This is a genomic window from Enterobacter sp. SORGH_AS_0287 (assembly GCF_031453695.1).
Classification (GTDB): domain Bacteria; phylum Pseudomonadota; class Gammaproteobacteria; order Enterobacterales; family Enterobacteriaceae; genus Enterobacter; species Enterobacter ludwigii.
Genome location: NZ_JAVIZW010000001.1, coordinates 865,073 through 922,743 on the forward strand (window position 1 = coordinate 865,073; position 57,671 = coordinate 922,743).

At 54.4% G+C, this 57,671-nt stretch carries 48 protein-coding genes and 2 tRNA genes (2 of these 50 running past the window's edge); 37 read left to right on the forward strand and 13 right to left on the reverse strand.

Translation table 11 applies throughout. The features are described 5' to 3' along the window. Positions 1 to 500: the 5' end (the start) of a sodium-potassium/proton antiporter ChaA gene (chaA, locus tag QE396_RS04085; protein WP_020882349.1), read on the reverse strand. 595 nt of this gene lie to the left of the window's left edge; the window shows 500 of its 1,095 coding nt (coding positions 1-500); it begins with the start codon at positions 498 to 500; its stop codon lies beyond the left edge, outside the window. A 269-nt stretch (positions 501 to 769) separates the two neighbouring features. Between chaA and chaB the strand changes: the two genes are divergently transcribed. Together chaB and QE396_RS04095 are read left to right on the forward strand one after the other, a co-directional pair. Next, positions 770 to 1,000: a putative cation transport regulator ChaB gene (chaB, locus tag QE396_RS04090; RefSeq protein ID WP_020882350.1), complete on the forward strand. Its 231-nt coding sequence runs from the start codon at positions 770 to 772 to the stop codon at positions 998 to 1,000. Between the two features lie 177 nt (positions 1,001 to 1,177). Continuing rightward, complete coding sequence (locus tag QE396_RS04095; protein WP_020882351.1) at positions 1,178 to 1,873, forward strand: gamma-glutamylcyclotransferase; 696 nt, start codon at positions 1,178 to 1,180, stop codon at positions 1,871 to 1,873. 40 nt (positions 1,874 to 1,913) lie between these two features. Here QE396_RS04095 and QE396_RS04100 read toward each other — a convergent pair whose 3' ends face one another. From QE396_RS04100 to QE396_RS04110, 3 genes are all read right to left on the reverse strand, one after another. Next, entirely contained in the window at positions 1,914 to 2,153 is a 240-nt protein-coding gene (locus QE396_RS04100) for a DUF1883 domain-containing protein (RefSeq protein ID WP_014170489.1), read from the reverse strand. Positions 2,154 to 2,364: 211 nt separating this feature from the next. Continuing rightward, the gene (locus QE396_RS04105; RefSeq protein ID WP_020882352.1) at positions 2,365 to 4,149 is read right to left on the reverse strand and encodes a methyl-accepting chemotaxis protein; all 1,785 of its coding nucleotides are present in this window, start codon (positions 4,147 to 4,149) and stop codon (positions 2,365 to 2,367) included. A 106-nt stretch (positions 4,150 to 4,255) separates the two neighbouring features. Beyond that, positions 4,256 to 4,609, reverse strand: a complete 354-nt coding sequence (locus QE396_RS04110) for a DsrE/DsrF/TusD sulfur relay family protein (protein ID WP_020882353.1) — start codon at positions 4,607 to 4,609, stop codon at positions 4,256 to 4,258. A 73-nt stretch (positions 4,610 to 4,682) separates the two neighbouring features. On the opposite strand from QE396_RS04110, the gene nasR reads away from it, so the two are divergent. From nasR to QE396_RS04145, 7 genes are all read left to right on the forward strand, one after another. Further along, complete coding sequence (nasR, locus tag QE396_RS04115) at positions 4,683 to 5,867, forward strand: nitrate regulatory protein NasR (protein WP_020882354.1); 1,185 nt, start codon at positions 4,683 to 4,685, stop codon at positions 5,865 to 5,867. A 228-nt stretch (positions 5,868 to 6,095) separates the two neighbouring features. Next, positions 6,096 to 7,343: a CmpA/NrtA family ABC transporter substrate-binding protein gene (locus QE396_RS04120; RefSeq protein ID WP_020882355.1), complete on the forward strand. Its 1,248-nt coding sequence runs from the start codon at positions 6,096 to 6,098 to the stop codon at positions 7,341 to 7,343. 2 nt (positions 7,344 to 7,345) lie between these two features. Further along, the gene (gene ntrB / locus QE396_RS04125; protein ID WP_014170482.1) at positions 7,346 to 8,227 is read left to right on the forward strand and encodes a nitrate ABC transporter permease; all 882 of its coding nucleotides are present in this window, start codon (positions 7,346 to 7,348) and stop codon (positions 8,225 to 8,227) included. A 9-nt stretch (positions 8,228 to 8,236) separates the two neighbouring features. Continuing rightward, a complete protein-coding gene (locus QE396_RS04130; RefSeq protein WP_020882356.1) occupies positions 8,237 to 9,025 on the forward strand; it encodes an ABC transporter ATP-binding protein in 789 nt (262 codons plus the stop codon). An 11-nt stretch (positions 9,026 to 9,036) separates the two neighbouring features. Then, positions 9,037 to 13,023: a nitrite reductase large subunit NirB gene (gene nirB / locus QE396_RS04135; RefSeq protein ID WP_020882357.1), complete on the forward strand. Its 3,987-nt coding sequence runs from the start codon at positions 9,037 to 9,039 to the stop codon at positions 13,021 to 13,023. Continuing rightward, a complete protein-coding gene (locus QE396_RS04140) occupies positions 13,020 to 15,518 on the forward strand; it encodes a nitrate reductase (RefSeq protein WP_047366385.1) in 2,499 nt (832 codons plus the stop codon). The genes nirB and QE396_RS04140 overlap by 4 nt, the downstream gene beginning before the upstream one ends. A gap of 75 nt (positions 15,519 to 15,593) precedes the next feature. Next, positions 15,594 to 17,000 carry a YchO/YchP family invasin gene (locus tag QE396_RS04145; protein ID WP_047366386.1) on the forward strand — a complete coding sequence of 469 codons (1,407 nt, stop codon included), beginning with the start codon at positions 15,594 to 15,596 and terminating at the stop codon, positions 16,998 to 17,000. Between the two features lie 3 nt (positions 17,001 to 17,003). Here the strand turns inward: QE396_RS04145 and narL are convergent, their stop codons facing one another. Together narL and narX are read right to left on the reverse strand one after the other, a co-directional pair. Continuing rightward, on the reverse strand, positions 17,004 to 17,654 hold the full coding sequence (gene narL, locus QE396_RS04150) for a two-component system response regulator NarL (RefSeq protein WP_003856701.1): 651 nt from the start codon (positions 17,652 to 17,654) through the stop codon (positions 17,004 to 17,006). Continuing rightward, on the reverse strand, positions 17,647 to 19,443 hold the full coding sequence (narX, locus tag QE396_RS04155; RefSeq protein ID WP_047366387.1) for a nitrate/nitrite two-component system sensor histidine kinase NarX: 1,797 nt from the start codon (positions 19,441 to 19,443) through the stop codon (positions 17,647 to 17,649). The genes narL and narX overlap by 8 nt, the downstream gene beginning before the upstream one ends. Before the next feature lie 309 nt (positions 19,444 to 19,752). On the opposite strand from narX, the gene QE396_RS04160 reads away from it, so the two are divergent. The 16 genes from QE396_RS04160 to QE396_RS04235 all read left to right on the forward strand — a co-directional run bounded on the left by QE396_RS04160 (position 19,753) and on the right by QE396_RS04235 (position 39,082). After that, complete coding sequence (locus QE396_RS04160) at positions 19,753 to 21,150, forward strand: NarK family nitrate/nitrite MFS transporter (protein ID WP_020882361.1); 1,398 nt, start codon at positions 19,753 to 19,755, stop codon at positions 21,148 to 21,150. 381 nt (positions 21,151 to 21,531) lie between these two features. Then, positions 21,532 to 25,296 carry a nitrate reductase subunit alpha gene (locus tag QE396_RS04165; RefSeq protein WP_309950045.1) on the forward strand — a complete coding sequence of 1,255 codons (3,765 nt, stop codon included), beginning with the start codon at positions 21,532 to 21,534 and terminating at the stop codon, positions 25,294 to 25,296. Next, positions 25,293 to 26,828, forward strand: a complete 1,536-nt coding sequence (narH, locus tag QE396_RS04170; protein ID WP_014170471.1) for a nitrate reductase subunit beta — start codon at positions 25,293 to 25,295, stop codon at positions 26,826 to 26,828. Before QE396_RS04165 ends, narH begins: the two co-directional genes overlap by 4 nt. Next, positions 26,825 to 27,535 carry a nitrate reductase molybdenum cofactor assembly chaperone gene (narJ, locus tag QE396_RS04175; RefSeq protein ID WP_047366388.1) on the forward strand — a complete coding sequence of 237 codons (711 nt, stop codon included), beginning with the start codon at positions 26,825 to 26,827 and terminating at the stop codon, positions 27,533 to 27,535. The genes narH and narJ overlap by 4 nt, the downstream gene beginning before the upstream one ends. Continuing rightward, a complete protein-coding gene (gene narI, locus QE396_RS04180) occupies positions 27,535 to 28,212 on the forward strand; it encodes a respiratory nitrate reductase subunit gamma (RefSeq protein WP_047366389.1) in 678 nt (225 codons plus the stop codon). The genes narJ and narI overlap by 1 nt, the downstream gene beginning before the upstream one ends. Before the next feature lie 110 nt (positions 28,213 to 28,322). Beyond that, positions 28,323 to 29,330: a 3-oxoacyl-ACP synthase gene (locus QE396_RS04185; RefSeq protein WP_020882365.1), complete on the forward strand. Its 1,008-nt coding sequence runs from the start codon at positions 28,323 to 28,325 to the stop codon at positions 29,328 to 29,330. Then, complete coding sequence (locus QE396_RS04190; protein WP_020882366.1) at positions 29,327 to 30,343, forward strand: NAD(P)-dependent oxidoreductase; 1,017 nt, start codon at positions 29,327 to 29,329, stop codon at positions 30,341 to 30,343. The genes QE396_RS04185 and QE396_RS04190 overlap by 4 nt, the downstream gene beginning before the upstream one ends. Next, positions 30,321 to 31,127 carry an MBL fold metallo-hydrolase gene (locus tag QE396_RS04195; RefSeq protein WP_020882367.1) on the forward strand — a complete coding sequence of 269 codons (807 nt, stop codon included), beginning with the start codon at positions 30,321 to 30,323 and terminating at the stop codon, positions 31,125 to 31,127. The genes QE396_RS04190 and QE396_RS04195 overlap by 23 nt, the downstream gene beginning before the upstream one ends. A gap of 8 nt (positions 31,128 to 31,135) precedes the next feature. Next, complete coding sequence (locus tag QE396_RS04200) at positions 31,136 to 32,410, forward strand: F390 synthetase-related protein (protein ID WP_047366422.1); 1,275 nt, start codon at positions 31,136 to 31,138, stop codon at positions 32,408 to 32,410. Further along, positions 32,407 to 33,024: a phosphatase PAP2 family protein gene (locus QE396_RS04205; RefSeq protein WP_020882369.1), complete on the forward strand. Its 618-nt coding sequence runs from the start codon at positions 32,407 to 32,409 to the stop codon at positions 33,022 to 33,024. The genes QE396_RS04200 and QE396_RS04205 overlap by 4 nt, the downstream gene beginning before the upstream one ends. Next, on the forward strand, positions 33,017 to 34,144 hold the full coding sequence (locus QE396_RS04210; RefSeq protein ID WP_020882370.1) for a sterol desaturase family protein: 1,128 nt from the start codon (positions 33,017 to 33,019) through the stop codon (positions 34,142 to 34,144). Before QE396_RS04205 ends, QE396_RS04210 begins: the two co-directional genes overlap by 8 nt. Next, complete coding sequence (locus QE396_RS04215) at positions 34,131 to 35,243, forward strand: acyl-CoA desaturase (protein WP_020882371.1); 1,113 nt, start codon at positions 34,131 to 34,133, stop codon at positions 35,241 to 35,243. Before QE396_RS04210 ends, QE396_RS04215 begins: the two co-directional genes overlap by 14 nt. Then, positions 35,234 to 36,208 carry an NAD(P)-dependent oxidoreductase gene (locus tag QE396_RS04220; protein WP_032669739.1) on the forward strand — a complete coding sequence of 325 codons (975 nt, stop codon included), beginning with the start codon at positions 35,234 to 35,236 and terminating at the stop codon, positions 36,206 to 36,208. Before QE396_RS04215 ends, QE396_RS04220 begins: the two co-directional genes overlap by 10 nt. Further along, positions 36,202 to 37,326, forward strand: coding sequence for a glycosyltransferase family 2 protein (locus tag QE396_RS04225; protein WP_020882373.1), 1,125 nt, complete (start codon positions 36,202 to 36,204; stop codon positions 37,324 to 37,326). The genes QE396_RS04220 and QE396_RS04225 overlap by 7 nt, the downstream gene beginning before the upstream one ends. Further along, positions 37,323 to 37,883: a hypothetical protein gene (locus QE396_RS04230; RefSeq protein ID WP_196297554.1), complete on the forward strand. Its 561-nt coding sequence runs from the start codon at positions 37,323 to 37,325 to the stop codon at positions 37,881 to 37,883. Before QE396_RS04225 ends, QE396_RS04230 begins: the two co-directional genes overlap by 4 nt. 8 nt (positions 37,884 to 37,891) lie before the next feature. After that, the gene (locus QE396_RS04235) at positions 37,892 to 39,082 is read left to right on the forward strand and encodes a glycosyltransferase (RefSeq protein ID WP_032669816.1); all 1,191 of its coding nucleotides are present in this window, start codon (positions 37,892 to 37,894) and stop codon (positions 39,080 to 39,082) included. A gap of 17 nt (positions 39,083 to 39,099) precedes the next feature. On the opposite strand, the gene QE396_RS04240 is transcribed toward QE396_RS04235, so the two are convergent. After that, positions 39,100 to 39,996 (reverse strand): DMT family transporter, encoded by an 897-nt coding sequence (locus QE396_RS04240; RefSeq protein WP_020882376.1) that lies wholly within the window; start codon positions 39,994 to 39,996, stop codon positions 39,100 to 39,102. 107 nt (positions 39,997 to 40,103) lie between these two features. Here QE396_RS04240 and QE396_RS04245 point away from each other — a divergent pair, with 107 nt between their 5' ends. Beyond that, on the forward strand, positions 40,104 to 40,547 hold the full coding sequence (locus QE396_RS04245; RefSeq protein WP_020882377.1) for an Lrp/AsnC family transcriptional regulator: 444 nt from the start codon (positions 40,104 to 40,106) through the stop codon (positions 40,545 to 40,547). Between the two features lie 61 nt (positions 40,548 to 40,608). Here QE396_RS04245 and QE396_RS04250 read toward each other — a convergent pair. From QE396_RS04250 to QE396_RS04265, 4 genes are all read right to left on the reverse strand, one after another. Further along, positions 40,609 to 40,693, reverse strand: a tRNA-Tyr gene (locus QE396_RS04250). A 35-nt stretch (positions 40,694 to 40,728) separates the two neighbouring features. Continuing rightward, positions 40,729 to 40,813 (reverse strand) — tRNA-Tyr (locus QE396_RS04255). A gap of 156 nt (positions 40,814 to 40,969) precedes the next feature. Then, positions 40,970 to 41,812 (reverse strand): formyltetrahydrofolate deformylase, encoded by an 843-nt coding sequence (gene purU, locus QE396_RS04260; RefSeq protein WP_014170456.1) that lies wholly within the window; start codon positions 41,810 to 41,812, stop codon positions 40,970 to 40,972. A 48-nt stretch (positions 41,813 to 41,860) separates the two neighbouring features. Beyond that, positions 41,861 to 42,319 (reverse strand): YchJ family protein, encoded by a 459-nt coding sequence (locus tag QE396_RS04265; protein WP_025203926.1) that lies wholly within the window; start codon positions 42,317 to 42,319, stop codon positions 41,861 to 41,863. A gap of 114 nt (positions 42,320 to 42,433) precedes the next feature. Between QE396_RS04265 and rssA the strand changes: the two genes are divergently transcribed. The 3 genes from rssA (at position 42,434) to galU (ending at position 45,550) form a co-directional block, all read left to right on the forward strand. Continuing rightward, the gene (gene rssA, locus QE396_RS04270) at positions 42,434 to 43,336 is read left to right on the forward strand and encodes a patatin-like phospholipase RssA (protein ID WP_032669742.1); all 903 of its coding nucleotides are present in this window, start codon (positions 42,434 to 42,436) and stop codon (positions 43,334 to 43,336) included. A gap of 91 nt (positions 43,337 to 43,427) precedes the next feature. Beyond that, entirely contained in the window at positions 43,428 to 44,441 is a 1,014-nt protein-coding gene (gene rssB, locus QE396_RS04275) for a two-component system response regulator RssB (protein WP_014170453.1), read from the forward strand. 200 nt (positions 44,442 to 44,641) lie between these two features. Beyond that, on the forward strand, positions 44,642 to 45,550 hold the full coding sequence (galU, locus tag QE396_RS04280) for a UTP--glucose-1-phosphate uridylyltransferase GalU (protein ID WP_014170452.1): 909 nt from the start codon (positions 44,642 to 44,644) through the stop codon (positions 45,548 to 45,550). Between the two features lie 200 nt (positions 45,551 to 45,750). Here galU and hns read toward each other — a convergent pair whose 3' ends face one another. Further along, positions 45,751 to 46,164 carry a histone-like nucleoid-structuring protein H-NS gene (gene hns / locus QE396_RS04285; protein ID WP_008502781.1) on the reverse strand — a complete coding sequence of 138 codons (414 nt, stop codon included), beginning with the start codon at positions 46,162 to 46,164 and terminating at the stop codon, positions 45,751 to 45,753. Positions 46,165 to 46,713: 549 nt separating this feature from the next. Between hns and tdk the strand changes: the two genes are divergently transcribed. Further along, positions 46,714 to 47,328 (forward strand): thymidine kinase, encoded by a 615-nt coding sequence (gene tdk, locus QE396_RS04290; protein WP_032669745.1) that lies wholly within the window; start codon positions 46,714 to 46,716, stop codon positions 47,326 to 47,328. Positions 47,329 to 47,393: 65 nt separating this feature from the next. Here tdk and adhE read toward each other — a convergent pair whose 3' ends face one another. Next, positions 47,394 to 50,072, reverse strand: coding sequence for a bifunctional acetaldehyde-CoA/alcohol dehydrogenase (gene adhE, locus QE396_RS04295; protein WP_020882380.1), 2,679 nt, complete (start codon positions 50,070 to 50,072; stop codon positions 47,394 to 47,396). 479 nt (positions 50,073 to 50,551) lie between these two features. Here adhE and QE396_RS04300 point away from each other — a divergent pair, with 479 nt between their 5' ends. The 7 genes from QE396_RS04300 to QE396_RS04330 form a co-directional block, all read left to right on the forward strand. Next, entirely contained in the window at positions 50,552 to 51,199 is a 648-nt protein-coding gene (locus QE396_RS04300; protein WP_014170449.1) for a YchE family NAAT transporter, read from the forward strand. A gap of 772 nt (positions 51,200 to 51,971) precedes the next feature. Next, positions 51,972 to 53,603 (forward strand): oligopeptide ABC transporter substrate-binding protein OppA, encoded by a 1,632-nt coding sequence (gene oppA / locus QE396_RS04305; RefSeq protein ID WP_020882381.1) that lies wholly within the window; start codon positions 51,972 to 51,974, stop codon positions 53,601 to 53,603. A gap of 83 nt (positions 53,604 to 53,686) precedes the next feature. Next, positions 53,687 to 54,607, forward strand: coding sequence for an oligopeptide ABC transporter permease OppB (oppB, locus tag QE396_RS04310; RefSeq protein WP_014170447.1), 921 nt, complete (start codon positions 53,687 to 53,689; stop codon positions 54,605 to 54,607). A 14-nt stretch (positions 54,608 to 54,621) separates the two neighbouring features. Further along, positions 54,622 to 55,530 (forward strand): oligopeptide ABC transporter permease OppC, encoded by a 909-nt coding sequence (oppC, locus tag QE396_RS04315; protein WP_014170446.1) that lies wholly within the window; start codon positions 54,622 to 54,624, stop codon positions 55,528 to 55,530. An 11-nt stretch (positions 55,531 to 55,541) separates the two neighbouring features. After that, positions 55,542 to 56,555: an ABC transporter ATP-binding protein gene (locus QE396_RS04320; protein WP_014170445.1), complete on the forward strand. Its 1,014-nt coding sequence runs from the start codon at positions 55,542 to 55,544 to the stop codon at positions 56,553 to 56,555. Further along, complete coding sequence (gene oppF, locus QE396_RS04325; RefSeq protein ID WP_014170444.1) at positions 56,552 to 57,556, forward strand: murein tripeptide/oligopeptide ABC transporter ATP-binding protein OppF; 1,005 nt, start codon at positions 56,552 to 56,554, stop codon at positions 57,554 to 57,556. Before QE396_RS04320 ends, oppF begins: the two co-directional genes overlap by 4 nt. 14 nt (positions 57,557 to 57,570) lie before the next feature. Beyond that, positions 57,571 to 57,671, forward strand: the 5' portion of a protein-coding gene (locus QE396_RS04330; protein WP_020882382.1) for an ion transporter. It continues 769 nt past the right edge of the window; only the first 101 of its 870 coding nucleotides appear in the window; the start codon lies at positions 57,571 to 57,573; its stop codon lies beyond the right edge, outside the window.

A 57,671-nucleotide genomic window follows, 5' to 3' on the forward strand; every position in this document is an offset into this window, starting at 1 on the left:
GAGAAGTTGGCCCCCGGCAATGCCATCGGGAAGACCAGCACAATAATCGCCAGCGGGAAAAGGGCAATCAGATACTGTTTTATGCCGAACAGATTCATGTACTGGGTCGCAAATTTGCGGCCGCCCAGTAACAGTGAAAAGCCCACCAGACCACCTGTCACAATCATAATGATGGAGTAGAGGGTGTCACGCATCAGGGTCGGTGCGGCGTCACCGGTCGCCATCAGCGCGGAAATCAGGCTGACTTCGAGGATAACCACCGAAAGGCTGAGAATTAGCGAGCCGTAAGGCTCACCCAGGCGGTGGGCTAATACGTCCGCATGGCGAACAACGCTAAAGGCGCTGGTTAAGATACCCACCAGAGCAAGAATATTGATACCAACTACCACTGGCAGTGACTGACTGCTTCCCCAGAAGAGCAGCACAGCCAGTGCCAGGACCGGGAAAATGAGTGATGTCTCCTTGTGGCGGGTCTTCACCGCCTCGTGTGCTGCTGTCATGTGCTTCTCCATCAATGCAGGTGCTTGTAATTATAGATAGAATTTTCGGTCATTAAATTAACAGATCTCTGTTAAATACCCTTGATTTTTTACTCAATTTTACTGTTTGTAATGTTTTGGCTTTGTGGTGTCGATAATGTGTTGTGTTCTGTAATTAATCCTTTAATAACATAATATTAAAATTATCATTTACGCATAATTCTTAATTGACTGGCACCATGCCGTATCGTCGTCCACACTTATCTTTTTAACCAAAAGAGGGGTTAGCGATGCCATATAAAACGAAACGCGAATTACCAGACAGCGTGCAACACGTATTGCCCGCGCACGCGCAGGATATCTACAAAGAGGCTTTTAACAGCGCCTGGGAACAGTACAAAGATAAAGAAGATCGACGTGATGATGCCAGCCGTGAAGAGACCGCGCACAAAGTCGCCTGGGCCGCAGTAAAACATGAATATGAGAAAGGAGACGACGATAAATGGCATAAAAAGAAATAGCCGTGAAATCATTCGCTGCCTTCGTTTTGACTTTTCAGGCGGTTGAACTTCCGTTGTATTGCAACTGGCCCGTGAATTGCTTATCGTTACTCAACTGCTGGCAAAATGACCAGCACACAATGCCGGGAAGGCGGATTACAGATGTCGCAAGGAAGCATGCAGTGGCGGAGGTGGAAAGTGTTAACGCGTGATTTCTTAATGAAGGCAGATTGTAAGACGGCATTTGGTGCTATTGAGGAATCGCTTCTCTGGTCAGCTGAACAACGTGCGGCGTCGCTCGCTGCCACGCTGGCGTGCCGCCCGGATGATGGCCCGGTATGGATTTTTGGCTACGGTTCGCTGATGTGGAACCCGGCTCTCGAATTTGTCGAATCGGCAACAGGCACACTTCCTGGCTGGCATCGCGCATTTTGTTTGCGCCTGACGGCCGGTCGAGGTAGCGCGTGTCAGCCGGGACGCATGCTTGCACTAAAAGAGGGCGGACGCACCACGGGGGTGGCCTACCGCCTGCCGGATGCAACGCTGGAAGACGAACTGACGCTGCTGTGGAAGCGCGAGATGATCACCGGCTGCTATATGCCGAGCTGGTGCAAGCTGGAACTCGATGACGGACGTACCGTTAACGCGCTGGTGTTTATTATGGATCCGCGCCATCCGCTGTATGAAGCGGATACCCGCACGCAGGTCATTGCCCCGTTGATCGCTGCCGCCAGTGGACCGCTGGGCACCAACGCGCAGTATCTCTTTTCGCTCGACCAGGAGCTGACGCGCCTCGGCATGAAGGACGATTGTCTGAATGAGTTGGTGGTGAAAGTGAAAGCGCTGCTGGAAGGGAACCCGCTGAATAATACGCTGCGTCCCGGTTTTGCCTGAGAATGCGCCCGGCTGCGTGAGCAGACCGGGCGTTTGTCTCTTATGCAGCAACGTAGCTTACGGAATGCTCCAGTGACTGGCTATGGCTGTCAATCAGGACATCCCACGTGCCGGTGTACGGCACGGTAAGCCATGCCTTGTCATCCTGCACGGTCAGGATATCCGCCTGCGAGTGTTGTTGTGCTTTCGAACTCATCAAATGAATGCGGCAGCGCTCAGAACACCGCACCACGACCGTATCCCCGCCAAACAATTTCAAACTTGTTTTTACCAGTGCCATTTTTTACCCCGTAGTCTTAAACAACGCTCTCCCTGCTGCCATATCCGAGCGTGATATTGTTCACAATTCACTCATGGCATAACACCAAAGGGGGAGGGTGAGGATGCTGACTTTGATCAAAAAATGGCGTAACGATTAAACAAAAATGACAAAATTCCTGAAAATTTACTCTGGCGCGCGTTTTGCCCGGTGAACGCGCGCCACCCTAAAATTAAATGCGGAAATGCCCGGCAGTTTCAGCAAGGTCGCCCGCCTGGCTCTGCAGCGCGCCGGCTGCAGCCGCAGATTGCACCACCAGTTCGGCGTTCTGCTGAACCATTCTGTCCAGATGGGTCACCGCATGGTTAATCTCCTGGATGCCTTTCATCTGCTCGCTGGTGGCGATGGAGATTTCACGCATGATGCCCGACACGCTACCGATGCTGGAGCGGATTTCGTTCATGCTTTCCCCGGCCAGATGAACGTAGCGGGAGCCGGTGGCCACGCTGTTGGTGGTGGAATCGATAAGCGTTTTAATCTCTTTCGCCGCCTGCGCGCTGCGGCTGGCCAGATTACGCACCTCGCCGGCCACCACGGCAAACCCACGGCCTTGCTCTCCGGCGCGTGCGGCTTCCACCGAGGCATTCAGCGCCAGGATATTGGTCTGGAAGGCAATCCCGTCAATCACGCTGGTGATGTCGCCAATCTTCGCGGAAGCCACTTCAATGGACTGCATGGTGCTGATGGCCTGAGATACCACCTCGCCCCCGCGAGCCGCCGCCGCAGAGGCCTTACTCGCCTGGTCATTGGCTTCAGCCGCAGACTCGTTCGACTGGGTTACTGACGCGGTGATCTCTTCCACGGCGCTGGCCGTTTCGCGAAGGCTGGAGGCGGCCTGCTCGGTACGCCCTGAGAGGTCCTGGTTACCTGCCGCAATTTCCCGCGCGGCGTTTTTCACCGATGCGCTGGCATCCCGCAGTTGTACCATCACCACCGAGAGCTTGTCGCTGAAGGCGTTAAACGCCTGCGCTATCTGCGCCACTTCGTCATCGCCGCTGTCCGGCAGGCGTTGCGACAGATCGTTAGTGCCGTTCGCAATGTTATGCATCGCATCGCGAATGTCAGACAGGCGCTTCAGCAGACGCGCAATCAGGAAGTGAACAATGGCGCCGCTGAGTAAGGCCAGAATCACCAGCGAGATGGCCGAGGCTTTCAGCAGCGAGCGCATTCCGGAGGTGGCATCGCCTGTGTCCAGGGCAACAACCAGCATCCAGTTCGTACCCGGCACGGCGGTTGCCACGAAGGTTTTTTCGGTGCCATTGAAGGTCCCGTTTACCGGTTTTCCACTTTTCAGCGCCGCAAAGTCAATGCCTTTGAGGGTTTCGGCGAACGGTTTAAGCGTCAGGGCAGGGTCGCTGGCGGCAATGACGGTGCCATCGCTATTCAGCAGCAGCCCGCTGCTTGCCGGGGTTGGGTGGATCCCGCGCACGTTAGCAACCACGCTGTCCATCGCCACATCGCCAGCCACCACGGCTTTCAGGGTACCGTTTTCTTTCACCGGCACGGCAAACGTCACCACCAGTTTTCCGCTACCGGCGTCGACATATGGCGCGGTCACGACCGGGCTATCCTGGCTTACGACCTGCTGATACCAGGGACGGATCGTGGGGTCATAATCCGCCGGTACGCCCGCGGGTTCAGAGAATTTCGCCGTTTTGCTGGCATAGCCAACATAGACGTTAGTGAACCCACCCGCCTGGGCAAGCTGTTTAAAGACCGGAACCGGATCGTCACTGAGCGCAACGGTTTGTGCGGAGGCGATAACCGTCATTTTGCTCTTCACCCAGTCCGCAATCGCCATGTTATGGCTGGCGCTGGTGCTGGTCAGGATGTCGCGCTGTGACTGCTGGTTATCCTGGCGTGTGACCTGAAAATTGATGACAGTATTAAGAAGAAGGGCGACGACCAGACAACCTGTCGTCGCGGCAATGATGCGTGCACGAATGGATCTGAACATAAGTGAAATACCTGCTGTGTTGTTTCCATGCCTATCGGCAACCCTGCAGGTAAACTTGATGCTGAAACCGCGTCCATAAGAAAATAATATTTTTACGGGTTTATTATTAAAAAGTTAATACTTTATCGGCGCGCAGAGTCCACTCGGCCAGTTCAACGAGCGTGCCGATTTCCACACCTTCAATCAGCGGCAATCCGGTGATGCCGCGCCCGTCGGTGCAGGTCTTGCACAGTTTGACCGGAACGTTTTGCGCGGTCAGGATCTCCAGCATCTGCTGGATGTTGTAGCCTTCTGCCGGTTTTTGTCCCTTCAGCCCGGCGGTGACCGCATCCGACATTAAAAAGAGCCGTAACTCCAGTTCACTCTCTTTATCACGTAGCGCGATCGCCAGACGCAGGCTGTTAAAAAGGGATTCGCTGCCGTAAGCCGCACCGTTGGCGACGATAACAATCTTCTGCATGTTGACTCCTGTTCTTTTAAAAGGCACGAATATTGCTTAGCTATCCGGGGTTTCGCTGTCCGGGAGAGTAAGCATGACATTTATGGCTGGCATTTCGCCAGGTGCGACCGAATGGCTCCAGCGTGCAAGGTCGATGCGCCGGGAGCAACTGAGCAGGCTGGCACAGCTTGGCGTGCTGGTTAACGCCATCAGTCTGCTGGTGCATATGCTGCAGTGCGAGCGTGGAGCCTCTAACGTCTGGCTCTGCTCACAGGGTAAGCTGTACGCTGCCGAATGCAAAGCGAGCCGGGCGCTGGTGAATGAAAACCTCACTACGCTTTATGACGTTCTGGATAATCACTCCCCGTTCCAGGGCAGCGGCGTGTGCGAACGTATAGCCGCCGCGCTGCTCAGTCTGGATAACCTGTCAGCCCTTCGTGACGGCGTTATTCAGCAAACCATCACGGCCCCGCAGGCGATGGATCACTATTGTCGCATCCTGCGTCATCTGCTCAGTATCGTACCGCAGCTTAATGACAGCATTGACGATCCGCAAATCGCAGGCCGTTTTGTCGCGCTTTATAGCCTGATGCAGGGTAAAGAGCTGGCGGGACAAGAGCGGGCGCTGGGCGCCATTGGCTTCACGCAGGGCTATTTTGACGATGGCATCCGTCAGCGGCTGGTGGACCGGATTGACGGACAGCAGGCCTGCTTCGAGATTTTCATGACCCACAGCACGGCGGATGTGCAAACCACCTTTTCCCAGAATTGCCAGCCTGACCGTGAGACGGAGCAACTGAGGCGCGTGGCCTGTACCCGCCAGCCAGCCGCTGACAATGGCCATACCGCACTGGCCTGGTTTGCTCTGCAAACGGCACGCCTTGAGCATCTGCGCACCCTGGAGGAGATGGTTATCGCCGATCTGATGATCGCGGTGGACGAACGTATCCATCGACAGGAGGACTACACGCTCCCGGCTGAGGAACAGGACGATCCGCTGGCCTCTTACCCCGATAAGCCCTTGTTAACCCTGGTTCGCCAGCAGGCGCGCGAGATAGAACAGCTTTCCCGTCAGCTTGCGTCACTGCGCGATACGCTCGAAGAGCGCAAAACCATCGATAAAGCGAAAAGCGTACTGATGACCCATCAAAAGATGAGTGAGGAACAGGCATGGACGGCGCTGCGTAAAATGGCGATGGACAAAAACCAGCGCATGGTGGATATCGCCCGTGCGCTGCTCACCGTGAAGAGCTTGTGGCAGGTAACCCCTAAGGAGTAGCTGCACAATCAGTGGGCATTTAGTGCCTGATTGAGGTGCGCGGTCGTGGAGAAATCCCGGTAAACGCCCGGAAAACAGGGCAGTAAAACCTGGCATTCCCTTTGCATTATCTGATTAACCATTTTTGACGGTGTGCCAACGGCGGTGCATCTGTCTTCGGGATAAAGGCGTCCAGCGGTGCTTTGGCACGGGTGGGCGCTTTTTTTTGTCTTTTTTTCAGGAGTGGTCATGGCGGATTTGTCGAGACGGCGGTTTTTACAGGCCAGCATGCTGGCGAGCGGCGCCATGTTGTTACCGGGCATCATGCAGGCCGCGTGGGCGGCAGGCTCGGATAAACCGGAGCAGGAGACGGTGCGCATCGGGTTTATACCGTTAACCGACTGCGCGCCGGTGGTTATCGCGGCGCTGAAGGGGTTTGATAAAAAATATGGCATCACCATCGTGCCAACCAAAGAGGCAAGCTGGGCAGCCGTGCGCGATAAGCTGGTGGCCGGCGAACTGGACGCCGCCCACATTCTTTACGGCCTGCTGTACGGGCTGGAGCTGGGGCTTGCCGGTAAGCCACAGCAGATGGCAAACCTGATGACCCTGAACCAGAACGGTCAGGCCATCACGCTCTCCAGCGATCTGGCAGAGAAGGGCGTTCGCGATCTCGACGGGCTGAAAACGCTGATTGGGCAGCAGGTACCCGGCACTTACACCTTCGCACACACTTTCCCGACCGGTACGCATGCGATGTGGTTGTACTACTGGCTGGCCAGCGCGGGCATTAATCCGTTCGATGACGTCCGGACCGTGGTTGTGCCGCCGCCGCAAATGGTGATGAACATGCGGATTGGCAACATGGTCGGCTTTTGCGTTGGTGAGCCGTGGAATGCGCGCGCCATTAACGACCGCATCGGGTTTACCGCCGCAACGTCCCAGTCGATCTGGGCCGATCATCCGGAAAAAATTCTTGGCACACGCCGCGACTGGGTGGAGAAAAACCCGAACACCGCGCGGGCGCTGGTGAGTGCGGTACTGGAAGCCGCACGCTGGATCGATGCATCACCAGACAACAAACGTGAGACCGCCCAAATCCTCGCTCGCCGGGCGTGGCTGAACACCAAAGAGCAGTATCTCACCGGACGGATGCTGGGAGAGTACGACAACGGGCTTGGCCAGCGCTGGCAGGATGCGCATCCGATCCGTTTCTTCAACGAGGGCGCCGTCAGCTATCCGTACCTCTCCGACGGGATGTGGTTTTTAACCCAGTTCCGCCGCTGGGGCTTGCTCAAATCGGCGCCGGATTATGCCGCCATCGCGCAGCGCATTAACCAGACCTCGGTCTGGCAGGATGCCGCCACGGCGGTGCGAGGCATATCCATCCCGTCATCATCATATCGCAGCAGCACCCTGATGGACGGTACCGTCTGGAACGGTACCGATCCGGACGGTTACGCCAACCGCTTCGCTATTCACCGTAAAGGGGCCTGATTATGCAGCATCTGCACAGCACGAAATCGAAAGACGAGACGCCGGCGAGCGGGGAAGTGATTACCCTCCCTCCGGTGCAGGTTCGCCGCCGCGCACCGACGTTCACGCGACGGATGAATGACCTTCTGCAGCGCGTGATCCCGGCGCTGCTGGGGCTCGGGTTACTGGTGTTGCTCTGGCAGCTGGCCGCGATCAACAGCAAAGGGTTCCCGACGCCGCTCAGCACGCTGGATTCCGCATTAACGCTCTTCGCTGACCCGTTTTACCGCGACGGGCCAAACGATATGGGTATCGGCTGGAACGTGCTCGCTTCGCTGCAGCGCGTGGCGGTGGGCTTTGGTCTGGCGGCGCTCGCGGGGATCCCGCTCGGTTTCCTGATCGGTCGCTTCACCTTTTGCTCGCGCATGTTCAGCCCATTGATTGCACTGTTACGCCCGGTCAGTCCTTTAGCCTGGCTGCCTATCGGCCTGCTGCTGTTCCAGAAAGCGGAGCCCGCCTCCAGCTGGACCATTTTTATCTGCTCAATATGGCCAATGGTGATTAACACCGCCGAAGGGGTACGTCGTATTCCGCAGGATTACCTTAACGTTGCCCGCGTGCTGCAGCTCTCCGAGTGGACCATCATGCGGCGGATCCTCTTCCCGGCCGTGCTGCCCGCGGTGCTGACCGGGGTTCGCCTATCTATTGGCATCGCCTGGCTGGTCATTGTCGCCGCCGAGATGCTCACCGGTGGGCTGGGGATCGGCTTCTGGATCTGGAATGAGTGGAACAACCTCAACGTCGAAAACATTCTCATCGCCATCGTCATCATTGGCGTGGTCGGGTTGCTGCTGGAGCAGGGGCTGATGCTGATCGCCCGTCGCTTTAGCTGGCAGGAAAAATAAGGAGCGAAGATGAAACCATTAATTCAGGTCCAGGCCGTGAGCCAGCGTTTTTCTACCGCCAGCGGCGAGTTTCTGGCGCTGCAGAACGTCTCTTTTGATATTCACGAAGGCGAAACCGTGAGCCTGATTGGCCACTCCGGGTGCGGCAAATCGACGTTGCTCAACCTGATTGCCGGGATCACCCTGCCGACCGAAGGTGGGCTGATTTGCGATAACCGCGAAATCGCCGGGCCAGGACCGGAGCGTGCGGTGGTGTTTCAGAACCATTCTCTGCTGCCGTGGCTCACCTGCTTCGACAACGTTGCGCTGGCGGTGGATCAGGTCTTTCGCCGCACCATGAACAAGGCGGAGCGCAAGGAGTGGATTGAACACAACCTCGATCGCGTCCAGATGGGGCATGCCCTGCACAAACGGCCTTCGGAAATCTCCGGCGGCATGAAACAGCGCGTTGGCATTGCCCGTGCGCTGGCGATGAAGCCGAAGGTCCTGCTGATGGATGAACCGTTTGGCGCGCTGGATGCGCTCACGCGCGCGCACCTGCAGGACTCGGTGATGCAAATCCAGCAGGCGCTGAACACCACCATCGTGCTTATCACCCACGATGTGGACGAGGCCGTGCTGCTCTCTGACCGGGTACTGATGATGACTAACGGCCCGGCGGCCACCGTCGGCGAGGTGCTGCACGTTGACCTGCCTCGCCCGCGCAATCGGGTTCAACTGGCGGACGATAACCGTTATCACCATATGCGTCAGCAGATCCTCCATTTCCTCTATGAAAAACAGCCTAAAGCGGCGTAACGGAGGCGGTAATGCGACTGATCGTTATCGGTAATGGGATGGCCGCAACACGGCTGATTGCCTCGCTGACCGAGCGTGCGCCCGGTCGCTTTACGATCACCGTGTTTGGCGAGGAGTCGGAACACGCTTACAACCGCATCATGCTCTCGCCGGTACTGGGCGGGGAAAAACAGGCGCAGCAGATCCGCCTGCAGGATGACGCCTGGTATCACGCACGGGGTGTGACGGTACGACGAGGCGAAAAGGTGCTCTCCGTGGATGTTGAGAAACGCGAGGTCCGTACCACAGCAACCACGCTGGCCTGGGACGAACTGGTCTTTGCCACCGGGTCGACGCCTTTTGTACCCCCCATTCCGGGCGGTGACGCTCCGCATGTCTTCACCTTTCGTACGCTGGCCGATATCCGCGCGATTCAGGAGAACCCGGGGCCAGCTGTAGTGCTGGGCGGTGGGGTGCTCGGCGTCGAGGTCGCTGCGGCACTGGCCCGGTCTTGTGACAACGTCACGCTGGTGCATCGTGGTGCCTGGCTGATGGAACAGCAGCTCGATCGCCAGGCAGGCGTTTTGCTTGAAGAGGCGCTGGCGGAGCGCGGCGTTCGCTGCGAACTGTCATCGGGAATGACCGCCATTGCGGCGGATGCCGTGACGTTACACAACGGACGCAAGATTAACGCCTCTCGCGTGGTGCTGGCGACCGGCGTGCAGCCTAATGTCGCACTGGCAAAAGCCAGCGGCATTCACTGTGTCCGCGGCATTGTGGTTAACCACCAGATGCAGACCTCAGTCCCGGCGATCAGCGCCATCGGTGAGTGCTGCGAAATCGACGGCCAGACGTTCGGCCTGGTCGCACCTTGCCTGGCGCAGGCAGATATCCTCGCCGCCCGGCTGGCTGGGGAGGCTAGCACGCCATTTGCCCTGACCGACAGCGGCATGCGCCTCAAAGTGCCCGGTGTGGAGCTGTTCAGCGCCGGGCGAGCAGAGGTTCTGCCGGACGATGTGGTCTGGAGCGCCTGGGATCCGCTGACCCGTCACTATCGCCGTTTGTTACTGCATTGCGGTGCGCTTGCTGGCGTGCTGCTGATGGGGGATTGCCGCAGTGCGGCAACATTCACCGATTTACTGGCAACGGCTGCGCCCGCCCACGCGGACTGGCTGTTCAATCGATTCATTACGCAACCGCAGGTTGCAGGACAAAACGCTATGACAAAACCTACGCTGGTGGTGGTTGGACACGGTATGGTCGGCCATCATTTTCTCGAAGACTGTGTGAAGCGCAATCTGCACCGGCAGTACCAGATTATCGTTTTTGGCGAAGAGCGCTATGCCGCCTACGATCGTGTGCATTTGTCAGAGTATTTTGGCGGACGAAGCGCAGAATCGCTCTCACTGGTGGACGGTGATTTCTTTGCTGAACACGGCATTGAGCTTCGCCTCTCGCAGCAAATTGTGAGTATCGATCGCGACGCACACGTCGTGCGTACCGCCAGTGGGCATGAAACCCACTGGGACAAACTGGTGCTGGCGACCGGCTCGTACCCGTTTGTGCCTCCGGTACCGGGCAGCACGCTGCCGGGCTGCTTTGTTTACCGTACGCTGGACGACCTGGATAACATCGCCGCGCAGGCAAAGCAATCCCGTCGCGGGGTGGTCATTGGCGGTGGCCTGCTGGGACTGGAAGCCGCGAATGCCCTGAAACAGCTGGGCCTGGAAACGCATGTAGTGGAGTTTGCGCCACACCTGATGGCGGTACAACTCGACAACGACGGCGCGGCCATGCTGCGCAAAAAAATCGAAGCGCTTGGCGTGGGCGTTCACACCAGCAAATCCACCACCGACATCGTCTCTGCGAACGGCGGGCTGGTGATGCGCTTTGCGGACGGTGAACAGCTGGAAACTGACATCGTGGTCTTCTCTGCAGGTATTCGCCCGCAGGATGCACTGGGGCGCAGCAGTGGCCTGGCGACCGGAGAGCGCGGCGGGATTTGCATTGATAACCAGTGCCAGACTTCCGATAAAGACGTGTTCGCTATCGGTGAATGTGCGCTGTGGGAGGGTAAAATTTTTGGTCTGGTCGCCCCGGGTTATCAGATGGCGCGGGTGGCATCGGCCACGCTGGCTGGAGAGGCGAGCGCCTTTACCGGGGCTGACATGAGCACCAAACTGAAGCTGCTGGGGGTAGATGTGGCCTCGTTTGGCGATGCCCATGGAAGAACACCCGGCGCGCTTAGCTATCAATGGACGCATGGTCCGCAGCAAATCTATAAAAAGATCGTGGTCAGTGAGGACAATAAAACCCTGTTGGGCGGTGTACTGGTGGGGGATGCCAGCGAATATGCGACCCTGGTGCAGATGATGCTCAACGGCATAGCGTTGCCCAAAGAGCCTGAAACGCTGATTTTACCTTCCTTCGCCGGGAGCGCGCCAAAAGCCCTCGGCGTGGCGGCACTGCCTGACAGTGCGCAGATCTGCTCCTGCCATAACGTCAGCAAAGGTGATATCTGCCAGGCGGTAAGTGCCGGTGCCGCGGATATTGGAGCCATAAAACAGTGCACCAAAGCCGCGACCGGTTGCGGAGGATGCAGCGCGCTGGTGAAACAGGTGATGGAGTACCAGCTTGCGGAGCAGGGCGTGGAGGTGAAAAAGGACATCTGCGAACACTTCCCGTGGTCGCGTCAGGAAATCTATCACCTGGTGCGCGTCAATCATATTCGTACCTTCGACCAGCTTATCAGCCGTTACGGGCAGGGGCACGGTTGCGAAATCTGTAAACCGCTGGTGGGGTCAGTGCTCGCCTCCTGCTGGAATGAGTACCTGCTGAAACCGGCACATCTACCGCTACAGGACACCAACGACCGTTATTTTGCCAATATTCAGAAAGACGGGACGTACTCCATCGTGCCCCGGATGCCTGCAGGGGAAGTGTCGGCCGACGGCTTGATAGCTATCGGCCAGATCGCCAAACGCTACCAGCTGTACAGCAAAATCACGGGCGGACAGCGTATCGACCTCTTTGGCGCCACGCTCGACCAGCTGCCGGCGATCTGGCAGGCGCTGGTGGAGGCCGGATTTGAGACCGGTCACGCATACGGTAAATCCCTGCGCACGGTGAAATCCTGCGTCGGGTCGACCTGGTGCCGCTATGGCGTGCAAGATTCCACGCGTCTCGCGGTCACGCTTGAGCACCGCTATAAAGGCTTACGCGCGCCGCACAAAATTAAAATGGCCGTGTCCGGTTGTACCCGTGAATGTGCGGAGGCTCAGAGCAAGGACGTGGGCGTCATTGCGACCGACAAAGGCTGGAACCTTTATCTCTGCGGTAACGGCGGCATGAAACCGCGCCATGCGGATCTCTTTGCCAGCGATCTGGATGACGAGACGCTGATCCGCACCGTCGACCGCTTCCTGATGTTCTACATCCGCACGGCGGATCGCCTGCAGCGTACCAGTACGTGGATGGACAATCTGGAAGGGGGGATCGACTACCTGCGCGAGGTGATTCTTCACGACAGCCTGGGCATTGCGCACGAGCTGGAACAGGAGATGGCCCGCGTGGTGGAAACCTACCAGTGTGAATGGCAGACCACGCTTAACGATCCGAGCCGTCTGGCGTTGTTCCGTACCGAAGTGAACCGTCAGCCGGTGGAGGAGAATAAACGCTGGCAAGCGGTCTGCGCTATCGATGAGATCCCTGAGCAGGCGGGGATCGGCGCCCGGCTGGGGCGAAAACCGATTGCGCTTTTCCGCTTTGGTCAATCTGTCTATGCCCTCGACGACCTCGAGCCGGGCAGCACAGCAAACGTGCTTTCACGCGGTATTCTCGGCGATGCTGCCGGCGAGCCGGTGGTCATCTCTCCGATCTATAAGCAGCGTATCCGTCTGCGCGACGGCTGTCAGGTCGATAACGGGGAACCTGCGGTGCGCGCCTGGCCGGTGAAAATAGAAAACGGTCGGGTGTGGGTCGGGAACGACGCGCAGATCTTGCGTGCGGAGGCGTCATGAATGAAACCCGAACGACGTGCCCTTACTGCGGGGTGGGCTGCGGCGTGATCGCAACGGTAGAGGGTGAGAAAGTTACCGTGCGCGGAGATGAACGCCATCCCGCCAGTTTTGGACGCCTGTGCGTTAAAGGCTCGGCATTAGGCGAAACGACCGGTCTGCAGGGGCGACTGCTGCACCCGATGGTCGACGGGCAGGAGGTGGAATGGTCCCGGGCGCTGGCGGCGGCTGGTGAACGGCTGCAGACCATCATCGACACCTGGGGACCGCAGGCGGTGGCGTTTTACGCCTCCGGCCAGCTGCTGACCGAAGACTATTACGCCGCCAATAAGCTGATGAAAGGGTTTATCGGTGCGGCAAACATTGATACCAACTCGCGGCTCTGTATGTCGTCCGCGGTGACAGGCTACAAGCGCGCGTTTGGTGAAGATGTGGTGCCGTGCAGCTATGAGGATGTGGAAAACAGCGATCTGGTGGTGCTGGTCGGGTCGAATGCGGCATGGACCCATCCGGTGCTGTATCAGCGGCTGGTACAGGCGCGCCAGAACAACCCTGCGATGAAAGTTGTGGTCATCGACCCACGCAAAACGGCCACCTGTGATATCGCTGACCTGCATCTGGCACTTACGCCCGGCAGTGACGCCGGGCTGTTTGTCGGTTTACTCAATCTGATTCAGGGAACCGACGCGTGGCCCATCGCCCGGGTGGCTGAGTTTTGTGGCCTATCAACCGAGGACGTGGGGACCTTCTACGACTGGTTTGTGACTGCGCCGCGGGCCATCACGCTCTACACCATGGGCATTAATCAGTCCTCAAGCGGCAGCGACAAGTGTAATGCCATCATCAACGTCCATCTGGCCAGCGGAAAATTCGCCCGTCAGGGCTGCGGACCGTTTTCGCTGACCGGGCAGCCTAACGCGATGGGGGGGCGGGAGGTGGGGGGGCTGGCGAACCAGCTTGCCGCTCACATGAATTTCGAGCCGGAGTCTCTTTCGCGGGTGGCGCGTTTCTGGGGTACGGAAAGACTGGCCCAGACGCCGGGCCTGATGGCGGTGGAGTTGTTTGATGCGATCGCCCGCGGCGAAGTAAAAGCGGTGTGGATCATGGGCACCAATCCTGCCGTCTCGCTGCCGGACAGCCACGCGGTGTGCCAGGCGCTGGAACATTGCCCGCTGGTGATTGTCTCCGAGGTGATGCAGGAGACCGACACCAGCCGCTATGCCCATATCCGCTTCCCGGTGCAGGCGTGGGGGGAGAAAGACGGTACGGTAACCAATTCCGAGCGGCGTATTTCGCGCCAGCGCGCCTTTCTGCCGACGCCGGGAGAGACCAAACCGGACTGGTGGGTCATCGCCCGGGTGGCACAGGCGCTGGGCTATGGTGAAGCCTTCGCCTGGGAACATCCGCAGCAAATTTTTTGTGAGCATGCAGCGCTCTCGGCCTTTGAAAATGACGGCGCGCGGGCGTTTAACCTTCATGAACTGGCGTCACTTACCCGTGAGGAATGGGACCGGCTTGAGCCTTATCAGTGGCCAGCGGGGGCCTTTGCGCGCCGGGAAATTGTGCCGGTAGAGCCTCAGCCACACGGTGCGGCAATAAACGCGCTATACCCGCTGATTCTCAATACCGGGCGTATCCGCGATCAGTGGCACACCATGACCCGGACGGGGTACGTCCCGAAACTGATGCAGCATAGTGCTGAGCCGTGTGTTGAGATCGGCGCCGCCGATGCCATGCGCTTCTCACTGTGCGACGGACAGCTGGCGCGCATCAGTTCTCCGCGTGGGGTGATGCTGGCAAAAGTGCGTATCACTGACGGGCAGCGAGAAGGTGAGCTGTTTGTGCCAATGCACTGGAATGCCCAGTTTGCCCGCCAGGGGAAGGTGAATGCGCTGGTGGAGGGGCGCTGTGACCCGCTGTCCGGTCAGCCCGAGAGTAAACAGACGGCCGTCAGGATTATGCCCTGGCAGCCGGGCTGGCAGGGTGAGCTTTATGCCCGTGAACTGCCGGAGCTTCCCCCCTCTGTCTGCTGGTGGCGTAAAGTCTCACGTCTGACGGTGGCGGGGGATAAGCCGTTGCTGGCGTGGGTTATGCAGTACGCCAGTGAACGGGGCTGGCAGCTGCAGGTCGCGCAGACCAGCGAGCGCAGCAGCGTGCTGGCCTGGCATGACGGACAATTGATGCTCGGGTTCTGGGAAGGCACTGCGTTACCGACACTGGCGCACGCGGTAATTGAAGCCGCGTTTCGTTCACCTCCCGTGACGCTTGCTGAGCGCCACGCGTTGTTGAATGGACAGGGAACCGGGGACAGTGTCGATCCGGGCCGGATCATCTGCAGCTGTTTCAGCGTGGGGGAAACCGTCATACGCGAGGCGATTGGGGGAGGGTGTGATTCCGTCGCGGCGCTGGGTGCCAGGCTGCGCTGCGGAACGAACTGCGGCTCCTGTGTGCCTGAACTAAAAACAATGTTTCAGGATATTCCGGAAAATTCCTCTTAAGGCTGCAAAACGTGAGGAATAACGGTAAGGTACCCGGTGTTCTCACGTAAGCATCGGGTATTTCTTACGACGTTAATGGCTGTTTCATCTCATCTTCGTTTGCTTGCTTTACTCCCCCTCATTCCGGTCGGAGCCGTTCACGGTGCGCCGAATTCCTTTGTGCAACAGGCACAGAACCCCTTTGATAACAACGGGGATAATCTGCCCGATCTCGGCATGGCGGCGCCCACGACCGAGGGCGAAAAACATCTGGCAGAAATGGTGAAAGCGTTTGGCGAAGCCAGTATGACCGATAACGGCCTGACGACAGGCGAGCAGGCGCGTCAGTTTGCCTTTGGCAAGGTGCGTGACGCGGTGAGCGGCGAAGTGAACCAGCATATTGAATCCTGGCTTTCGCCGTGGGGGAACGCCAGCGTGAACTTGCTGGTGGATGACGACGGCAAATTTAACGGCAGCAGCGGCAGCTGGTTTATTCCGTGGAACGATAACAACCGTTATCTGAGCTGGAGCCAGCTTGGCCTGACGCAGCAGACTGACGGTCTGGTGAGCAATGCCGGCATTGGGCAGCGCTGGGTTGCCGGAAAATGGTTGCTCGGCTACAACACCTTTTACGACAACCTGCTGGATGAAAACCTGCAGCGTGCCGGGTTAGGTGCGGAAGTGTGGGGCGAGAACCTGCGTCTGTCTGCGAACTATTATCAGCCCTTTGCCGGCTGGCGCGATCGCTCTGACATTCAGGAGCAGCGCATGGCCCGGGGGTACGACGTGACCGCTAAAGCGTGGCTGCCGTGGTTCCATCACCTGAATACCAGCGTCAGCTTTGAGCAATATTTTGGTGATAACGTTGACCTGTTCAACAGCGGTACCGGTTATCACAACCCGGTGGCGGTCAATCTGGGGCTGAATTATACCCCCGTTCCGCTGGTGACCCTCACCGCCGGGCATAAGCAAGGGGAGAGTGGGGTGAGCCAGAATAATCTTGGCCTCAAACTCAACTACCGCTTTGGCGTGCCGCTGGTGAAGCAACTTTCTGCCAGTGAAGTCGCCGCCACCCGTTCTCTGCGCGGCAGTCGCTATGATTCGCCAGAGCGGGATAACCTGCCGGTGATGGAGTTCCGCCAGAGCAAAACGTTGTCCGTCTACCTGGCGACACCGCCGTGGGATCTTAAAGGGGGCGAAACCGTGATGCTTAAGCTGCAGATCCGCAGTAAGCACGGGATTCGCCAGTTGCACTGGCAGGGAGATACGCAGGCGCTGAGTCTGACATCGCCGGCCAACAATGCCAGCGAAGACGGCTGGAGCGTGATTATGCCTGCCTGGGATGACAGGGAAGGCGCGAGCAACCGTTGGCGGCTTTCGGTGGTGGTAGAAGATAATGATGGCAAGCGCGTCTCGTCCAATGAGATCACGCTGGCTGTGGCGCAACCGCTTGTGGCATTACCCACCGACGATCCGCGCTGGAAGCTGCTGCCGGATGAGTAATGCTTAAAAAATACGTTCCTGGTGTACCCATACCGCGGCTTCAACCCGGGATTTTAACTTCATTTTCTTCAGCATATGTTTCACATGCACTTTGACCGTGCTTTCGGTGATATCCAGGCGACGCGCAATCATTTTATTCGGCAGGCCCTGGGCAATCAGCTTCAGAATATCGCGCTCACGCGGCGTTAACTGGCTGACATCGCGATCCGAGGTGGCGCGGTTTGCCCGCAGGCTGGCGGCCAGCACCGGCGTTAAGGCTTCGCTCAGTACCATCTCACCTGCGGCGGCCTGTTGCAGGGCCTTGAGCAGATCTTCCGGCTCCATATCTTTCAGCAGGTAGCCGTCCGCGCCACGCTTGAGCGCCGTCACCACATCCTCTTCATGGTTCGAGACGCTAAAGACCACTACGCGTCCGGAGAGCGATTTTTCCCGCAGCTTGTCGAGCGTTTCCAGACCGTTCATGCCCGGCATGTTGAGATCGAGCAGGATCAGATCGGGATCAAGCGATTCGGCAAGCTCAATGCCCTGTTCGCCATTGCTGGCTTCGCCAACGACGGTGATATCGGGTGCCATGCTGACCAGCTGTTTAACGCCAGTACGCAGCATCGGATGGTCGTCGATCAACAGGATGGATGCCGGTTCCTGATTAGTCATGGGTTTCTCCTTGAGCAGTTGTGAGCGGTTTTTCGGGAATAAAGGTGACCACGACTTCCGTGCCACCTGTCTCTCGCCGGCGAACCTGGCAATCACCGCGCAGGCTTTGGGCGCGGTCTCGCATGATAATTAAACCATAATGGTTAGTTCTTTCGGCATTTTCCGGCACGCCGCAGCCGTTGTCATGAACCGTGAGCCTGACCTGATTATCGTGCTGGCTGACGGTAACGGTGACCGCCGTCGCGTCAGCATGTTTGAGCACGTTGCTCAGGGCTTCACGGGCGATCTGCAGTAAATGAATCGCCTGATGGGAGGGGACAAACCGCGGCGGCAGCTGATAGTCAAGCTTCACCGGGAACCCCAGTCGGGCGCTAAATTCATGGCAACTGGACTCCAGCGCGGGGCGCAGGCCAGGCTCGGTCAGCTGCAGGCGGAAGGTGGTCAACAGCTCGCGAAGCTGAATCCATGAGGTATTGAGTTCGTTGCGGATCTGGCTCAGCAGCTGTTTGTTGCTTTCCGGCATCTCCGCATCCTGCATCTGCAGACAGCTGACCTGCATTTTCATACAGGAGAGCGACTGGGCGATGGAGTCATGCAGTTCGCGCGCGATAGTCGCACGCTCTTCCATGACGATCAGCTGCTGTTGCTTTTCCTGATGGCGGTCGAGCGCCAGCGTAGCGGTCAGCTGTTCGACCAGCGTATCGACCAGCTGCTGCTGATCGTGGCTCAGATGCCGCCCGGCGGGCAACGTGGCCAGCAGGATACCGTACTGGGTATGGCTGTCCGTCAGTCGCCACTTCAGCGTCGTACCGCCGGAGGTCAGGGGCGGCAAGCCTCGCGGGCAAAGATGACAGCCTTTGTCATCGCAGGACATGTCGGACTGACAGGTAAATTCCTGATGATTATCTTCATCTTCCACATCGTAGACCCGCAGCTCCAGGTCATGCAGCAAGGTCAGATTTTGCAGGCCATTCAGCACCGGCGAGAGGCGTTCACATAACGGCACCTGCATATGCAGACGACGGTTGGCCTGCCACAGGAAGGAGAGAATTTCGTTTTTCTGCTCCAGCCCTGCCGTTTTCTCCTGCACGCGTTTTTCCAGCACGGCGTAGCTTTCTGAGAGTTCTTCCGACATGGTATTGAGCGCCTGGCCCAGCATCGCCATTTCATTACGCCCGCTGATATGCGTGCGCTGAGTAAAATCGCGTGCGGTTACCGCGCGGGCCATTGCCAGCAACTGTTTCCAGGGGTTCAACAGCCGGGCGCGCAGCCAAAGAATGGTGAAAATCAGCAGCAGCCCCATAAACAACGCCATGGCGCGGTGAACCATTAGCACCCGGTCGATACGCAATTCGGTGGTCTGATCGAAAGAGGAGACCAGCGCGTCAATGCGCGACACAAAGCCCGCGACGTCCCGTGCCACGGTCTCAGTATTGCGCGCCTGTTTCAGACCAGGCTGAAGCTGGGTGTGCCAGTAGTTTTGCAGGGATTTAAGCTGTGATTCCTGCCCGTCACGGATGGCGGCGCGTTCCAGCTCCGGGCTGAATGCGGTACGCTCCATTTCGTCGATAAGATGCTGATCGTCTTCCGTCAGCGGTACCGACGCCAGCAGGCGATAACTCTGCATGCGTAGAGAGCCTGCCTCGTTGATGGCATGCGCATTACCCTGTACGCCCTGTACCAGCCAGCCAGAAATCGCCATACCGGTCACACCGAGGGCGGTGGACAGCATAACGATCAGTGCCAACTGGTTAACCAGTGTTAGCGGAGATAAACATCTTTTTAACATAGAGTTGCCGGGCTCCTGACGTGGCCTGCTTGCAGGAATGGCGCTATTCTGGTGCATACCCAGGAGTATACCCATACCAATAAAGGATTACCCCTAAATTGCCAACGGAGTAAGCGGCAGGAGGAGGCGGTATCGGAGACGCTTCAGTGCCGTGAAAAACCACGTCTTTTTTACTGAAATAGCCTACTCACTAAGGATAAGGGCTTTTTTCGCGCTGTAAAACCTCCCACTTTTCCTTTGATTTATATCAACTTACCGCCGCCCTAAAACCCTAATGTTTGCAGCATCATTCGAGAATCAGAGGTGTCTATGAGTCACTCATCCGCTCCCGAAAGGGAAAATGGTGCCGTTATTACTGAATGGCGTCCAGAGGATCCGGCGTTCTGGCAACAGCGCGGCCATCGTATAGCGAGCCGGAATCTGTGGATTTCCGTTCCGTGTTTGCTGTTAGCGTTTTGCGTATGGATGTTGTTTAGTGCAGTGGCAGTCAATCTGCCAAAAGTGGGTTTTACCTTTACGACCGATCAGCTGTTTATGCTGACCGCGTTGCCGTCGCTGTCCGGTGCGCTGCTGCGCGTCCCTTACGCGTTTATGGTGCCGGTGTTTGGTGGTCGTCGCTGGACGGCGTTCAGTACGGGCATCATGATTGTACCTTGCGTGTGGCTGGGTTTTGCGGTGCAGGATACCTCCACGCCTTTCAGCGTGTTCGTGATTATCTCCCTGCTGTGCGGTTTTGCTGGCGCTAACTTCGCCTCCAGTATGGCGAACATCAGCTTCTTCTTCCCGAAAGCGAAGCAGGGCGGTGCGCTGGGTATTAACGGCGGTCTGGGAAACATGGGCGTAAGCGTGATGCAGTTAATTGCACCGCTGGCAATCTCTGTCTCCATTTTTGCAGCCTTTGGTGGCGGTGGCGTCGAGCAGGCGGATGGTTCTTCCCTGTACCTGCAAAATGCGGCGTGGATTTGGGTTCCGTTCCTGGTGGTCTTCACCCTGGCGGCATGGTTCTTTATGAACGATCTGTCGGCATCTAAGGCTTCGCTGAGCGAGCAGTTGCCGGTGCTGAAACGCGGCCACCTGTGGGTCATGGCGCTGCTTTATCTGGCAACCTTCGGGTCGTTTATCGGTTTCTCCGCAGGCTTTGCCATGCTGTCCAAAACACAGTTCCCGGAAGTGCAGATCCTGCAGTTTGCCTTCTTTGGTCCGTTCATCGGTGCCCTGGCGCGTTCACTGGGCGGGATGGTGTCTGACCGTCTGGGCGGAACACGCGTGACGCTGGTGAACTTTGTGATCATGGCTGTTTTCTGTGCGCTGCTGTTCCTGACGCTGCCAGCCAATGGCCAGGGTGGGAACTTTACCGCCTTCTTCGGCGTGTTTATGGTGCTGTTCCTGACGGCCGGTCTGGGTAGCGCATCGACCTTCCAGATGATTTCCGTTATCTTCCGCAAGCTGACGATGGATCGCGTTAAAGCGCAGGGCGGAAGCGAAGAGCAGGCCATGCGTGAAGCCGCGACGGATACGGCTGCTGCACTGGGCTTTATCTCTGCCATCGGCGCAATTGGCGGCTTCTTTATTCCGAAAGCGTTCGGTATCTCTCTGGACCTGACCGGCTCTCCGGCAGGGGCAATGAAAGTCTTCCTCGTTTTCTATATCGCCTGCGTAGTGATTACGTGGCTGGTATATGGCCGTAATACCAAGAAAAATAAGTAAGTGTGATTATCCGTTTGCGCGGCCTTCGGGCCGCGTTTTTTTATCACTACAGTAGTTACAACATACTGATGGTGTTTGAGGAACAATGCCTGCGGGTAACACTGTGATCGCCATCGCTTTACAGGGCGGTCTACCCCTTAATACCTGAGATGTTAAATTTAGCCCTGCTTTTTGTACGATAAATTATAAATATCATTATAAATTAATGGGTTATAAAAATTAAAAATCTACCGCTTTGGTGGTAATCGATCTAATACCCCACCTGAGACTCCCTCTCCGCCTTGATCGTTATCAATTCTCGTCATCTATCAGAGCGTTACCTTCGCTGCAAATCAGCAATGTCGATTTAGAGAGCCACAGGCTCCACACAGGAGATACCCGATGAGCAAATTTTTGGACCGGTTTCGCTACTTCAAACAGAAGGGTGAAACTTTTGCCGATGGGCACGGCCAGGTTCTGGAGACCAACCGGGACTGGGAAGACGGTTACCGTCAGCGCTGGCAGCATGACAAAGTCGTCCGTTCGACCCACGGCGTGAACTGCACTGGCTCATGTAGCTGGAAGATTTTCGTTAAAAACGGCCTGGTGACATGGGAAATGCAGCAGACCGACTATCCGCGTACCCGTCCGGATATGCCAAACCACGAACCTCGTGGCTGCCCGCGTGGTGCAAGCTACTCCTGGTATCTGTACAGCGCCAACCGTCTGAAATACCCTCTGATGCGCAAACGCCTGATGAAAATGTGGCGTGAGGCGAAAGTGCTGCACAGCGATCCGGTTGATGCCTGGGCATCCATTATCGAAGATGCCGACAAAGCAAAAAGCTTTAAGCAGGCGCGCGGTCGCGGTGGTTTTGTTCGTTCTTCCTGGAAAGAGGTCAACGAACTGATTGCTGCCTCTAACGTTTATACCGTCAAAACCTACGGACCGGACCGCGTCGCGGGCTTCTCGCCTATCCCGGCGATGTCGATGGTCTCTTACGCCTCAGGTGCTCGCTATCTGTCGCTTATCGGCGGAACCTGTCTGAGCTTCTACGACTGGTACTGCGACCTGCCGCCAGCCTCTCCGCAGACCTGGGGCGAGCAGACCGACGTGCCGGAATCCGCTGACTGGTACAACTCCAGCTACATTATTGCCTGGGGCTCTAACGTTCCACAGACCCGTACGCCGGATGCCCACTTCTTCACGGAAGTGCGTTACAAAGGCACCAAAACCGTTGCGGTAACCCCGGACTATGCGGAAATTGCCAAGCTGTGCGACCTGTGGCTGGCACCTAAACAGGGTACCGACTCCGCGATGGCGCTGGCGATGGGCCACGTGATGCTGCGTGAGTTCCACCTCGATAAACCCAGCCAGTATTTTACTGACTATGTTCGTCGCTATACCGACATGCCGATGCTGGTCATGCTGGAAGAGCGTGATGGCTACTATGCAGCAGGCCGCACGCTGCGTGCCGCCGATCTGGTGGATGCGCTGGGTCAGGAAAACAATCCTGAGTGGAAAACGGTCGCCTATAACAATAACGGCGAGCTGGTGGCACCCAACGGCTCTATCGGTTTCCGCTGGGGCGAGAAGGGCAAGTGGAACCTCGAGCAGCGTAACGGTACCACCGGTGAAGAGACTGAACTGCGTCTGAGCATGCTGGGTAGCCAGGACGAAATTGCTGATGTGGGCTTCCCGTACTTCGGCGGCGAAGGGTCCGAGCATTTCAACAAAGTTGAGCTGCAGAACATCCTGATGCATAAGCTGCCGGTCAAACGTCTGCAGCTGGCGGATGGGTCGACGGCGCTGGTGACCACCGTGTATGACCTGACGCTGGCCAACTACGGCCTGGAGCGTGGCCTGAATGATGAAAACTGCGCAACCAGCTACGACGACATCAAAGCGTATACCCCGGCCTGGGCTGAGCAGATCACTGGCGTGCCGCGTGCACACATCACCCGTATCGCCCGTGAATTCGCTGAAAATGCTGACAAGACGCATGGCCGTTCAATGATCATTGTTGGTGCCGGTCTGAACCACTGGTATCACCTTGATATGAACTATCGTGGCCTGATCAACATGCTGATCTTCTGCGGTTGTGTGGGTCAAAGCGGCGGCGGCTGGGCGCACTATGTCGGCCAGGAAAAACTGCGTCCGCAGACGGGCTGGCAGCCACTGGCGTTTGCCCTCGACTGGCAGCGTCCGGCGCGTCATATGAACAGTACGTCTTACTTCTACAATCACTCCAGTCAGTGGCGCTACGAGACGGTAACGGCCCAGGAACTGCTGTCGCCAATGGCGGATAAATCCCGCTACAGCGGCCACCTGATCGACTTCAACGTCCGCGCTGAACGCATGGGTTGGCTGCCGTCTGCACCTCAGTTAGGGACTAACCCGCTGCGCATTGCTGACGAGGCGAAGAAAGCGGGCATGACCCCGGCGGATTACACCGTCAAGGCACTGAAAGACGGCACCATTCGCTTTGCGGCCGAGCAGCCTGAAAACGGCAAAAACCATCCGCGTAACCTGTTTATCTGGCGCTCTAACCTGCTGGGCTCCTCCGGTAAAGGCCACGAGTACATGCTGAAATATCTGCTGGGTACTGAAAACGGTATTCAGGGGAAAGATCTGGGCAAGCAGGGCGGCGTGAAACCAGAAGAAGTGGAGTGGAAAGACAACGGTCTGGACGGCAAGCTGGATCTGGTTGTGACGCTGGACTTCCGTCTGTCCAGTACCTGCCTGTATTCCGATATCGTGCTGCCAACCGCTACCTGGTATGAAAAAGACGACATGAATACCTCGGATATGCATCCGTTTATTCATCCGCTGTCTGCAGCCGTTGACCCGGCGTGGGAATCCAAAAGCGACTGGGATATCTACAAAGATATCGCGAAGAAATTCTCCGAAGTGTGCGTAGGACATCTGGGCAAAGAGACCGATGTGGTGACCCTGCCGATTCAGCACGACTCTGCAGCCGAACTGGCGCAGCCGCTGGACGTGAAGGACTGGAAAAAAGGCGAGTGTGACCTGATCCCGGGTGTGACTGCGCCGCACATTATTCCCGTTGAACGTGACTACCCGGCAACGTACGAACGCTTTACCTCTATCGGCCCGCTGATGGAAAAAATCGGCCCGCTGATGGAAAAAATCGGTAACGGGGGTAAAGGGATTGCGTGGAATACCCAGAGCGAAATGGACCTGCTGCGTAAGCTCAATTACACCAAAGCAGACGGCCCGGCCAAAGGCCAGCCAATGCTGAACACGGCCATTGATGCTGCAGAAATGATCCTGACTCTGGCACCGGAAACCAACGGTCACGTGGCGGTGAAAGCATGGGCGGCACTGAGTGAGTTTACCGGTCGCGATCATACCCATCTGGCGACGAATAAAGAGGAAGAGAAGATCCGCTTCCGCGATATTCAGGCTCAACCGCGCAAAATTATCTCCAGCCCGACCTGGTCTGGCCTGGAAGATGAACACGTCTCCTACAATGCTGGCTACACCAACGTTCACGAACTGATCCCATGGCGTACCCTGTCCGGTCGTCAGTCCCTGTATCAGGATCACCAGTGGATGCGCGACTTCGGTGAGAGCCTGCTGGTTTATCGTCCGCCAATCGATACCCGCTCCGTGAAAGCGGTAATGGGTACGAAATCGAACGGTAACCCGGAGAAGGCGCTGAACTTCCTGACGCCACACCAGAAGTGGGGCATTCACTCCACCTACAGCGACAACCTGCTGATGCTGACGTTGTCCCGCGGTGGCCCGATTGTGTGGATGAGCGAGACGGACGCCAAAGATCTGGGCATTGAAGATAACGACTGGATCGAAGTGTTCAACAGCAACGGTGCGCTGACGGCGCGTGCGGTTGTCAGCCAGCGTGTCCCGGCCGGGATGACCATGATGTATCACGCGCAGGAACGTATCGTTAACCTGCCGGGTTCTGAAATCACCGAGCAGCGCGGCGGCATTCACAACTCCGTGACCCGTATTACGCCAAAACCGACGCACATGATCGGCGGCTATGCGCAGCTGGCCTACGGCTTTAACTACTACGGCACGGTAGGATCTAACCGCGATGAGTTCGTGGTGGTACGTAAGATGAAGAATATTAACTGGTTAGACGGCGAAGGTAATGACCAGGTACAGGAGAGCGTAAAATGAAAATTCGTTCACAAGTCGGCATGGTGCTGAATCTGGATAAATGCATCGGCTGTCATACCTGCTCAGTCACCTGTAAAAACGTCTGGACCAGCCGCGAAGGGATGGAGTACGCGTGGTTCAATAACGTGGAAAGTAAACCCGGCACAGGCTTCCCAACCGACTGGGAAAACCAGGAGAAATGGAAGGGCGGCTGGATCCGTAAAATCAACGGTAAACTGCAGCCGCGCATGGGTAACCGTGCGATGCTTCTCGGTAAAATCTTCGCCAACCCGCATCTGCCGGGCATCGATGATTACTACGAGCCGTTTGATTACGACTACCAGAACCTGCACAACGCGCCGGAAAGCAAACATCAGCCGATCGCACGTCCACGCTCGCTCATTACCGGACAGCGTATGGATAAGATCACCAGCGGTCCAAACTGGGAAGAGATTCTGGGCGGCGAGTTCGAAAAACGCGCCAAAGACCAGAACTTCGAGAACATGCAGAAGGCGATGTACGGCCAGTTCGAAAACACCTTCATGATGTATCTGCCGCGTCTGTGCGAGCACTGCCTTAACCCGGCGTGCGTGGCGACCTGTCCGAGCGGAGCCATCTATAAGCGTGAAGAAGATGGCATTGTGCTGATCGACCAGGACAAGTGTCGCGGCTGGCGTATGTGTATTACCGGTTGCCCGTACAAAAAAATCTACTTCAACTGGAAGAGCGGCAAGTCTGAGAAGTGCATCTTCTGCTATCCGCGTATTGAAGCCGGTATGCCAACCGTCTGCTCTGAGAGCTGCGTGGGCCGTATTCGTTACCTCGGCGTGCTGCTGTACGACGCGGACGCGATTGAAAATGCAGCCAGCACCGAGAACGAGAAAGATCTCTATCAGCGTCAACTGGACGTCTTCCTCGATCCTAACGATCCGAAAGTGATTGAGCAGGCGCTGAAAGACGGCGTTCCGCAGAGCGTGATTGACGCGGCGCAGCAGTCTCCGGTGTACAAAATGGCGATGGACTGGAAGCTGGCGCTGCCGCTGCATCCGGAATACCGCACGCTGCCGATGGTCTGGTACGTGCCGCCGCTGTCTCCGATCCAGTCTGCTGCGGATGCAGGTGAACTCGGCAGCAACGGCATTCTGCCAGACGTGGAAAGCCTGCGTATTCCGGTTCAGTATCTGGCAAACCTGTTAACCGCAGGGGATACCCAGCCGGTCCTGCTGGCGCTGAAACGTATGCTGGCGATGCGCCACTTCAAACGCGCTGAAACCGTTGACGGTGTTAACGATACCCGTGCACTGGAAGCGGTAGGTCTGACCGAAGCCCAGGCGCAGGAGATGTACCGTTACCTGGCGATTGCCAATTACGAAGACCGTTTCGTGGTGCCGAGCAGCCACCGTGAACTGGCTCGCGAAGCCTTCCCGGAGAAAAATGGTTGTGGCTTTACCTTTGGCGACGGTTGCCACGGTTCAGACACGAAATTCAATCTCTTCAACAGCCGCCGCATCGATGCCCTGGATGTGACGAGCAAAACGGAGCCGCACCAATGATTGAACTTGTCATTGTTTCGCGCCTGCTCGAGTACCCGGATGCTGCGCTTGCGCAGCATCAGCAGGAGTTCTTTGATGCACTCGCGTCATCTGAAAATCTTGAGAAAGAGGATGCCCAGACACTGGCCGTTTTCCTCCGGGACCTGTTAGCGCGCGATTTACTGGATGCGCAGGCGGATTACAGCCAGCTGTTTGACCGCGGACGCGCGACGTCGCTGCTGTTGTTCGAACATGTTCACGGTGAATCACGTGACCGCGGTCAGGCGATGGTTGACCTGATGGGACAGTACGAGCAACACGGCCTGCAGCTCGACAGCCGCGAGCTGCCGGACCACCTGCCGCTCTACCTTGAGTATCTGGCGCAGTTGCCTAAAGAGGAGGCGCTGGGGGGGCTGCAGGACATCGCGCCGATCCTGGCGTTGCTCGGCGCACGACTTCAGCAGCGCGAGAGCCGTTACGCGGTGCTGTTCGACCTGCTGGTGAAACTCGCCAACGCATCGGTCGACAGTGAAAAAGTTGCGGAGAAGATCGCCGATGAAGCCCGCGATGATACGCCACAGGCGCTGGATGCGGTCTGGGAGGAAGAGCAGGTGAAATTCATGGCTGACCAGAACTGCGGTGAGTCTGAAATCTCCGCTCACCAACGTCGTTTTGCCGGAGCCGTTGCCCCGCAATATTTGAATATCTCTAACGGAGGACAGCAATAATGCACTTCCTGAATATGTTCTTCTTTGACATTTACCCGTATATCGCGGGCACCGTGTTCCTGGTGGGAAGCTGGCTGCGTTATGACTACGGCCAGTACACCTGGCGTGCTGCCTCCAGCCAGATGCTCGATCGCAAAGGGATGAACCTGGCTTCTAACCTGTTCCACATCGGGATCCTGGGGATTTTTGCGGGTCACTTCCTCGGAATGCTGACGCCGCACTGGATGTATGAGTCATTCCTGCCGATTGAGGTGAAGCAGAAAATGGCGATGATTGCCGGCGGTGCCTGCGGCGTGATGACGCTGGTGGGCGGTTTACTGCTGCTCAAACGCCGTCTGTTCAGCCCGCGTGTTCGCGCGACCACCACCGGCGCGGACATTCTGATTTTGTCCCTGCTGATGGTGCAGTGTGCGCTGGGTCTGCTGACCATTCCGTTCTCGGCTCAGCATATTGATGGCAGCGAAATGATGAAGCTGGTCGGCTGGGCGCAGTCTGTGGTGACTTTCCACGGTGGTGCGTCTGAGCACCTTGACGGTGTGGCGTTTATCTTCCGCGTGCACCTGGTGCTCGGGATGACGCTGTTTGTGCTGTTCCCGTTCTCTCGTCTGGTGCATATCTGGAGCGCACCGGTGGAGTATCTGACGCGCAAATATCAGATTGTTCGCGCCCGTCGCTAATTTGCTGAAAACCGACACGGGAGCAGGACGCTCCCGTTAATTTCAGATTGTGTAAAGAAGGGGCTCCTATATTATTAGCGGTTGGATTAGCTAGTGAAGGGAGCACTGGTGTGGGTCAATCAACAGAGCCGGAAATTTCGGCCGCAATAAAAATTATCTCAACAGGCATTGCCTTGCCTGCTGAAAGACTGACATCCAGCGATCTGGATTCATGGTTAGGAAAACCGCCAGGCTACGTTGAAAAACGGTCCGGTATACTTACCCGCTACCACGCTTCTCACACCGCCAGCCAGGCCGGTCTGGCCGCACAGGCGCTACATAACGCGCTACATGCCGGAACGATATCACCTGCTTCCATAGACCTGTTAATTTGTGCATCGGCTATTGCCATACAAGCGCTTCCCTGCAGTGCGGTTCATATTATCAAGGCGGCGGGTATGCCCGCGGGTATGGCGGGGTTTGATATTAACAGCAGCTGTGTCAGCTTTATTTCCGCTTTAGAAGTTGCTGCAGGTTTATTGAATACAGGCGCATATCGTCGCATCGCCATTGTTTCAGCTGATTTAGCATCGCGCGGCATTGACTGGAGCCACGAAGAGTCTTCGTTGATTTTCGGTGATGGTGCGGCGTGTGCGATCGTGGAGCGTGGTGACGGCAACAGCGGGATTATAACCAGCCTGATCGAGATGTACCCGGATGGCAGCGAACTCTGTGAAATCCGTGCGGGAGGAACGCGTCGCAACCCAAGAGCGGGCATGAGCGACAGTGATTTTATGTTCCATATGCAGGGTAAGGCGCTGTTCCGGTATGCCTCTTCGCTGATTGATGACTACTTCGCGCGGCTGCTGGGAAAATGCGGTCTGCAACTGTCGGATATCGGTACCGTCATTCCGCATCAGGCCAGCCATCTTTCTCTTGAACACATGCGTAAGCGGCTGGGTGTCCCTGAATCCATCTTAATTGATGTTTACCGTCACTACGGCAACCAGGTGGCCGCCTCCATCCCTACGGCGCTGCATGAAGCGGTAATCCATGGTCGTTTCACGCCGGGAAAACCCGCGATGCTTATTGGTACTGCAGCAGGCCTGACGCTGGCTGGCATGGTACTTATGCCATGAAGATCCTGGTGACAGGGGCAACCAGCGGGCTGGGGCGTAACGCTGTCCACTATTTGCTGGAACGTGGCTTTAGCGTAGTGGCGACGGGCCGTAATCCGGTCGAAGGTGCACATTTAAGGCATGTGGGCGCGACGTTTATCCCACTCGACTTGTCCCTGGCGTCTCTGGACCAATGCGCCAGGCTCATGGAGGGGTGCGATGCCGTGTGGCACTGCGCAGCGAAATCTTCTCCCTGGGGAGGGAGGGACGCTTTCTGGCAGGCTAACGTCATTGCAACACAAAAACTGGCGATGGCTGCGGGCACCGCGGGCATTCCGCGTTTTGTCCACATTTCTACCCCTGCGGTCTACTTCGATTTTCAGCATCACTACGATCTTCCGGAAACCTACCTGGCGAACACATTTTCCAGCCACTACGCCAGCAGCAAACGGGCAGCCGAACGCATCATTGAAGATGCGGTGGCAAACTTCAGCGCGACTACGTTCATCATTTTGCGCCCGCGTGGGCTTTTCGGTCCCCATGATAAGGTGATCGTTCCTCGCCTGCTGCGTCAGCTCCATCAGGACGGAGGGATACTGCGTCTGCCCAGGGGAGGAGAAGCGCTTCTGGATTTGACCTTCGTACAAAACGTGGTCTTTGCTATGGAACGTGCAACCTTGGGCCAGCCTCTTTATTCCGGCAGCATCTATAACGTGACCAATCACCAGCCGCAGCGGCTGGTTGATATGCTTGACGCGTTGCTGCGTCAGCAGCTGGGGTTACGCTATCAAATCCGGTCAATTCCCTGGCCGGTGGTGTCACTGGCCGCGCGTGGCATGGAATTAGTCGGAAAGTGCATCAATAAGGAACCTCCCGTCACCCGTTACAGTGCGGGAACGGTTTGTTTCGATATGACGCTGAGCGCTAAAAAAGCCGTAGAGGAGTTGGGCTATACCCCTCGCTTTTCAATGGCAGAAGGCATCGCGCTAACGGGAGAATGGCTGAGGACGAATGGCAAAGATTACCGCGTTTGAAACAGGATATTGCACCCATATCGGCTGCATGGCTCTAAAAGGCGCTGGTCTCAGGGTGTGCAAATTTCCCTCTCGAGCCTGGCTCCTGGAGGTCGGTTCACACCGATGGCTATGGGATACCGGCTATTCCTCCTGGTTTGAACACTACACGCGCTCGGGCATTTTTCGCATTTACCGGCAAGTCACGCCGGTTTATTTCGACCCCAAACAGTCCCTGGCTCAACAGCTTTACGCACAAGGCCTGGTCGGGGGCGATATCGATGCGATTATCTTGTCGCACTTCCATGCCGATCACGTCGCAGGGCTGCGTGATTTCCCCGATGTTAGCTGTATTTGTTCTGGTGAGGGCTGGCAGCAGGTGAGAGCGTTGAGAGGATTTGCCGCCCTGCGTCAGGCATTTGTGCCAGGACTTTTCCCCTCCGAGTTTGAGTCGTCATTGCGCTTCATTGAAGGTTTCGAAACCCTGAGGCTGCCCGAGGCGCTTGCTCCGTTTGAGCGGGGCTATGTTTTGCCGGACAGTCAGGGCGAAATTATTTTGATCCCGCTTGCAGGCCATGCGGCCGGACACTTCGGGGCATTCGTCCTGACAGAGGACGGCTGGACACTTTTGGCCGCAGATGCGGCCTGGTCTCCTGACAATTACCGGGAGATGCGCGGTCCTTCACGGCTTGCCAGTCTGGTGATGTCCGATCCCTCTGCTTATTACCAGACGCTCCGGCAACTCAATCAACTCTGGAAAAACGGTAAAATGGATATTCGTCTGTGTCATGAGGGCGATTTGTGAACCTCATTATGTTGATGTGGCGCTATTTCTGCACCCGCAGACGGCGTTTTACCGAACGTGCAAAACTGGAGAGATGGCAGGAAAAAAAACTGCATCACTTCAGGCAGAACGTGTTATCGAAAAGCCCATGGTTTCAGCGATTTCGCGCGGTGCCGTTCGGACAGTGGCCGCTGATGGACAAGGCGCTGATGATGACGCATTTCGATGAGATGAACACTGAAGGTCTTAAACGTGACGCGCTGATGGCCTGCGCGCTGAAAAGTGAACAGAGCCGGGACTTCAGTCCGAAAATAGGCCGATTTAGCGTGGGCCTGTCATCAGGTACTTCCGGCAGACGTGGGTTATTTGTTGTCAGTCCGAAGGAGCAGCAAATTTGGGCTACAGGGATGCTTGCCAGGGCCTTACCGGACGGTCTTTTTGCCCGGGAACGGGTTGCACTGTTTCTGAGGGCAAATAATAACCTTTATCAGAGTGTGAGCAGCCGCTGGTTGAGCCTGGAATTTTACGATTTACTGGCGCCGTTTCAGCCGCAATTGCGCCATGTAGAACAGTTTTCTCCGACAATCATTGTTGCCCCCGCACAGGTATTACGTGCGCTGGCGCTGGCGGTTCTGGACGGAACGCTGCAGCTGAATGTCAAAAAGGTGATTTCCGTCGCCGAAGTTCTGGAGGAACAGGACAGGGCACTTATCCACCAGGTATTTGGTAGCGTGGGTGAAATCTATCAGGCAACAGAGGGTTTTTTAGCTTCAACCTGTTCTTTTGGGACGTTACATCTGAACGAGGAGTTTATTCACGTCGAGCCCCACTGGCTGGATGAGAAGCGCTTTACGCCTGTTATCACCGATTTCACCCGCAGCACGCAGCCCATCGTCCGTTACCGCCTTGATGACATACTGGTTGCCCGCGAGGCGCGGTGCCCGTGTGGAAGTGCGGCGCGCGCGATTGAGCGTATTGAGGGTCGACAGGACGATCAACTCCTTCTCCCGGATAGCACGGGCAAACCGCAGGTTATTTTTGCCGACCCCTGCAGCCGCGTGCTGGCCGTCACGCTCCCACTTACCGCAGACTATCGCCTGGTACAAACAGAAGCAGAGAGACTGTGTCTTACCGCGGATTGTGACGCAGCAATACTTCCTCACTGCCGCGACGCGCTGAATGAGCTGTTTACGTTACAGGGAATAGACACTTCCCGGCTGGTATGGGTGCTGCAGTCCCGAAGCGTATCACCGAACTTTGACGCAAAACGACGGCGCATAGTCCGTGAATGGGGAAAGGAATGAGTGAGTTTCTGCAACGCCTCAAGCAGATGCTATTGGGGTGGGGGTCGGTCGGGGTCGTTTATTCGCTTTGCGACAGGTTACAGGGTGAAGGTTATCGTTTAACCCCACTACGGGTTGACGCGTTAATTCCCTTTTCGCCTGATGCAGTGTGGCTCTACTTGTCCTTTTTCTTAATTGTCCCGTTGGGATATTTATTAACGCCGTATGACCGAGTGCGGTGGCTTGCCCGGTCCATGCAATTTTCGGCGCTGGGGGCGGGCATCATATATCTGTTATGGCCGACCACCATGGTGTATCCCACGCTGGCAGGAGAGGGTGTTTCTTCCAGAGTATTGGGATGGCTGGTCTCTGTCGATTCCCGTCAAAATTGCTTTCCCTCTTTGCACGCTGCGCTGACGGCACTCGCCGTCTGGGCGATAGCGGCAGGGCGTTTACGCTGGATGGCGGTTGCAAGCGTCATCTGGGCGTGTGCTATTGCTTACTCTATCCTTCAGCTGAGAAGGCATCTGTTTATTGATTTAATGGCGGGTGTTTTGCTGGCAGGGGCCAGTGTATGGCTGGCAGGGCATCTGGACGTGCGCAGACAAAAATATAAAGGAATACCCGGTGAGTGAACTCCTGTTTCCCGTTCTTTTTATGCTGTTTTTCGTGTGTGCTGAGGCCTGTATTCTTCAGTTCACACGGCGGCAGAATATTGACTGGCTCGATATCATTTTCAATCTCAATTCCGGGCACATTATGCTGTGGTTTTTCCGGTGCCTGGAGGTGCTTTGCTACGGATTTGTGCTGGAACACTTTAGCCTGAATCTTTTTGAGGGATGGTCTGCCGTCGGGGTATGGCTCTTTACATTGTTAGCATGGGACGTTGGTTTCTACTGGCTTCATCGTCTCCATCACCAGCTTCGGCTACTGTGGGCTGTTCACGTTGTTCACCATCAGGGGGAGAACTATAACCTGTCGTTGGGGGTGCGAAATTCCTGGTACTCGTCATTAACGTCAATCCCTTTCTTTTTGGTGTTAGCGCTGGCTGGCGTACCGCTGAGTGTCTTTCTGGCGGTTTCCATCGTGCATTACAGCATTCAGTTTTTTAACCATAACGCATTAACGCCAACGCTGGGGTGGCTAGAAAAGGTATTTGTTACCCCGACACATCATCGCGTTCATCACCTTAATAATAAGCGCTATGCCGACACCAACTACGGTGGCACCTTTATTTTCTGGGATAAATTATTCGGTACGTTCTGCGAGATGCCCTCGCAGGAGAAGTCGACCTATGGGGTAAAAGGCAGGAAGCCATCGTTAAACCCGATGCAGGAAAGTAATCTTCCTTTTTTGCAAATGGCAGGTATTTTGAAAACGGTTCGCCTCCGACATCGCCAGTTTGACTGTTCGATATTAATGACAGGTGTCGGGGCTATTCTGTTGTTTGCGCTCGTTCTGGGCTACATCCAGCGCTACGGATACAGCATAGATAACGTGGGCGCTGCGCAGTCCCTGTTGTTTATATTGCTGGCAGCTGGCTCTGTCGCATTGGGTGGGATCAGCGAGGGTCAGCGCTGGGGAGTGATGATGTGGTGTCTGGTCACGCTCTCTTTACCGCTGCTTTTCTTGGGTTACTGGGGCTGGAATCACGTCTATTGGGTTGCAGTTATGGCGGCACTGGCCGCACACGGTATTGCACTCACCTATGGCCTTGGGCGCAGATCAAAAAGGGGGATAAGTGAACCAGTTTAATCCTGACAAGCGGTTGACCTTTCCCGCCGATCCCCCCGGGCTGGTTGCAGCACTTCACAGCGAAACACGCGCGTTGTTAACAGAACGGGGCGATCATCGCTATGCAGATGGCCGAATGCTGGTTAAAACAGTGATGCTGGCTGGTGGCTGTATTGGAAATTATGCGTTAGCGCTTCATCAGAGTGACCTGCCCCTGTATTTTTCATGGTATTTTGCCGCCATCGTTTTCGCGATGTTGCTGACCGTGAACGTCGTGCATGATGCGTCTCATAATGCCTTTCTGAAAAGTAAAAAAGCTAACGCGTTGTTAAACCGTATTGTCGCTATCCCTCTCGGCCTGGATCCCGATTGCTGGCGCGTTCGCCATGTCAGATTTCATCATGGATTCACCAACATAGAATGTTACGATCCGGACACCGCAGAAAATGGTCTTATGCGCCAGACGCCCTGGCAGCGCTGGCGCCCCTTTATGCGGGCGCAGCGCTACTACTGGCCGTTGGTCGCCGCATTAACCTTCCCCTGGTATATCTGGATTGCTGACTGGCTCGACAGAGGGGGATATACACCGGTGACGCCTCATCTGGCGCAGCAGGGTATTATCGGCTGGACGTTTTTTTTGACGGGTAAAGCCTTGCACGCAGCGTTCAGCCTCGTGTTACCCATGTGGTTGTTGGCCGACAGATTTAGCGCCGGTTCAATTTTGTTGACCTATATGCTCTGTCAGATGATCTCTTCTCTGATATTCGTCATGCTCGTCATCGGGACGCACTGGGCAAAGGGCTGCGCTCAGCTCCCCCCTGAGGGGGGCAAAATGGCTCAAGGCAGGCTTTCCCATACCTTTGCAACGACCTTTGACTGGTCGACACGGCCCGCGTTCATGGGTTACTGGCTGGGTGGCCTCAATCTTCATCTGACTCACCATTTTTTCCCGCACTGGAGTCATCGCCATTATCCTCAGTTGAGCCGCATCATCGAGGATGTCGCCGCGCGAGAAGGGCTGGATTATCGACGACTCACCCTCGCCGATTTAATGTCTCTCCAGCAGCGTTTTCTCAGGCGCATGGGTGAACGCCCTGAGCGACACGGAGAATGGCCGTGAAGATTATGGTAACCGGAGCATCGGGTTTCATTGGCGGGGCTTTTATCCGGCGTTTTGCCGATACTGACGGCGTTTCGCTGTGCGGCGTCGGGCGCCGTGAACATGTCGCGTTGCCCGCATCAGTTGAGTATTACGCACTTGGGTTAGACCAGCTTCATACGCTTGATGTCGTACCCGATGTGGTTATTCACGCGGCAGGAAGGACTTCGCCCTGGGGTAGTGAGCACGATTATTACCGGGATAACGTTGAGACGACCCGGCATGTTATCGATTTTTGCCGTCATCGTGGCTTTCCACGACTCATATTTATTTCAAGTGCGGCGGTTTACTACCGTTTTGCGCACCAGCCAGGACTGCGTGAATGTGATGCTATCGGCCCCGAATTTAGCAGCCAATATGGGCGCACAAAACGTCAGGCAGAGTGCCTTGTTGAGACGTATCAGGGTGAGAAAACCATTTTTCGCCCTTGTGCCGTATTTGGTGAGGGCGATCGCTTGCTCTTACCGCCTCTGTTGGCTGCGGCTAAAAAAGGAAAGCTGCCCTCTATCCTTAGCCGCGGTGTAAAAGCGCAGGCCGACATTATGCACGTCGATGTGCTAGGGGATTACCTGATGCGTGCCGTGAAACGCAGTCATCTCCGCCCGTGCTATAACATCTCCGCTAGTCAATCTGTCGAAATCCATCGGCTGTTATGTGAAGTCTTGCAGCAGTTGGGTTTGCCTCAACCGCATAAAACCGTGCGCCTGGGAACTGCGATGTGTTTTGCTGGCATACTTGAGAGGCTGTGGCGCTGGCTGCCGTTGCCGGGAGAACCGCCGATTACCCGTTTTGGCGTTGCCGTTTTTGGCTACACTAACACCCTGAATGTTACGCGTATGCTGGATGACTTTGGTCCACCATCAATGGATTTTGACGTCAGCCTGCGCACGTTTTTACAACAACTCAAGGAAGAGCGCCTGTGTTAATTATCGCAATAGCATGGCTGGCCATTCTGCTTTTCAAAGTCTGTATCACGCAGAAAATGCTTACAGCCACAAGGGATAACAACTCTTGCTCTTTCAGCGACATTACGGTCATGCAACCCATACTCAGCGGTGATCCTGCGTTAGAGACGGTGTTGGCCGCGAGTCTTCAAAATTTGCCTGGCGCAACGTTTCTTTGGCTGACTGACGTGGACGACGCGGAGGCCGCAAGGGTAACGCAGCGGTTGCAGGCGCGTTACCCTCAGAGCGCTATTCATATCTGCGCATACCCTGAAGCGCCGGAAGGGATAAATCCAAAGTTATATAAGCTTGAGCAAGGAAGAAAGCAGGTTAAGACCCTGACGGTCCTGATTTTAGATGACGATGCGGTACTGACGGCGACATCGCTGAACACGATGCTTGCCGCGCTTGATGATCATTCGCTTGTCACCGCGCTACCCTGGTATGTGGCTACCGACAACTTACCGTCGCGACTGCTGGCACAATTTGTTAATGATAACTCAGCGCTGACGTATCTGCCGTTGCTGCCTTTTGTCAGACCGTTAACGCTAAATGGCATGTGCTACCTGTTACCTTTACGTGTGCTGGAAAACGTGGGGGGATTTTCGCCCATCCTTCGACATCTGACCGATGATCTCGCGCTGGCAACGCTTCTTACTCAGCAAGGGGTAAACATCGTACAGTCTGTCGCGCTTGTGAGCGTACAAACCAGCGTACCTGATGTCAGACGGTATTTTCGTCAGATGCACCGCTGGTTTTTGTTCGCCACATTGTTGATGCGTGAGAAGCCTGCCGGTACGAATCTGGCAATCTTTCTTCTTCAGGGTTTACATCCGTTACTGCTTTGGGCGATGGTGGTGCTCGCATTCAGTGGGGGGATAAATTGCGTGTTACTGGCGGTGGTCCTTCTCGTTCGCCACGTTGCCTTGCGCCGTATACAGCGCTTAGTGTCAGAGACTATTTCCGCAAGGCCGGTGATGTCGGTGTTATCAGAGCTGTTGCAGCCTGTGCATTTAATTCATGCCTTGTTCAACCGGAATATTCACTGGCGTTCGCGTCGCTATCGCGTTTTCAGTAATGACCGCTTCAGCTCATTGTGACCGGCATGCGACTTAACATCGCTTTTATCACGGGAAGAAGCCGTCCCGGCAACCTTGCGCTCAGCCCGGTGCAGAGTTTGTTCCTCCAGTCTTTGCTGACGGAGGGGGCTATGCCTGTCACTGAAAATTTCCCCTGGATACCTCAAACCCAGCCATGGTGTGATACGGGTTTATTGCGTGCAAGTTGCAGCAATGCGCGGGACTACCTCACTTCTCGCAGGGCAGCGTTTGCCGAGCGCTATCGAAACATTGCGATCGCGTTGCTGGAATTGGCGGATCACACGCTGTTACTTTCCGGAAGCTGTGGATTGGAACTCTTTAATAATCTTCACCTGCCGTCCTCAGTCCTGTCTCGCGTGAGTATTTTCGCTTACGGCCCGGTGGCTCGTCAGCGTCCTGACTGCCATCATCTTTTGGTTCAGGGACAGCAAGACTGGATTTCTCGCCTTTGGTTTCACCAGGCGGACGAGCGCATACCCTGCGGTCATATGGACTATCTCTCGCAGCCGGAGCTGGTCTGTTTATGTCAGCGATTTATAAATCAAATACGGAAATAGAGTCTGATATGCAACGCTTGTTTGATCTGATTCCTGACAACGTCACGCGAATTGATTTGTTGGCCCCGCCATTTTCCGGACATTTGCATCCCGTGCTGGCAATGGGGAGGGCGCTTTCAGCGCATTATCAGGTCCGTATTATCAGTACTCGCGGTACCAGCGCGCGGATTGCGGCGTCCGGACTGCAAGGACTCATTCTTGACGGCGATTTCGATACACCGTTAGTGTCGATTGCCAATCCAAAATATGCCGTAAAGACGCATCCTGTGAGGCTTTATCGTCAGTTTCGTTCAGTCGTGGGCCTGCTTAAGGGTTTTGCTGACGAACTTGAGAGGGCGTGGCATCGGGAAGGCGTGCCGGATTTGGCTATCGCCGACTTTACACTTCCCGTCGTGGGGCCTGTCTGTACCCGGATGAATGTTCTCTGGTGGAGTAGCTTGCCGTCGCCCTGCGTTCTTGAAGCGCCGGACGGCCCACCCGCTTATTGTGGTGGGCTGATGCCGGCCATCACCGCGTGGGAACGGATAAACCACCTGATCCACAGGAAAAAAGTCAGGTTGTTCAAGAGTCTTGTTTTTTGGTTTTTTCGCGGTGTGATTCGTCAGACGGGCATAACCCGGCTATATCGGCCTGACGGCAGTGAAACGGCATATTCACCCTTGCGCATTCTCGCTCTGGGCGAAAAAGAGATGGAGTTTGAGCGGACCTGGCCTGAATCGGTAGCCTTTATTGGACCCGCGCTGTACACCCCGCCTGCAGATGGAGAGAAACCGACCTTCATTGAAGGAAAGCGGCATGTCCTGATTACGCTGGGTACACATCTGGACTGGCATAAAGATGACGTAGCGAAAGCGGCAACAGCTCTGGCGAAAACGATGCCAGACTGGGTGTTCCATTTCACGGATGGCAGCCTGGAAAGTGCGGAATGTGAGCGGGCAGGGAATTTCTTACGTATGCATTGGGTTGATTATGATGCCTGGTTATCTCGTTACGATGTCGTGATACACCACGGCGGGGCGGGGATTATGTGGCACTGTATTCAAAAAGGGATCCCGGCCCTGGTGTACCCGGTTGACTACGATCAGTTCGATCATGCCGCCCGGGTCGAGTTTTTCAGAAAAGGTATCTGGCTGCGCGGCGGACTCAGGCAACTTGAACAGGCTCGCGAACAACTCCTCACGTTAATCCGCAAGGATTAGCCTGTTCGCCTCAGACGCTAATGTGCTGATTTGATCCCAACCCCGCACTCGCGGGGTTTTTTCTCGCCCCAGCCCAGGTTATTACCTGCCGCCGCAAACAGTATCAATGCACCCCCTGCCAGTTGCGTGATATTCAGCGAGTGTCCGAACACCACGTTATCGACAATTATGGCCACCACGGGATAGATAAAAGACAGAGAACCGGTAACGGGCGTCGGGAGCTTCTGGATCGCGCTATACAGCAACTGATACATGATCCCGGTGTGGACGACACCTAACGTCAGTAAAATCGGCCATGGGAAATCAGCTGAAAATGACGGCTGGTGGGCTAAGGGCAACAGCATGACCACGCCGGTCAGTACCTGAATAAAGGCGATATGCTGGGGCGCAACTGATTTCAGTCTGCGGGCGATTATGGCTGTCAGTGCGTAGAAGAAAGCGGCCCCCATCGCCAGACCGATTCCTGCGAGCCAGCCTTTGCCCTGTGCGCCATTCAGCTCACTGGAGAGCAGGATGACCACGCCGCCAAAGGCGAGAACGAGCCAACCCCATTTCACCAGGCTCACGCGTTCACCTAAAAACATCCCCATCAACACCAGCATAAACGGCTGAGTGTTATAAACCACGGTAGAAAGGCCGATTGAAATACGTTCATAAGCCGCGAACAGCAGCAACCAGTTAACTACTAACGCAACACCGCCCAGAATTGCCAGCAACAGCGTGACACGGGTGAGCGGACTAAATGGTTTTCGACTTATTCGGATGAAAATAAAAAGGGCCATCGCCCCGATCAGGCATCGCCAGAAAACCACTTCCGTCACCGGCAGGCCGGAAAGCAGAACAAACGCGCCAATCGAGCCGGAAATTAACATTGCCAGGCTCATCTGCCAGACGCCTTTTTGCACATCACCCATTATTCACCTCCTGATTAATGACGATATTGTCGAATACCGCTGTCGGGAATAACATGGCTGATATAAGGTGAAAGACAGTGATGACTTTTTTAAATTAGGTAAAAACGATGGAAAACCTTCTCGATGACATCGATCGCCAAATCCTGGCCTGTCTGGTTGAGGATGCGCGCATGTCGCTAAAGGTACTCAGCGGACGTATTGGACTGACATCTCCCAGTACAGCAGAGCGTCTGAAAAGACTGGAAGAGCGCGGGGTGGTTGAAGGGTATGGCGCGCGCGTCAATCTGACGGCGTTGGGGTATACGTTGCAGGCGCTGGTGCGGGTTCGTCCTTTACCGGGGTTGCTGCAAAAGGTAGATAAGTACATTCAGGCCATGCCGGAATGTATTGAGAGCGATAAAGTCACCGGTGAAGACTGCTTTGTTATCAGGCTGGTCGTGCGGTCGATTGAGCAACTGGATGCGTTGCTTGATGGTCTGGCGGAACATGCTCAGTGTAATACGTCGATCGTGAAAAGTTCACCGGTGAAGCGTCGGTTGCCTCCAATGTGATCGTCTGTTGCTATGCATGACACATCGTTTGAAATACATCACTGGATTGGCTTTGAGATGATGGTGGTGGGGGAAGGATTCGAACCTTCGAAGTCGATGACGGCAGATTTACAGTCTGCTCCCTTTGGCCGCTCGGGAACCCCACCAGGGGTAATTCAAATTTTGAGGTAATGCTGAGAGATGGTGGTGGGGGAAGGATTCGAACCTTCGAAGTCGATGACGGCAGATTTACAGTCTGCTCCCTTTGGCCGCTCGGGAACCCCACCACGGGGTAATGCTATTTACTGGCCTGCTTCCTGCTGGAAGCGGGGCGCATCATATCAAATGAGACGCCCCTGTAAAGCGTTACCACAATAAAAATAAACTGGTTGCCTGAATTTTACGCGTTAAGCTGTAAAGCTAACCAGTTCATTTCTTGTCGATTAAAGAATAATCGTTCTGTTACCGTAAACGAACACACGTTGCGCCAGCACCTGATAAAGCGCACGACTGAGTACGTTCTTCTCTACGTCACGCCCGGCGCGCATCATATCTTCTGCGGTATAGGTGTGATCCACGTGAATCACGTCCTGCATAATGATTGGGCCTTCGTCCAGGTTGTCATTCACGTAGTGCGCGGTGGCGCCGATGATTTTCACACCGCGTTCGTACGCCTGGTGATAAGGACGTGCACCGATAAAGGCTGGCAGGAATGAGTGATGGATGTTGATGATCTTGTTCGGGAAACGCGCCACGAAAGATGGGGTCAGCACACGCATGTATTTCGCCAGTACCACGTAATCCGGGTTATGCGCTTCGATAGCATTGGCCATCAGGTTGTCATGTTCTTCACGGGTATGGCCTTCATGGCTGACCAGCTCAAACGGAATATCAAAACGTTCAACCAGCGTGCGCAGCGTCTCGTGGTTACCGATAACGGCAGCGATTTCAACATCGAGGCCACCGTAGTTTGCTTTCATCAACAGATCGCCAAGACAGTGGGCTTCTTTCGTCACAAGAATAACAACGCGACGACGGCCAGCGGGGGTCAGTTCACGCACGGAGCCTTCAGGCAGCGCGCTGTCGAGATCGGCAAGCAGGGTGGTGTCGTTGAAAATCCCTTCGAGTTCGGTACGCATAAAGAAGCGTCCGGTACGGTGGTCAACGAACTCGTTGTTCTGCACGATATTCAGTTCATGCTTATAACAAATGTTGGTAATTCGTGCGATCAGCCCTTTTTGATCGGGACAGATGGTGCGCAGAACTTTACGTTGTAGTGATTGCATCGCCGGGAAATCCTGTTTGAGTATTTGCGAAGTCTGGGTTGTCAGGCATTACTGCCCGCAACACTTTTTAAATTTTTTACCTGAACCACAAGGGCAGGGATCGTTACGACCAAACTGTGGGCGCGTTCCGTCAATATAATACCATTGCCCGCTTTCCTTTAAGAACCGGGAACGTTCGATAATGGCACCGGGCTTATTGCGTTCGATAAAGCGGGCAACGAAGCTGACATAACCTTCATCAGCATCACTTCCCGTTGACGATTCATAGACGGTAAGGCCGAGCCATTGGGTATTAGCAAACCCGGCTTCAATATCCTGTCTGAAATCGGCAGCGTGGCAGGACGGGTGCCAGGTTTTAATCAGGTAGTCTGCGTCTTTGATCACAAAAGCAGTATACCGTGAACGCATGAGGTGTGACGGGTCTGGTGCAACCTGATCGCCAGACAGATATCGCTGGCAACATAGGCTATACTCCAGAGCGCTACCACAAGGGCAGAGTTGAGACACGATTCTCTTCCTGGAACAAAAAATAAGGGCGTTAAACGCTTCGGGTAGCACCATGTTAACTGAGCAGTTGCGTTGATGCTATGTCAGGAATCCAGGGGACGTAAAACAGGGCTAATGAGAAAGGTTAAAATTGGACTGGCGCTGGGCTCAGGTGCAGCCCGGGGATGGTCGCACATCGGCGTGATAAATGCCTTAAAGCAGATGGGCATTGACGTTGATATTGTTGCAGGGTGTTCAATCGGATCGCTTGTGGGGTCCGCATACGCGTGCGGAAAGCTTCCGGAACTTGAAACATGGGTACGCTCCTTCAGTTACTGGGACGTATTGCGCCTGATGGATCTCTCGTGGCAGCGCGGTGGGTTGCTGCGCGGTGAACGGGTCTTTAACCAGTTCCGTCAGATTATGCCTCTCGATGACTTCAGTCATTGTCAGTTACCCTTCGGTGCCGTTGCGACGAACCTCAGTACCGGCCGCGAACTCTGGCTTACCGAAGGGGATATCCATCTTGCCGTTCGCGCGTCCTGCAGCATGCCGGGCTTAATGGCCCCTGTTCCGCACAACGGTTACTGGCTTGTCGACGGAGGCGTTGTTAACCCGGTCCCCATTTCCCTGACCCGCGCTATGGGTGCCGATATTGTTATTGCTGTGGATTTACAGCACGACGCTCATCTGATGCAACAAGACCTGATGCCAGTCAATCTTCAGAGTGAAGATGCCGAGGGCGAAAAACTGGCCTGGCATGAGCGTCTGCGCGGACGTCTCGGGCGCATGGCCGCCCGGCGTGCGGTAACTGCACCCACGGCGATTGAAATTATGACGACCTCAATCCAGGTCCTGGAGAACCGCCTCAAGCGCAACCGCATGGCTGGCGACCCGCCGGATATTCTGCTTCAGCCGTATTGTCCGCAAATTTCTACCCTTGATTTCCATCGGGCTGAGGCCGCCATCGCAGCGGGCTCGTTAGCCGTCGAAAAGAAAATAGATGAGTTGCTGCCTTTTGTGCGAACAGCACGTTAAGCACCTTTTTTTGACTACTTCAGCAAAATCTGACAGGCGACAGTGCCGATAGCATGCCACTATGTAGTTACTGTCAGCCAGGGGAGGAACCATGACGAAGCCATTGGCCGGAAAACACATTTTGATTGTTGAAGACGAGCCCGTTTTCCGATCGCTACTGGATTCGTGGTTATCATCACTGGGGGCAAACACTTCACTGGCTGACGATGGCATCGACGCGCTGGAAAAAATGGTCAATATCACGCCTGATCTGATGATTTGTGACCTTGAAATGCCACGGATGAATGGACTGAAGCTGGTCGAACATCTGCGCAATGAAGCCAACCAGATGCCGATACTGGTGATTTCCGCCACAGAGAACATGGCGGATATAGCCAAAGCCTTGCGTCTGGGGGTTCAGGATATTCTGCTTAAACCGGTTAAAGATCTTAACCGACTTCGTGAAACCGTCTTAGCCTGTCTTTATCCCAATATGTTTAATTCCCGGGTTGAGGAAGAGGAACGCCTTTTCCAGGACTGGGACGCCTTAGTGAGTAATCCCCCTGCGGCGGCGAAACTGTTGCAAGAACTTCAACCACCGGTACAACAGAATATTTCTCACTGTCGTGTGAATTATCGCCAGCTGGTGGCCGCTGACCAGCCAGGGCTGGTGCTCGATATTGCGCCATTATCGGATTCGGACCTTGCATTTTATTGTCTTGATGTCACCCGGGCAGGGGATAATGGTGTATTAGCCGCGTTATTACTTCGTGCGCTATTTAACGGGTTGCTGCAGGAACAACTCTCCCATCAGGGACAGCGGCTTCCCGAGTTAGGCAGTTTACTCAAACAGGTAAACCAGCTTTTTCGTCAGGCCAATTTACCCGGACAGTTTCCGCTGTTGGTAGGTTATTACCACAGCGGTTTGAAAAATCTTATCCTCGTTTCCGCGGGGCTTAATGCCTCGCTGAATACCGGGGAACATCATATTCAGGTCAGTAACGGTGTCCCGCTTGGAACATTGGGTACGGCTTATCTTAATCAAATTAGTCATCGCTGTTCCTCCTGGCAGTGCCAAATTTGGGGTGCCGGGGGACGGCTACGCTTAATGTTGTCCACGGAATAAGCAGTTGGATCTTAATTTTAAGATTGCTTTACCTGTGATTTATGGGGAGTGCTACTATCGCTGCCCGGAATCATGCGTATTTGTCCTAATTGATCGGCAACGCGTTCTTTTCAGACCCGGACTGCGGGATGAGGCTGATATACTTAACGCGTTATTTATTGCATAAAAGTTCAAAACTTGAACAGCTCAGGAGAATTTGAATGGCTGCCCTAAATTCGAAAGTCAGAAAGGCCGTCATCCCGGTAGCGGGATTGGGGACCAGGATGTTACCAGCAACTAAGGCGATTCCTAAAGAGATGCTGCCTCTGGTTGATAAGCCATTAATTCAGTATGTCGTTAACGAATGTATCGCGGCCGGCATTACTGAAATTGTGCTGGTTACACATTCATCAAAAAACTCTATCGAAAACCATTTCGATACAAGTTTTGAACTCGAAGCCATGCTGGAAAAACGTGTTAAGCGCCAGCTGCTGGAAGAAGTTCAGTCTATTTGCCCGCCACACGTCACCATTATGCAGGTGCGTCAGGGTCTGGCTAAAGGTCTTGGCCACGCAGTTATGTGTGCGCATCCCGTTGTAGGCGATGAGCCTGTTGCGGTGATCCTGCCTGACGTTATTCTGGACGAATATGAATCAGATCTTTCTCAGGACAATCTGGCTGAGATGATCAAACGCTTCGATGAAACAGGCAGCAGCCAGATCATGGTTGAACCTGTGGATGACGTTACCGCTTACGGTGTTGTTGACTGCAAAGGCGTTAACCTTGAACCGGGTGAGAGCGTGCCGATGATTGGCGTGGTTGAGAAGCCTAAAGCCGACGTAGCGCCTTCTAATCTGGCGGTTGTAGGTCGTTATGTCCTGAGTGCTGAAATCTGGCCTCTGCTGGCGAAAACGCCTCCAGGAGCGGGTGATGAAATCCAGCTTACCGATGCCATTGATATGCTGATCGAGAAAGAGACCGTTGAAGCTTACCATATGAAAGGTAAGAGCCATGACTGCGGTAATAAGCTCGGTTATATGCAGGCGTTTGTAGAATATGGCATTCGCCACAATACGCTCGGTGAAGAATTTAAAGCCTGGCTCAAAGAGAGCGCGGGTATTAAGAAATAACTCAGGCTTCATTTGATCTGAACCGGTGAGGCTCTGCCCACCGGTTTTTTTATGCCCATAACACGCCGTCATCACGTCCGATTGTAAGGCAAACTAAATAGCCAAATAACGCTTTATGACAGAGTGTAAGGGGATGTTTGCGGTAAATTGCGGGTAAAAAAAATCCCGCATTACGCGGGATTTTTCTGGAAGCGAGATGATTAATCCTTGATCAGGAAGTCATCCAGCTGTTTACCTTGCTCGTCCATTGCTTTCTTGATAACAGCAGGAGTACGACCCTGGCCGGTCCAGGTTTTAGTTTCGCCGTTCTCGTCAACATAGCTATATTTAGCAGGACGAGCAGCGCGTTTTGCTTTGGTACCGGTTTTAGCTGCAGCCATGCTGTTCAGCAATTCATTTGGATCGATACCATCAGCAATCAGCATTTCACGATATTGCTGCAGTTTACGAGTACGCTCTTCGATTTCAGCAGCAGCAGCGCTTTCTTCTTCGCGACGTTCATTAACTACAACTTCTAATTTTTCCAGCATTTCTTCAAGCGTTTCGAGGGTACATTCTCTTGCCTGCGCACGAAGAGTACGGATGTTGTTCAGAATTTTAAGTGCTTCGCTCATTGTAGTAATCTCAAACTTATAATGGGGGGTGGTTTGTTGTCCTAATAATAGAGCGATAAATTCAGTTGTGCAATAGCTGGGAATGTAAGGAATTCAAAAAATAGTGAATATTGCCGCTATTATTAATTACGCTAACTTAAATTTCATAACCCGCCAGTCTCGCTTGTTATCACGTAAAGTGGCTTAACGCAGTCGATTGCATCTTTTTTTTGTGACATTTGCCTCAGGAATTATAGTTGCGGCGGATAAATATCAGCCTTTTGTATTAGTTTACACCGGGTATGTTAAGGCAGAAATAGTTAATAAATAGTGAATTTTAATGAACGATGATTCCACTATAAAATGAAGTGTTATGTTTGGCTGACCCTATAACATATTGGCTGGGCTGGATGCGTTTACTTCATGTTTTAACGCAGTATTTTTGCAAAATGCCGGCGGTAAACCTCGCGCTGAACCGCATAGTCTGTGCGTCGTATCGCTGATAACCAGACAAAATATGGTACAATGAATCATCGGTAATATTACACATTGATTAGGGTTTTACGGCCAATGGCACAACTTTATTTCTACTATTCGGCAATGAATGCCGGGAAATCGACAGCGCTACTGCAATCCTCATACAATTACCAGGAACGTGGGATGCGTACCGTTGTTTATACGGCTGAAATTGACGACCGCTTTGGTGCAGGGAAGGTGAGTTCCAGAATAGGCCTCTCATCGCCTGCAAGGCTGTTTAACCCGCAAACCGACCTGCTGGAGGATATCCGCGCAGCACATGCTTCACAGCCCATCCATTGTGTTCTGGTTGATGAAAGCCAGTTTCTGACGCGTGAGCAAGTTCATGCGCTTTCAGAGGTTGTCGATGAGCTTGATATTCCCGTTCTGTGCTATGGGTTGCGCACTGACTTTCGCGGCGAGCTTTTTGCCGGCAGCCAGTATTTACTTGCGTGGTCGGATAAACTCGTTGAACTTAAAACCATCTGTTTTTGCGGCCGTAAAGCCAGCATGGTGCTTCGCCTCGACCAGGCCGGAAAACCCTATGCTGATGGCGAGCAGGTGGTCATAGGAGGCAATGAGCGCTACGTATCGGTGTGCCGTAAGCATTATAAGGAAGCGTTGATTGTCGGCTCACTGACGGCGCTTCAGCCTGACAACCGCAAATAATCCTTCACAGTAAAATGCAGACATAAAAAAACCCGCCAGAGGCGGGTTTTTTATCAGGCTGTCAGTTACGCGTTTTTCTTCGCTTTCTTGTCAGCTTTAATGACAGGTGCGTCGGCTTTCACAGCAACAGTATCATTTTCTTTGAACTCGCGGCCGTAGAAGGTATCCAGCAGGATCTGTTTCAGCTCAGAGATCAGTGGGTAGCGCGGGTTAGCACCGGTACACTGGTCATCGAATGCATCTTCAGACAGCTTATCAACATGCGCGAGGAAGTCAGCTTCCTGAACGCCCGCTTCACGGATAGATTTAGGAATACCCAGCTCTGCTTTAAGGCTTTCCAGCCATGCCAGCAGTTTCTCAATCTTCGCCGCAGTACGGTCGCCCGGTGCGCTCAGACCCAGGTGGTCTGCGATTTCAGCGTAACGACGACGTGCCTGTGGACGGTCGTACTGGCTGAAAGCAGTCTGCTTGGTTGGGTTGTCGTTCGCGTTATAACGGATAACGTTGCTGATCAACAGGGCGTTCGCCAGACCGTGAGGAATGTGGAACTGTGAACCCAGTTTGTGTGCCATTGAGTGGCAAACACCCAGGAAGGCGTTAGCAAACGCGATACCGGCGATGGTTGCTGCACTGTGAACACGTTCACGGGCAACCGGGTTTTTAGACCCTTCATTATAAGACGCTGGCAGGTTTTCTTTCAGCAGTTTCAGAGCCTGCAGAGCCTGACCGTCAGAGAACTCAGAAGCCAGTACGGAAACGTAAGCTTCCAGGGCGTGAGTCACTGCATCCAGACCACCGAACGCACAGAGTGATTTCGGCATTTCCATGACCAGGTTGGCATCAACGATAGCCATGTCCGGCGTCAGCGCGTAGTCAGCCAGTGGGTATTTCTGACCGGTTGCATCGTCGGTTACAACGGCAAACGGCGTGACTTCTGAACCTGTACCGGAAGTGGTAGTAACGGCGATCATTTTCGCTTTTACGCCCATTTTCGGGAACTTGTAGATACGTTTACGGATGTCCATAAAGCGCAGCGCCAGTTCTTCGAAGTGTGTTTCTGGGTGCTCGTACATAACCCACATGATTTTCGCGGCGTCCATTGGGGAACCACCACCCAGTGCGATGATCACATCGGGTTTGAAGGAGTTCGCCAGTTCAGCACCTTTACGCACTACGGTCAGGGTTGGGTCAGCTTCAACTTCAAAGAACACTTCAGTTTCAACGCCAGCCGCTTTCAGAACAGAAGTGATCTGATCTGCGTAGCCGTTGTTGAAGAGGAAACGGTCAGTCACGATGAGCGCACGTTTGTGGCCATCAGTAATCACTTCATCCAGCGCGATTGGCAGAGAGCCACGGCGGAAGTAGATAGATTTCGGAAGTTTGTGCCACAACATGTTTTCAGCTCGCTTAGCAACGGTTTTCTTGTTGATCAGGTGTTTTGGACCAACGTTTTCAGAGATGGAGTTACCACCCCAGGAACCACAACCCAGAGTCAGGGAAGGTGCGAGTTTGAAGTTGTACAGGTCACCGATACCACCCTGAGAAGCCGGGGTGTTAATCAGGATGCGCGCAGTTTTCATCATCTGACCGAAGTGAGCAACGCGCTCTGGCTGGTTATCCTGGTCGGTGTACAGGCAAGAGGTATGACCGATACCCCCCATTGCAACCAGTTTCTCCGCTTTTACTACCGCGTCTTCGAAATCTTTCGCACGGTACATAGCAAGCGTAGGCGAAAGTTTTTCGTGAGCGAACGGTTCGCTTTCGTCGACAACTTTAACTTCGCCGATCAGAATCTTGGTGGTTGCCGGAACGGTAAAGCCGGCGAGTTCAGCGATTTTATAGGCTGGCTGACCAACGATGGCGGCGTTCAGCGCGCCGTTTTTCAGAATGATATCCTGAACGGCTTTCAGCTCTTTGCCCTGCAGCATGTAGCCGCCGTGGCTGGCGAAACGTTCGCGAACCGCATCATAGACGGAATCTACAACAACAACGGACTGTTCAGACGCACAGATAACACCGTTGTCGAAGGTTTTAGACATCAGTACAGATGCAACAGCACGTTTAATATCGGCCGTTTCGTCGATAACAACAGGCGTGTTACCCGCACCTACACCGATAGCCGGTTTACCGGAGCTGTATGCTGCTTTAACCATGCCAGGACCACCGGTTGCCAGGATCAGGTTAATGTCCGGGTGGTGCATCAGGGCGTTAGACAGTTCAACAGACGGTTGGTCGATCCAGCCGATCAGATCTTTTGGCGCACCCGCAGCGATAGCAGCCTGCAGCACGATATCCGCTGCTTTGTTGGTGGCATCTTTAGCACGTGGGTGAGGGGAGAAGATGATTGCGTTACGGGTCTTCAGACTGATCAGCGATTTGAAGATGGCAGTAGACGTTGGGTTAGTCGTTGGAACGATACCGCAAATAATACCGATAGGTTCAGCAATGGTGATGGTACCGAAGGTATGATCTTCAGCCAGGACGCCGCAAGTCTTCTCATCTTTATAGGCGTTATAGATATACTCTGAAGCAAAGTGGTTTTTGATCACTTTATCTTCAACGATACCCATGCCGGATTCAGCAACGGCCATTTTAGCGAGAGGGATTCGAGCATCTGCAGCAGCCAGAGCGGCCGCGCGGAAGATTTTATCAACCTGTTCTTGGGTGAAATTGGCGTATTCACGCTGGGCTTTTTTCACGCGCTCGACGAGTGCGTTCAGTTCAGCGATATTAGTAACAGCCATAATGCTCTCCTGATAATGTTTAAACTCTTTTAGTAAACCAGCGCTCGATACGTCTGACAGTATAGACAGAGCCACTACGACTTGCGTTAGATAAAGTAAAACAAAGAGTTACTTTATGCTCTGGCGCGCTAACTTACTAAAAGAGCCTTACCTTAACATCATCCCTTTGTGACAAGTGACCTTCCTGGGGGGCGTAATCAAGATTACTCACTTCTGAGTACGAAAATTATGATCTGCGTCAATTTTTCCCCAAGCTGATACCTTTCAGCAGGGTTATTTATTGTAGATATTTCCAGTGTTAAATAATTAAGTAACTATTGGAAGTGATGCTATCACTGATTCTACATCTGTTTAACATCCTGAAAGGATAACGTTTAGGCACAGATTTCTGGTGAAGTATGCTCATAAAAAGCGTATCTTCAGCGCGATTTTTCATGACAAAGTGTCAGTCCCGGGCATGTGCATAAGCGGAGCAAAACGTGATCCAAACGCTCTTTGATTTTCCAACGTATTTTAAATTTTTTATTGGTCTGTTTGCCCTGGTCAACCCGGTAGGGATCATCCCTGTCTTCATTAGTATGACCAGTTACCAGACGGCGGCGGCCAGGAACAAAACCAACCTAACCGCTAACCTGTCAGTGGCCATTATCTTGCTCACCTCGCTTTTCCTGGGTGATGCCATTCTCCAGCTGTTCGGCATTTCAATTGATTCTTTCCGCATCGCGGGTGGCATCCTGGTGGTGACCATTGCCATGTCGATGATCAGCGGTAAGCTGGGTGAGGATAAGCAGAACAAACAGGAGAAATCAGAAACCGCCATTCGCGAAAGTATCGGCGTGGTCCCGCTTGCGTTGCCTTTAATGGCAGGGCCGGGGGCGATCAGTTCCACCATTGTCTGGGGGACACGTTACCATAGCCTGATGCACCTGATTGGCTTTTCTGTCGCCATCGCTATCTTCGCACTGTGTTGTTGGGGTGTTTTCCGCATGGCACCCTGGCTGGTGCGCTGGCTGGGGCAAACGGGCATCAACGTCATTACGCGTATCATGGGCCTGTTGTTGATGGCGTTAGGCATCGAATTTATTGTCACCGGTATTAAAAGCATTTTCCCCGGCTTACTGCACTAATATTTCAAATGAAAGAACGGGGCCTGCGGCTCCGTTTTTTTACGTGATTATCAGCAAATCATATAACTAAAGTTGAAATGCTCACATATCATAATAAATTCTACTAATAATCCGCTTTTCTTATATTTCAATAAGTTATCAACTTGCTTCGTGCCTCTCTGCGCATAAAACCTTCAATCGATCTGTTATTTTACTCACATGATACTCTGGGGCTTGCTGAGTCATAACCGAAATGATATTAGTAATTTCAACGTTCCCCTAGAGGAATGTGCTAAATAATAATCAGTTGTTAAATTTTTGTACAAAACCACTCGATGATAGCGCAGCGACGCGCTTGTAGAGAATGTTTTCTCTATCATATTGAATACCAATGTTTTTATGCGGTATTTGATGTCAGGCAGGGCTGCCCCCCGAGATACGGTACTCACCGTAAAAGAGAATTGCTTAACAAATTTGCAAAATGTATTGGCGCGCGTTTACGCCATTTGATACTTTCCGGCCTAATATTTTGCAGCATAAAACAAGCAGATGAGAATTATTTTCATATAGTCCTCTTCTCAGATATCCAGCACAGGCCTCAGACAGGGGAGACCTGTGAAGAATCGACGCAAGACGGCCATACGAGCGGTCAGTAATAAAAAAGTCGGTGATAGCAAGAAGTAAAAAGAAGAACCTGACAGCAGCAAAAAAAACTCCTGCGCTGTACAGGCCCCAACAGGGGATTACACAGCTGGCGAAGGCCAGTAATTATAATGAGTGGAGTACCAACACAATGTCCATCATCACAAAAAAAAATCTGGTAGCGGCGGGGATTTTAACTGCGCTAATCGCGGGCAACGCTGCAATGGCTGCGGACGTTCCTGCAGGCGTTCAACTGGCGGAGAAACAGACGCTGGTTCGTAACAACGGTGCGGAAGTTCAGTCTCTTGACCCGCACAAAATTGAAGGTGTTCCGGAGTCTAACGTCAACCGCGACCTGTTCGAAGGCTTGCTGGTGACCGACGTAGACGGCCACCCGGCACCGGGTGTGGCGGAAAAATGGGAAAATAAAGATTTCAAAGTCTGGACCTTCCATCTGCGTAAAGATGCGAAATGGTCCGACGGTACGCCGGTTACCGCCGAAGATTTCGTATATAGCTGGCAGCGTCTGGCGAATCCAACCACCGCCTCTCCGTATGCGAGCTACCTGCAATATGGCCACATCGCCAATATTGATGACATCATCGCCGGTAAAAAACCGGTCACCGACCTGGGTGTGAAAGCGATTGATGCCAATACCTTTGAAGTGACGTTGAGCGAGCCTGTTCCGTACTTCTACAAATTACTGGTTCACCCGTCCGTTTCCCCGGTACCAAAATCCGCGGTGGAAAAATTTGGTGAAAAATGGACCCAGCCTGCCAATATCGTGACCAACGGTGCTTATAAACTGAAAGACTGGGTGGTCAACGAACGTATGGTTCTGGAGCGTAACCCGCAGTACTGGGATAACGCGAAAACCGTCATTAATCAGGTAACCTACCTGCCAATCTCTTCTGAAGTTACTGACGTTAACCGTTACCGCAGCGGCGAAATCGACATGACCTATAACAACATGCCGATTGAACTGTTCCAGAAGCTGAAAAAAGAGATCCCGAAAGAAGTGCATGTTGATCCGTATCTCTGCACTTACTACTACGAAATCAACAACCAGAAAGCACCATTCACTGATGTGCGCGTGCGTACAGCGCTCAAGCTGGCACTGGATCGCGATATTATCGTGAACAAAGTGAAAAACCAGGGCGACCTGCCGGCATACAGCTATACCCCTCCTTATACCGACGGTATGAAACTGGTTGAGCCTGAGTGGTTCAAGTGGTCACAGGAAAAACGTAACGAAGAAGCGAAAAAACTGCTGGCTGAAGCCGGTTATACCGCTGACAAGCCGCTGACGTTTAACCTGCTGTACAACACGTCTGACCTGCATAAAAAACTGGCTATCGCCGTCGCGTCTATCTGGAAGAAAAACCTGGGCGTGAACGTGAAGCTGGAAAACCAGGAGTGGAAAACCTTCCTGGATACCCGCCATCAGGGGACGTTCGACGTGGCGCGTGCTGGCTGGTGTGCGGACTATAACGAACCAACATCCTTCCTGAACACCATGCTGAGTGACAGTTCGAATAACACCGCGCACTATAAGAGCCCGGCATTCGATAAGATCATTACTGATACGCTGAAAGTCACAGACGATGCGCAGCGCGCTGATCTGTACGCGAAATCAGAAGAGCAGCTCGATAAAGACTCTGCAATTGTACCGGTCTATTACTACGTTAACGCCCGCCTGGTGAAACCGTGGGTAGGGGGTTATACCGGTAAAGACCCGTTGGATAATATTTCCGTTAAGAATCTTTATATTATCAAGCATTAATGGCAATACGTGGGGCAGGCCTGGCTTGCCCCACTGTGTCTACTTTGTAACATTCATCAGGCACACGCCAGAAGGTACGGGCAATGTTGAAATTTATCCTGCGTCGCTGCTTAGAAGCGATACCAACGTTATTTATTCTAATTACGATTTCCTTCTTTATGATGCGTCTCGCGCCGGGAAGTCCATTTACCGGTGAACGTACGCTGCCACCGGAAGTGATGGCCAATATCGAAGCGAAGTATCACTTAAACGATCCTATCTCCACGCAGTACTTCAACTATCTGAAGCAACTGGCGCACGGTGATTTTGGGCCGTCATTCAAATACAAAGACTATTCCGTTAACGACCTGGTGGCGTCCAGCTTCCCTGTATCGGCGAAACTGGGTGCTGCGGCATTCATCCTTGCCGTCGTTCTCGGCGTCACCGCGGGTGTTATTGCCGCGCTCAAACAAAACACCAAATGGGATTATACCGTAATGGGGGTGGCGATGACCGGGGTGGTTATACCCAGCTTCGTTGTCGCGCCATTACTGGTGATGATATTTGCCATTACGCTGAAATGGCTGCCCGGGGGCGGCTGGAACGGTGGGGCGCTGAAGTTCATGATTTTGCCAATGGTGGCTCTCTCCCTGGCTTATATCGCCAGTATCGCGCGTATCACCCGCGGTTCCATGATTGAAGTCCTGCACTCGAACTTCATCCGCACCGCGCGTGCGAAAGGGCTGCCGATGCGCCGGATTATATTCCGCCATGCACTCAAGCCTGCGCTCCTGCCCGTGCTCTCCTACCTGGGGCCGGCATTCGTTGGGATCATCACCGGCTCAATGGTTATCGAAACCATCTACGGTCTGCCGGGCATTGGTCAGCTGTTCGTTAATGGCGCGCTGAACCGCGACTATTCACTGGTACTGAGCCTGACAATCCTTGTCGGCGCACTGACCATTTTGTTTAACGCTATCGTCGATGTGCTGTATGCCGTTATCGACCCGAAAATCCGTTACTGATACTGGAGCACGCCATGATGTTGAGTAAGAAAAACAGCGAGGCGCTGGAAAACTTCAGTGAAAAACTGGAAGTAGAAGGTCGTAGCCTCTGGCAAGACGCCCGTCGTCGCTTTATGCATAACCGCGCCGCGGTCGCCAGCCTGGTTGTTCTGGTGCTCATCGCGCTGTTTGTCACCCTGGCGCCGATTCTGTCGCAATTTACCTATTTCGACACCGACTGGGGCATGATGTCCAGCGCACCCGATATGACGTCCGGGCACTATTTTGGTACGGATTCCTCAGGGCGCGACCTGCTGGTGCGTGTCGCTATCGGTGGCCGTATTTCGCTGATGGTCGGTATTGCTGCCGCCCTGGTGGCGGTGATCGTGGGTACGCTTTACGGCTCACTCTCAGGCTACCTTGGCGGTAAAGTGGACTCCGTCATGATGCGTATGCTGGAAATCTTAAACTCCTTCCCGTTCATGTTCTTCGTTATCCTGCTGGTGACCTTCTTTGGCCAGAATATCCTGTTGATCTTCGTGGCAATCGGGATGGTGTCCTGGCTGGATATGGCGCGAATCGTTCGTGGTCAGACGCTGAGTCTTAAGCGTAAAGAGTTTATCGAAGCGGCGCAGGTGGGCGGTGTCTCCACCGGTAATATTGTGGTTCGCCATATCGTTCCTAACGTGCTCGGCGTGGTGGTGGTATATGCCTCGCTGCTGGTACCAAGCATGATCCTGTTTGAATCTTTCCTGAGCTTCCTGGGTCTGGGTACACAAGAGCCACTGAGCAGTTGGGGCGCGCTTCTGAGTGATGGTGCAAACTCAATGGAAGTCTCACCGTGGTTGCTTCTGTACCCGGCGGGCTTCCTGGTCGTCACCCTGTTTTGTTTCAACTTTATCGGCGATGGCCTGCGTGATGCCCTCGACCCGAAAGACCGTTAAGGAGCGCCGTCATGACGATTATTGAAACGGCCACTGCGCCACAGGCGCAACAGCAGGGTAACCTTCTGCTGGACGTAAAAGACCTCCGCGTGACCTTTAAAACGCCGGATGGCGATGTGACCGCCGTGAACGATCTCAACTTCAACCTGCGTGCGGGTGAAACGCTGGGGATCGTGGGCGAGTCGGGTTCCGGTAAATCCCAAACCGCCTTTGCGTTGATGGGGCTGCTGGCGTCTAACGGTGTCATTGGCGGTTCCGCCAAATTCAACGGGCGTGAGATCCTCAACCTGCCGGAATACGAGCTGAACAAGCTGCGCGCTGAGCAGATTTCGATGATATTCCAGGACCCGATGACCTCGCTGAACCCGTATATGCGTGTCGGCGAGCAGCTGATGGAAGTGCTGATGCTGCACAAAGGCCTGGGCAAAGCAGAAGCCTTTGAGGAGTCCGTCAAAATGCTCGACGCGGTGAAAATGCCGGAAGCGCGCAAGCGTATGCGCATGTTCCCGCATGAGTTCTCCGGCGGTATGCGTCAGCGTGTCATGATTGCGATGGCGCTGATGTGCCGGCCAAAACTGCTGATTGCCGATGAACCAACCACCGCGCTTGATGTGACCGTCCAGGCACAGATCATGACGCTGCTGAACGAGCTTAAGCGTGAGTTCAACACCGCGATTATCATGATCACTCACGATCTGGGCGTAGTGGCCGGTATCTGTGACAAGGTACTGGTGATGTATGCCGGTCGCACCATGGAGTATGGTAAGGCGCGCGACGTGTTCTACCAGCCTGCACACCCTTACTCCATTGGTCTGCTGAATGCGGTGCCGCGCCTCGATGCAGAAGGGGAATCCCTGCTGACCATTCCAGGCAACCCGCCAAACCTGCTGCGTCTGCCGAAAGGCTGTCCGTTCCAGCCACGCTGCCCGCACGCGATGGAAATCTGCAATACCGCGCCGCCGCTGGAAGAGTTTGCACCAGGCCGTCTGCGCGCCTGCTTTAAGCCGCAGGAGGATCTGGTATGAACGCATTAGATGAAAAAAGAAATGTCCTGCTCGAAATTGCTGACCTTAAGGTGCATTTCGACATTAAAGACGGAAAACAGTGGTTCTGGCAGCCGCCGAAAACCCTGAAAGCGGTCGATGGCGTAACGCTTCGTCTGTATGAAGGGGAAACTCTGGGGGTGGTGGGTGAGTCCGGTTGCGGTAAATCCACATTTGCGCGTGCCATCATAGGCCTCGTGAAAGCCACCGACGGCAAAGTTGCCTGGCTGGGTAAAGATCTGCTGGGCATGAAGCCAGACGAGTGGCGCGATGTGCGTAGCGACATCCAGATGATTTTCCAGGATCCGCTGGCCTCATTGAACCCGCGTATGACCATCGGTGAGATCATTGCTGAGCCACTGCGGACCTATCATCCGAAGATGCCGCGTCAGGAAGTACGCGACCGTGTGAAGGCAATGATGATGAAAGTGGGCTTGTTGCCTAACCTCGTCAACCGTTACCCGCACGAATTCTCCGGTGGTCAGTGCCAGCGTATCGGTATCGCCCGCGCCTTGATCCTTGAGCCGAAGCTGATTATCTGTGACGAGCCCGTCTCGGCGCTGGACGTCTCTATTCAGGCGCAGGTGGTTAACCTGCTGCAGAAACTGCAACGTGAAATGGGGCTGTCGCTGATCTTCATTGCGCATGACCTCGCGGTGGTGAAACACATTTCTGACCGCGTACTGGTGATGTATCTGGGTCATGCGGTGGAATTAGGGACTTACGATGAGGTGTACCATAACCCACTGCACCCATATACCCGGGCACTGATGTCTGCGGTACCGATTCCCGATCCGGATCTGGAAAAAAATAAAACCATCCAGCTTCTGGAAGGTGAATTACCGTCCCCGATTAACCCGCCGTCCGGTTGTGTATTCCGTACGCGATGCCCGATGGCCGGGCCGGAATGTGCAAAAACACGTCCGGTTCTGGAGGGCAGTTTCCGACATGCGGTTTCCTGCCTGAAAGTAGACCCGTTATAATCGCAAGGGCTGACATGATGTCAGCCCTTATTATTTGCGAGGTTAATGTGTCGCGATTATTTACCTCAGCCCGTCGGCGGCTCTATCATCTTTTATTCGATCCTGAAACGGTAAC

What these genes read in the sequence shown, in the direction of transcription:
- chaB (WP_020882350.1), top strand. Translation starts at nt 770, where the DNA reads ATGCCATATAAAACGAAACGCGAATTACCAGACAGCGTGCAACACGTA.
- QE396_RS04100 (WP_014170489.1), bottom strand. Translation starts at nt 2,153, where the DNA reads ATGGCACTGGTAAAAACAAGTTTGAAATTGTTTGGCGGGGATACGGTC.
- QE396_RS04105 (WP_020882352.1), bottom strand. Translation starts at nt 4,149, where the DNA reads ATGTTCAGATCCATTCGTGCACGCATCATTGCCGCGACGACAGGTTGT.
- QE396_RS04110 (WP_020882353.1), bottom strand. Translation starts at nt 4,609, where the DNA reads ATGCAGAAGATTGTTATCGTCGCCAACGGTGCGGCTTACGGCAGCGAA.
- nasR (WP_020882354.1), top strand. Translation starts at nt 4,683, where the DNA reads ATGACATTTATGGCTGGCATTTCGCCAGGTGCGACCGAATGGCTCCAG.
- QE396_RS04120 (WP_020882355.1), top strand. Translation starts at nt 6,096, where the DNA reads ATGGCGGATTTGTCGAGACGGCGGTTTTTACAGGCCAGCATGCTGGCG.
- ntrB (WP_014170482.1), top strand. Translation starts at nt 7,346, where the DNA reads ATGCAGCATCTGCACAGCACGAAATCGAAAGACGAGACGCCGGCGAGC.
- QE396_RS04130 (WP_020882356.1), top strand. Translation starts at nt 8,237, where the DNA reads ATGAAACCATTAATTCAGGTCCAGGCCGTGAGCCAGCGTTTTTCTACC.
- nirB (WP_020882357.1), top strand. Translation starts at nt 9,037, where the DNA reads ATGCGACTGATCGTTATCGGTAATGGGATGGCCGCAACACGGCTGATT.
- QE396_RS04140 (WP_047366385.1), top strand. Translation starts at nt 13,020, where the DNA reads ATGAATGAAACCCGAACGACGTGCCCTTACTGCGGGGTGGGCTGCGGC.
- QE396_RS04145 (WP_047366386.1), top strand. Translation starts at nt 15,594, where the DNA reads ATGGCTGTTTCATCTCATCTTCGTTTGCTTGCTTTACTCCCCCTCATT.
- narL (WP_003856701.1), bottom strand. Translation starts at nt 17,654, where the DNA reads ATGACTAATCAGGAACCGGCATCCATCCTGTTGATCGACGACCATCCG.
- narX (WP_047366387.1), bottom strand. Translation starts at nt 19,443, where the DNA reads ATGTTAAAAAGATGTTTATCTCCGCTAACACTGGTTAACCAGTTGGCA.
- QE396_RS04160 (WP_020882361.1), top strand. Translation starts at nt 19,753, where the DNA reads ATGAGTCACTCATCCGCTCCCGAAAGGGAAAATGGTGCCGTTATTACT.
- QE396_RS04165 (WP_309950045.1), top strand. Translation starts at nt 21,532, where the DNA reads ATGAGCAAATTTTTGGACCGGTTTCGCTACTTCAAACAGAAGGGTGAA.
- narH (WP_014170471.1), top strand. Translation starts at nt 25,293, where the DNA reads ATGAAAATTCGTTCACAAGTCGGCATGGTGCTGAATCTGGATAAATGC.
- narJ (WP_047366388.1), top strand. Translation starts at nt 26,825, where the DNA reads ATGATTGAACTTGTCATTGTTTCGCGCCTGCTCGAGTACCCGGATGCT.
- narI (WP_047366389.1), top strand. Translation starts at nt 27,535, where the DNA reads ATGCACTTCCTGAATATGTTCTTCTTTGACATTTACCCGTATATCGCG.
- QE396_RS04190 (WP_020882366.1), top strand. Translation starts at nt 29,327, where the DNA reads ATGAAGATCCTGGTGACAGGGGCAACCAGCGGGCTGGGGCGTAACGCT.
- QE396_RS04195 (WP_020882367.1), top strand. Translation starts at nt 30,321, where the DNA reads ATGGCAAAGATTACCGCGTTTGAAACAGGATATTGCACCCATATCGGC.
- QE396_RS04200 (WP_047366422.1), top strand. Translation starts at nt 31,136, where the DNA reads ATGTTGATGTGGCGCTATTTCTGCACCCGCAGACGGCGTTTTACCGAA.
- QE396_RS04205 (WP_020882369.1), top strand. Translation starts at nt 32,407, where the DNA reads ATGAGTGAGTTTCTGCAACGCCTCAAGCAGATGCTATTGGGGTGGGGG.
- QE396_RS04220 (WP_032669739.1), top strand. Translation starts at nt 35,234, where the DNA reads ATGGCCGTGAAGATTATGGTAACCGGAGCATCGGGTTTCATTGGCGGG.
- QE396_RS04235 (WP_032669816.1), top strand. Translation starts at nt 37,892, where the DNA reads ATGCAACGCTTGTTTGATCTGATTCCTGACAACGTCACGCGAATTGAT.
- QE396_RS04240 (WP_020882376.1), bottom strand. Translation starts at nt 39,996, where the DNA reads ATGGGTGATGTGCAAAAAGGCGTCTGGCAGATGAGCCTGGCAATGTTA.
- QE396_RS04245 (WP_020882377.1), top strand. Translation starts at nt 40,104, where the DNA reads ATGGAAAACCTTCTCGATGACATCGATCGCCAAATCCTGGCCTGTCTG.
- purU (WP_014170456.1), bottom strand. Translation starts at nt 41,812, where the DNA reads ATGCAATCACTACAACGTAAAGTTCTGCGCACCATCTGTCCCGATCAA.
- rssA (WP_032669742.1), top strand. Translation starts at nt 42,434, where the DNA reads ATGAGAAAGGTTAAAATTGGACTGGCGCTGGGCTCAGGTGCAGCCCGG.
- rssB (WP_014170453.1), top strand. Translation starts at nt 43,428, where the DNA reads ATGACGAAGCCATTGGCCGGAAAACACATTTTGATTGTTGAAGACGAG.
- galU (WP_014170452.1), top strand. Translation starts at nt 44,642, where the DNA reads ATGGCTGCCCTAAATTCGAAAGTCAGAAAGGCCGTCATCCCGGTAGCG.
- hns (WP_008502781.1), bottom strand. Translation starts at nt 46,164, where the DNA reads ATGAGCGAAGCACTTAAAATTCTGAACAACATCCGTACTCTTCGTGCG.
- tdk (WP_032669745.1), top strand. Translation starts at nt 46,714, where the DNA reads ATGGCACAACTTTATTTCTACTATTCGGCAATGAATGCCGGGAAATCG.
- adhE (WP_020882380.1), bottom strand. Translation starts at nt 50,072, where the DNA reads ATGGCTGTTACTAATATCGCTGAACTGAACGCACTCGTCGAGCGCGTG.
- oppA (WP_020882381.1), top strand. Translation starts at nt 51,972, where the DNA reads ATGTCCATCATCACAAAAAAAAATCTGGTAGCGGCGGGGATTTTAACT.
- oppB (WP_014170447.1), top strand. Translation starts at nt 53,687, where the DNA reads ATGTTGAAATTTATCCTGCGTCGCTGCTTAGAAGCGATACCAACGTTA.
- oppC (WP_014170446.1), top strand. Translation starts at nt 54,622, where the DNA reads ATGATGTTGAGTAAGAAAAACAGCGAGGCGCTGGAAAACTTCAGTGAA.
- QE396_RS04320 (WP_014170445.1), top strand. Translation starts at nt 55,542, where the DNA reads ATGACGATTATTGAAACGGCCACTGCGCCACAGGCGCAACAGCAGGGT.
- oppF (WP_014170444.1), top strand. Translation starts at nt 56,552, where the DNA reads ATGAACGCATTAGATGAAAAAAGAAATGTCCTGCTCGAAATTGCTGAC.